This window comes from Pseudomonas sp. R3-41 (assembly GCF_054161485.1).
Window position 1 is genome coordinate 6,781,646 of the sequence record NZ_CP096421.1, and the last position, 55,431, is coordinate 6,837,076.

The following is a 55,431-nucleotide window of genomic DNA, read 5'->3' on the forward strand; positions in this document are numbered from 1 at the left end:
GGCCCACCTCACCCATCTCGCGGAAAATCGCCGGGTCGGTTTTCTCATGGCGGAACGCCTCCAGCACTCGCGGTGCCAGTTTCTGCTGGGCGAACTGCTCGGCAGTGTCGCGAATCATGCGTTCTTCTTCGGTGAGCTGCTGATCCAGCAACAATGGATCGATCCAGTTGAAGCTCGCTTTGCCGGCCATGAAAGAGTCCTCGCCAATTAAATGAAAATCGTGGATTGATCCTAGGCGCGGTTTCCTACAAGGGCAAACGAGGATTACGCACTATGCTGTGCTAATTTCTCACTCCGTAATCGCCGTAAACCCTGTTTAAGCAGCTATTGAGTGAGGCATACGTACATGCGCCGCAAAATCCCCAGTACCGCCGCCCTGGTCAGTTTCGAGGCTGCCGCACGCCATGAAAGCTTCACCAAGGCGGCACAGGAGCTTTCCCTCACGCAAGGCGCTATCTGCCGACAGATCGCCAGCCTGGAGGATTTCCTCAGCGTCGAGCTTTTCCGACGCTCGCGCCGTGGGGTCAAACTGACCGAAGCGGGTCTTTCCTACAGCCGCCGGGTTGCCACCCAACTGGATGCCGTCGAGCGCGACACACTTTCCGTGATGGGGCACACCGGCGCGAACGTGATTGAACTGGCCGTGGTTCCGACCTTCGGCACCCAATGGCTGCTGCCACGTCTCAAGGACTTCCAGCAGCAGCATCCGGAAGTCACCGTCAACCTGACCAACCGCACACGCCCCTTTCTCTTTGCGGACACAGAGTTTGACGCCGCCATCTACTTTGGCGACGCGGACTGGTCCGGTACCGAATCCCACAAGCTGATGGGCGAAAATCCGATGCCGGTATGCAGCCCTGCCTTACTGGGTGACCGGAAGAGCCTGACACCGGAGGCCATTGCCGATTTGCCCTTGCTCCAGCAGACCACTCGCCCGTATGCGTGGCGCCAGTGGTTCAACGCTCAGAACCTGAACATCGCACGAGACCTGACAGGCCCTCGTTATGAACTATTCTCCATGCTCGCCCAAGCGGCCATGCACGACATGGGCGTTGCGCTGATTCCGCCCTTTTTGATTCAGCGCGAGCTTGCAGAGCAACGTTTGGTCGTGGCCAACCGTAACGCACTGTCGAGCATCAAGGCCTACTACCTGATGATTCCAGAGCGAAAGGTCGAATCTGCCTCTCTTCGAGCTTTTCGTGATTGGCTGGTGAAACAAGCCACGAGCTATCACCTTGATTAATAAGGGAAAGCAAAAATCCTACTTAGGTAGTCAACTAACAAAAGTCGCTACAGATATAAGTTTATGTCGCATTCAGTCAATCTGTTATGAAACCCGTGCAGTAGTCTCCAAAGCGTCTAAATACATGGCTTAGAGCCATATCGCGCAGCGCATCAGCGCTTATTCATCTGGCCGATGGGAAGAATTGTCAATTTGAACCTAAATCCTTGGAAAGCACGGCCCACAAGGGCTGCCGATCGATAATTGCGACATTCGGTCACAGGGTGACTTGTAGTTAATTTTCCGTCACCCGTCATAATCCCTTGAAGGGCTGAATTTTCGCCTGCAAAATGCCGCGCCCCGCCTGGTTTGGCGGGATCGTGCTGATCGGCCGCCCCAGCCGCACCATCCGAAGTGCCTGGGTTTACTCAATAAGATCACGCAGGAGATTTGACGTGCACATTGGTGTTCCCCTCGAAACCCAAACGGGTGAAACACGGGTTGCTGCTACCCCGGAAACCATCAAGAAGTTGATCGGCCAAGGCCATAAAGTCACTGTCCAAAGCGGCGCCGGTATCAAGGCCAGCGTTATCGACAGTGCCTATGAGGCAGCGGGCGCAACCATTGGCAGCGCCAGTGATGCATTCGGGGCCGAGCTGATCCTCAAGGTGGTCGCTCCCAGCGACAGCGAACTGACACTGATCAAGAGCGGCACCGTTCTGGTGGGCATGCTCAATCCGTTCAACAACGAAACCATCGCCAAGCTGGCCGAACGCGGCATTACCGCTTTCGCCCTTGAGGCCGCGCCACGTACGTCCCGCGCCCAGAGCCTGGATGTGCTGTCGTCTCAAGCGAACATTGCCGGCTACAAAGCGGTGCTGCTGGCCGCTCATTACTATCCGCGCTTCATGCCGATGCTGATGACTGCCGCCGGGACCGTGAAAGCGGCGCGGGTATTGATCCTTGGCGCCGGCGTGGCGGGGCTGCAGGCAATTGCCACGGCCAAGCGTCTCGGAGCGGTGATCGAGGCATCGGACGTGCGTCCTGCGGTGAAGGAGCAAATCGAATCCCTCGGCGCCAAGTTCGTCGACGTGCCTTACGAGACCGACGAAGAGCGTGAATGCGCGGTCGGCGTCGGCGGTTATGCCCGGCCCATGCCGGCCAGCTGGATGCAGCGCCAGGCCCAGGCGGTGCATGAGCGCGCCAAGCAGGCCGACATCGTCATCACCACCGCATTGATTCCGGGCCGCAAGGCACCGACCTTGCTGAGTGCTGAAACCGTCGCGCAGATGAAACCCGGCTCGGTGGTCATCGACCTCGCGGCAGCCCAGGGTGGCAACTGTCCGCTGACCGTGGCTGATCAGGTGGTGATCGAGAACGGCGTCACCATCGCCGGCCCGACCAACCTGGCCGGCGAAGTCGCGGCCGATGCTTCGGCGCTGTACGCCCGTAACCTGCTGGACTTCCTGAAGCTGGTCTTCACCAAGGAAGGTCAGTTCGACGTGAACCTGGAAGACGACATTGTCGCCGCGTGCCTGATGTGCCGCGACGGCCAGGTCATCCGCAAAAACGCCTAAGCAGGGATTCAGACAATGGAAGAGCTCATCTCCCCCGGTATCTACAACCTGATCATCTTTGTGCTGGCCATTTATGTCGGTTATCACGTGGTCTGGAACGTAACGCCCGCGCTGCACACGCCATTGATGGCGGTGACCAACGCCATTTCGGCGATCGTGATCGTCGGCGCCATGCTCGCTGCAGCGCTGACCGTAACGCCGCTGGGCAAGACCATGGGCACCCTCGCCGTGGCCCTGGCCGCGGTGAACGTGTTCGGTGGCTTCCTGGTGACGCGCCGCATGCTTGAGATGTTCAAGAAAAAAGCCCCGAAAGCCGTAAAAGAAGAGGCGCCCAAGTAATGAGCATGAACCTGGTAACGACGCTCTACCTGATCGCGTCCATCTGCTTTATCCAGGCCCTCAAAGGCCTGTCGCACCCCACCACCTCCCGCCGCGGCAACCTGTTCGGCATGCTCGGGATGGCGTTGGCGGTGCTCACCACCGTGGGTCTCATCTATAAACTAGGTGCCGAGTTGGCAACCGCCGGCATTGGCTACGTCATCGTCGGCCTGTTGGTCGGCGGTACTGCTGGCTCGATCATGGCCAAGCGCGTCGAGATGACCAAGATGCCGGAACTGGTGGCTTTCATGCACAGCATGATCGGCCTGGCGGCGGTGTTCATTGCCATCGCGGCGGTCGTCGAGCCGCAATCGCTGGGCATCGTCAAGCAGTTGGGGGATTCGATTCCGGCGGGTAACCGTCTGGAGCTGTTCCTCGGCGCCGCCATCGGTGCAATCACCTTCTCCGGCTCGGTGATCGCGTTCGGCAAGCTCTCGGGCAAGTACAAGTTCCGCCTGTTCCAGGGCGCACCGGTACAGTTTGGTGGCCAGCACAAGCTCAACCTGATTCTGGGCCTGGCAACGCTGGGCCTGGGCCTGACCTTCATGTTTACCGGCAACCTCGGCGCGTTCGCCCTGATGCTGGCCCTGGCGTTTGTCCTGGGTGTACTGATCATCATCCCGATCGGCGGCGCGGACATGCCGGTGGTGGTCTCGATGCTCAACAGCTACTCCGGTTGGGCAGCGGCGGGTATCGGCTTCTCGCTGAACAACTCGATGCTGATCATTGCCGGTTCGCTGGTGGGTTCGAGCGGTGCGATTCTCTCGTACATCATGTGCAAGGCGATGAACCGTTCGTTCTTCAACGTGCTGCTCGGCGGTTTCGGCAACACCGCGGATGCTGCTGGCCCGGCAGGCTCGAAGGAGGCCCGTCCAGTGAAATCCGGCTCGGCTGACGACGCAACCTTCCTGCTGACCAACGCCGACACGGTGATCATCGTTCCAGGCTACGGCCTGGCGGTGGCCCGGGCGCAACACGCGCTGAAAGAGCTGACCGAGAAGCTGACCCACCATGGCGTGACCGTTAAATACGCGATCCACCCGGTGGCCGGTCGCATGCCAGGGCACATGAACGTCCTGCTGGCCGAGGCCGAAGTGCCTTACGACCAGGTGTTCGAGATGGAGGATATCAACTCCGAGTTCGGTCAGGCCGACGTGGTGCTGGTACTGGGCGCCAACGACGTGGTCAACCCAGCGGCGAAGAACGATCCGAAATCGCCGATTGCCGGCATGCCGATCCTCGAAGCCTTCAAGGCGAAGACCATCATTGTCAACAAGCGCTCCATGGCCAGCGGCTATGCCGGCCTGGACAACGAGCTGTTCTACCTCGACAAGACCATGATGGTGTTCGGTGACGCCAAGAAGGTCATCGAGGATATGGTCAAAGCCGTGGAATAACCCCATCGCTGTTTCACTCAAAAACGCCCCGACTTGTCGGGGCGTTTTGATTTGTATCAAGGCAAAATATTACCGATCCGGTAATGATGTTTTGCCTGAAACGCCCGTAATAGACGCCTAAAATGCGACCTTTGTAGCGGGTCGGGCACAGCGCTAATTCACTAGACTGCGCATCTTGCCTTCCAGCCCGAGATAACCCCTATGTACCGTGATCGCATCCGCCTGCCTTCGTTATTGAACAAAGTGATGAGCGCTGCCGAAGCAGCCTTGTTTATTCAGGACGGCATGACTGTCGGCATGAGCGGTTTTACCCGCGCTGGAGAAGCGAAAGCAGTGCCCCACGCCCTGGCTGAGCGCGCCAAGGTCACGCCGTTGAAAATCAGCCTGATGACCGGCGCGAGCCTGGGCAACGACCTCGACAAGGAGCTCACCGAAGCCGGTGTACTTGCACGACGCATGCCGTTCCAGGTCGACAGCACGCTGCGCAAGGCGATCAACGCGGGCGAGGTGATGTTCATCGACCAGCATCTCTCGGAAACCGTCGAACAACTGCGCAACGGCCAGCTCAAGCTGCCTGATATTGCCGTGATCGAAGCAGTAGCCATCACCGAGCAAGGGCATATCGTACCGACCACGTCGGTGGGCAACTCGGCCAGTTTCGCCATCTTCGCCCGGCAAGTGATCATCGAGATCAACCTGGCCCACAACCCGAACCTGGAAGGGCTGCACGACATTTATATCCCGACCTATCGCCCTACCCGCACGCCGATTCCCCTGGTGAAAGTCGACGACCGCATTGGCAGTCCCGCGATCCCGATCCCGCCGGAAAAAATTGCGGCCATTGTCATTACCAACCAGGGGGACTCGCCTTCGACCGTCGCGCCACCCGACAGCGACACCCAGGCCATTGCCGATCACATGATCGACTTCTTCAAGCAGGAAGTCGCGGCTGGACGCATGACCAATAAGCTCGGGCCGTTGCAGGCCGGAATTGGCAACATCGCCAACGCCGTGATGTGCGGACTGATCGATTCCCCGTTCGAAGACCTGACCATGTATTCCGAGGTCCTGCAGGATTCGACATTTGACTTGATCGACGCCGGCAAGCTGAGTTTCGCCTCTGGCAGCTCGATCACCCTGTCGGGTCGACGCAATGCCGACGTCTTCGGGAACCTGGAGAAGTACAAGGACAGACTGGTCCTGCGCCCCCAGGAAATTTCCAACCATCCCGAAGTGGTGCGCCGCCTGGGCATCATTGGTATCAACACCGCGCTGGAGTTCGACCTGTACGGCAACGTCAACTCCACCCATGTCTGCGGCACGCGGATGATGAACGGCATCGGCGGTTCGGGGGACTTCGCCCGTAACGCCCACCTGGCGATCTTCGTTACCAAGTCGATTGCCAAGGGCGGCGCCATTTCCAGTGTCGTGCCAATGGTCAGCCATGTAGACCATACCGAACATGACGTTGACATCCTGGTGACCGAGATCGGCCTGGCCGACCTGCGGGGCCTGGCGCCGAGGGAGCGGGCACGCGTGATCATCGACAATTGCGTGCACCCTTCCTATCGCCAGGCCTTGAATGACTATTTCGACGCCGCGTGCGCCTTGGGCGGGCATACCCCGCATATCCTGCGCGATGCACTGAGTTGGCACCTGAACCTGGAAGAAACCGGGCGCATGTTGGCCGTCTGATACAGCTCGATCACCGTTACCGCAAATACAGTTTTGGTTGCAGCCTGCCATTCGCTTCCATTGCGTCAAAAACTGTACTGCTGTACCGGTGTTTTCCTACAGTCTTTTCCCTCAAAACTGCCAGCAATGCATAAAATTGCACCAATAACGTGCAGACAGGTACAGTTGCTTCAATATCGACCAGTACACCGCTCTTTAACAGTTAACTGGTCTCTCACAATACAGGTGAACTGTATCTAGAGAGACTGGCCAAACGAGAGGATCATGGGCACCAGTTAAACCACTACCTAATCCCGCCACAAGCGGAAGGATGTCAACCATGGAACGTACACTCAGTTCCGAGCTGTTTTTCGAAGACAAAGCTGAAAAAAACCAGGCTTCCCTGCCTCTTCGCGTTATCGCCAACCTGATGTTGTGGCAGCGCCGCATCGCCAGCCGTCACCAACTGGCTCGTCTGGATTCGCGCCTGCTGGCTGATGCCGGTATCAGCGAAGCACAACGCTACGAAGAGCTGAGCAAGCCGTTCTGGCGCTAACTCAGCGTCGCTGGCCCTGACCCACCGGGTCCACTGCCAGCACCGAATTGAACAAACAAGACCCGTCGCGGATAACCGCGACGGGTCTTGTCGTTTCCGGGCCCCGATTTTTAGGGATGTCCGGAGGAAAATAACAGTTCCCATAAAAACAAAAACATACCAGTACAGTTATGCTTGAACCGTAACAACTCCATGCAAGCGTCCTACAGTGACTCGCAAGGGCTGTCAGCCAACGCGTTCCTGTCCTAATATCGAGGCGAACGTGGCGAAGCGAGTCGAACATGCGTCTCCTCTTCCAGCTACACGCACCGGCATCACCCTCATTCAAGGAGTTTCATCATGATCCGTCTTCGCCTGCTCAGCGCAGCTGCTCTCCTGGCCGTAGCCGCCCATTCCAACGCCAGCAGCTTCATTGTGACCACTGACTCCCTCGTCGGAGCGCTCAAAGCCACGTCCGACGTGACTTCCGATGCAACCTCGTCATTGCGTGACAACAAAATCGTTCAAGCCGCCCGTGACGACGCTGCCAGCTTCGTAGCCAGCGAAGGCGCCATCCGTGGTGTGAAACTGGAAAGTGCCCTGGATTACATCCGCCAACAGGCACCGCAACTCAACGCCACCGATGCGCAGCTGGCCCAGGCCATCCTGGTGATCTGATGCAACATGAAACATCGGGCGCCAATTGGTGTTCCGATGTTTCAGCACTGGCTCTGGCCCGCAGGTTTGCGCTAGCCTTCAGGCTCGCCATCAACCGTCGAGTCCCATGCGTTTTTACTCAGATCTGTTCATCGCGTCTTTCTTCGTCGTTTCTTGCTGGTCCGTGCCGGCCCATGCCTTCGATGTGTCTACCCAGCAAGTAGTGGTCAGCGGCTATGCCACGAGCATGGTGACGTCCGCGCCCTTCGACCATAAACTGATCGTCGCCGCTCGTGATGACGCTGCGGCCTTCATTGCCAGCGACGGGCAGTTGCGAGGTGCACAACTGGAATCGGCCCTGGACTACCTGCGCCGGACCCAGCCAAAACTTCATGCCAGCGACCTTGAACTGGCACAAGCAATTCTCGTCCAATAGTTATCCTTATTTTTCCGGAGTCGTTCCATGCGTAGCCCGCTGATTGCTGCCGCCCTCGGCCTGTTGGTTTTGGCCGATGTGGCCCAGGCACAAACCCTGGTAGCCACCAGTAACATCATCGTTCGCGCCTCCCAGCGCACGATCGATTTCACCTCCGACACCACCACGTCCATCCGTGATTCGAAAATCGTCCGCGAAGCCCATGACGATGCGGCCAGTTTTGTCGCCAGCAATGGTGAAATTCGTGGTGCTCATCTCGAGGCCGCCTTCGACACCTTGCGCACCCGCGTGCCGGAAGCCCGGGATGCCAGTGACCAGGTTCTCGCCGAAGCCATCCTCGCATTGTGAGGCGGTTCGCCGCCTGGATGGCGGCCGGGGTCTTGCTGCTCACCGCCAGCATGGCCCAGGCCGGCCTGCAACTGCACCTCAACGTCGAAGGACTGAGCCCGGCGCAACAGCAGGCCAGCCAGGCGCTGCTCGATGAAGCCATGCAGGCCCTGCCGCCGCGCTTCATCGAGCGACTGGACCGACGCATCAATGTCGGCTGGACCGACCAGATGCCCGCCAATGCCTACGGCCAGGCCTCGTTGGTGTCGCAACTGGACCTCAACAGCAACCTGCTCGACAGCCTTGTCGACGGTAGCGCCGCGACGCAAAAGACCCAGCGCCCCCACGGCACCGTCCGCCGGGAAATGCTCGCCACGGTCTTGCATGAACTGACCCACATCTACGACCGCTCGCGCCTATGGCCAGACGCCGAACGCACGCTGATCCAGCGTTGCACTCGACGCAACGGCAGCGCCGGGCTGATCGGCCTCCCCGATGAATGCCGGGGCCAGAACGACCGCCGCTTCACCCTCAGCGATGATCCGCGCTTGCTGGACCTCGCCGGCTGGCCGCAATACGTCGGCCGTCGCGGCGCGCGGGAACAGCACAACCGCCAGGTCGCCCGCAGCCCGGACCTCTATGAAACGAGCAGCCCCAAGGAATTCGTCGCGGTCAACATGGAGTACTTTCTCCTCGACCCGAGCTACGCCTGCCGACGCCCGGCCCTGTATCGCTATTACCGGGAACACTTCGGCTGGGCGCCTGCCGCCAAGGATACCTGCGCCCAATCGTTCGCCTTCCTCAACGCTGGAAACGACTTCGCCAAGACACCCCTGGGCAAGGTCGATCCAGAGCGGGTCTATGCCATTGATTACCTGCTGGCCGAGGCCAATCAGAACTGGGTAAGCCGCTGGGGCCACAGCATGCTCCGGCTGGTGATCTGCGCACCGGGCCGGCCACGCGGTCCAGACTGCCGGCTGGATCTGGACCAACACTTGGTGCTGTCCTACCGCGCCTTCGTGGGCGATGTGCAGTTGTCGAGTTGGGACGGGCTGGTCGGCAAATACCCCTCGCGCCTGTTCGTATTGCCGTTGGCCCAGGTGATCGATGAATACACCAAGACCGAGCTACGCAGCCTGGCATCGGTGCCGCTGAACCTGTCGCGCACCGAAATCGAGGAGACGGTCGAGCACGCCGCCGAAATGCACTGGAGCTATGACGGCAACTATTACTTCCTGTCCAATAACTGCGCCGTGGAGAGCCTGAAACTGCTGCGCAGCGGCAGCAACAACAAGCAGCTCAACGGTCTGGATAGCATCATGCCCAACGGCCTGCTGGAAGTGCTCAAGGGTCGGGGCCTGGCAGATACCAGCGTGCTGGATGACCCCAAGGAAGCCTTGCGCCTGGGCTACCACTTCGACTCATTCCGCGAGCGGTACCAGGCCATGTTCGATGTGCTGAAGAAATATCTGCCGATCAAGCAACAGACGGTGGAAGACTGGCTGGCCCTGGACGCCGCCGAACGCCGCGTCTGGTTCGACCAGGCGGACCTGCGCACCAGCGCGGCGTTGTTGCTGCTGGAGCAGGCCAGTTATCGTCGGCAGTTGTTGTTGGCGCAGGATGAAGTCAAACAGCGCTACCTCGGAGCCCGTGAGTTGCAGAACGGTGGCATGGAAAGGGCTAACGCGACGCTGCAGCAGATCCTCGCCAATAGCGGTTTCCTCAGCCGCCCGGCCGAACTGCTGGGCAGCAGCGGCTACGGCTTGCCGCAACCCAGCGAGTGGCAACGCCTGGAATCGGAAAGCAGTTTGCGGCAAAAGCAACTGCAAACACTGACAGGCGATCTGGACAAGGAAGTCCGGGCCTTGCTCGAACCGAGCCGCGCGGCTGAAATTGCTGCAAGCGAGGCCAATGTGAAGGAGATCGGCGAGCATTTGCGCGAACTGCACAAGGCCGGGGGCGGGTTGGAGTTGCCCTGACGAACAGGGTCGTCATTGTGGCGAGGGAGCTTGCTCCCGCTCGGCTGCGAAGCAGTCGTAAACCAGCCAATGCGCCCTCTCTGAAAGAATTGCATGAACCTGTTTGGGGCCGCTTCGCGACCCAGCGGGAGCAAGCTCCCTCGCCACAAGAGCAATCCCGGCGCAATAAAAAAGGGTTCAGAACCTAGTTCTGAACCCTTTTTTTGGCTCAGCGCCGAACCAGGAATCAGCCGAGACGCGCCTTGCGCACACCATCAGCCAGGGCCGCACACAAGCTCAACACGCCATCGATCGCCTGTTCCGATGTGTCGGCGCTGGCAATATGGTCGATCAGCGCCGAGCCGACCACCACCCCGTCGGCCAGCCGTGCGATGGCCGCCGCCTGCTCCGGTGTACGAATACCGAAACCAATGCTGATGGGCAGATCGGTATGGCGGCGCAGGCGCGCCACGGCTTCTTCCACATGCTCCAGCGTCGCGGCGCCGGCGCCAGTCACGCCCGCGACCGACACGTAGTACACAAAGCCCGAACTGCCGTTGAGCACCGTCGGCAACCGCACATCGTCAGTGGTCGGCGTGGTCAGGCGGATGAAATCCAGGCCAGCAGCCTGGGCCGGTTCGCACAGTTCGCTGTTGTGCTCGGGCGGCATGTCCACGACGATCAGGCCATCCACGCCAGCGTCCAGCGCCTCGCCAATGAAACGCTGCACGCCATAACGGTGGATCGGGTTGAAGTAGCCCATCAACACCAGCGGTGTCTCAGTGTTGTCTTTGCGGAACTCACGAACCATCTGCAGGGTTTTCGCAAGGTTCTGCTGGGCCCCCAGGGCGCGAATGTTCGCCAATTGGATCGCCGGGCCGTCAGCCATCGGGTCGGTGAATGGCATGCCCAACTCGATCACGTCGGCACCCGCCGCCGGCAGGCCCTTGAGGATCGCCAGCGACGTGTCGTAGTCCGGGTCGCCCGCCGTGACGAAAGTCACCAGGGCGGCGCGGTTCTGTTCCTTGAGTTCGGCAAAACGGGTTTGCAGGCGGCTCATCAGTGTTTCTCCTGCTGGGACTGTTCCATGTGGTGCATCACGGTTTGCATGTCTTTGTCGCCACGACCGGACAGGTTGACCACCATCAGGTGATCTTTCGGCAGGTTGGGTGCGCGCTTGAACACTTCGGCCAGGGCATGGGCGCTTTCCAGTGCAGGAATGATCCCTTCCAGGCGACAGCATTTGTGGAAGGCTTCGAGGGCTTCGGCGTCAGTGACCGAGGTGTACTGGACGCGGCCAATGTCGTGCAACCAGGCATGTTCCGGGCCGATACCGGGGTAGTCGAGCCCCGCGGAAATCGAATGGGCGTCGATGATCTGGCCGTCGTCGTCCTGCAACAGGAAGGTGCGGTTGCCGTGCAGTACGCCGGGGACGCCGCCGTTCAGGCTCGCCGCGTGCTTACCGGTCTCGATGCCATAGCCTGCGGCTTCGACGCCGATGATTTCGACACTCTTGTCGTCCAGGAACGGGTGGAACAGGCCCATGGCGTTGGAGCCGCCACCGATGCACGCCACCAGGCTATCCGGCAGGCGACCTTCCTGGGCTTGCAGCTGATCGCGGGTTTCCTTGCCGATCACCGCTTGGAAGTCACGCACCATCGCAGGATAAGGATGCGGGCCCGCCACGGTGCCGATCAGGTAGAACGTGCTGTCGACGTTGGTGACCCAGTCGCGCAGGGCCTCGTTCATGGCGTCCTTCAGGGTGCCGGTGCCGGCGACCACCGGAATGACTTCCGCCCCGAGCAGCTTCATGCGGAACACGTTGGCCTGCTGGCGCTCGATGTCGGTGGTGCCCATGTAGATCACGCAATCCAGGCCGAAACGCGCGGCCACGGTGGCGGTGGCCACGCCGTGCATACCCGCGCCGGTCTCGGCGATGATGCGTTTCTTGCCCATGCGCCGCGCCAGCAGGATCTGGCCGATGCAGTTGTTGATCTTGTGCGCGCCGGTGTGGTTCAGCTCTTCACGCTTGAGGTAGATCTTGGCGCCACCGCAATATTCGGTCAGGCGCTCGGCGAAGTAGAGCGGGCTCGGACGACCGACATAGTCACGCTGGAAGTAGGCCAGTTCCTCAATGAAGGCCGGATCTTCCTTCGCCACTTCGTACTCACGGGCCAGATCAAGAATCAGCGGCATCAAGGTCTCGGCCACATAACGGCCGCCGAATGCGCCGAACAGGCCGTTGGCATCAGGGCCGCTGCGCAGGTTGAAAGAGGTCGTAGGCTGGGTCATCGGGCGCTCCAGGCAAATGCGTTGAAAGACAATGAGGTTCACTCTACCCCTGACATCCCTCAGTGAAAACCGATAAGATCGCCGCAACCTGTCAGGAAAACTCACAAATAAAATGAGCCACGACCTGCCCCCCCTCAACGCCTTGCGCGCCTTCGAGGCCACCGCCCGCCTGAACAGCGTAAGCCAGGCGGCCGAACAGCTGCACGTCACTCATGGCGCTGTAAGTCGACAGTTGAAGGTGTTGGAAGAGCATCTGGGCATCAGCTTGTTCATCAAGGACGGGCGCGGCCTTAAACTCACAGATGCCGGCGTGCGCCTGCGGGACGCCAGCACCGATGCGTTCGAGCGTTTACGCGGTGTTTGCGCGGAGCTGACACAACGTACGGCAGACGCCCCGTTTGTACTGGGCTGCTCGGGAAGCCTGCTGGCGCGTTGGTTTATTCCTCGCCTGGGCAGGCTCAATGCTGACCTGCCGGATTTGCGCTTGCACCTGTCCGCCGGCGAAGGCGACCTGGACCCCAGGCGACCGGGATTAGACGCCTTGTTGGTATTCGCCGAGCCACCCTGGCCGGCCGACATGCAGGTGTACGAACTGGTGAGCGAACGGATCGGTCCCGTGATGAGCCCGCACTACGCCGGATTCGCTCGGTTGCAGGGTGCACCAGCCAGCGGGCTGCTCGATGAACCGTTGCTGCACACCACCTCGCGTCCACAGGCTTGGCCGGCCTGGGCACGGCAAAACGACCTTGAACCCCAGGCATTGAAGTTCGGGCAAGGATTCGAGCATTTATATTATTTACTGGAAGCCGCCGTGGCGGGGTTAGGCGTGGCGATCGCGCCCGAACCGCTGGTGGCCGAGGACGTTCGCGCCGGTCGCCTGGTCGCGCCGTGGGGCTTTGATGAAACCGCGGCGCGACTGGCGTTGTGGCTACCCAAGCGCGCCGCGGACGGGCGCGCTCGACAATTGGCCCAATGGCTCAGGCATGAGCTGGGCCAACCGGTTCAGTCACCGCGTTTGCACAGCAGGTAAGCAGCCAGCAAACCCAGCGCACCGACCGCGACACCGGCCGTGGTCCATGGGTGTTCCTGCGCGTAATCTCGCGTGGCGATCCCGGTCTCACGGGTTTTCACCTTGACCTCTTCATAGGCGTCGCTGAGCAGATGGCGAGAATGTTTCAGCGCGTTTTCGGCATTGGCCTTGAGCGACTTGAGGGTTTTACGCGACTCGTCCGAAGCGTCATCCTTCAGACTTTCCAACGACTTGAGCAGACTTTCGATCTCCGCTTCCATGCTTTGCAACGAGGCTTTGCGTAACGAAGTGCTGGCCATGGTGGCTCTCCTGCAGTGGTTGAGTTCGTGTGTGAATTGGGACTCCGACGGTTTGGGAAAGTGCAGTAAATCTGAACTTTCACCGCTTGAGCGGCCACACATGTAAGGCGAAAAATCGCTGCTAGGCTGTTAAAGACAACCAAGGAGAACGTTATGAGTGATCACCATACGTACAAAAAGGTCGAACTGGTCGGTTCCTCTCCCACCAGCATTGAAGACGCCATCAACAACGCCCTGGCCGAAGCCAGCAAAAGCCTCAAGCACTTGGAATGGTTCGAAGTCACGGAAACCCGCGGCCACATCGAAAATGGCCGGGCCGCGCACTTTCAAGTGACGATCAAGGTCGGCTTTCGGATTGCCAATAGCTGAGGTTCTTTGAACTTGCACGCTGGCGGAGTGCCATAGGGAGTGGCGATGCGCTATGGTCTGCGCATTACGTTTTCCAATACCTGCCCTATTTGATCCGACCAAGGAGTGCGAGCGATGAACAAATTGATGGTGGCCCTGGGTTTGCTGAGCCTTGCCGGTGGTGCGTTTGCGGCCGGCAAACCCTGCGAAGAGCTGAAAAGCGAAATCGCAGCAAAGCTGGACGCCAAGGGCGTGTCAGGTTATACGCTGGAAATCGTTGATAAAGGCGCAGCGGCTGACGCAAAAGTCGTCGGCACCTGTGAGGGCGGTACGAAAGAAATAGTCTACAAACGCGGCTGATAGCGCGTTCAGTTCAAAGCCGACGCACAGCGTCGGCTTTTTATTGACCGCGATTCAGCCCTTCATGACCTGCGCCAGCAACTCGTAGGAGTGCAAGCGATCGGCGTGCTCATACAGGTCGCTGGTAAAAATCAGCTCATCGGCCTGGGTCTGCTCGATCAGCACTTGCAGCTTGGCGCGAATTTTCTGCGGACCGCCGACCATGGCCAGCCCCAGGAAATCGCCGACCGCCTCCTTCTCATGGGGCAACCAAAGACCGTTCATGGATTCGACCGGCGGACGCTGCACCAGGCTCTGGCCGCGCATCAACGCCAGGATCCGCTGGTACACCGACGTCGCCAGGTAATCGGCCTGCTCATCGGTATCCGCAGCCACCAGCGGCACGCCGAGCATCACATAGGGCTTGTCGAGCACCGCCGACGGCTTGAAGTGGTTGCGGTAGATGCGAATCGCCTCGTGCATATATCGCGGTGCGAAATGGGAGGCGAATGCGTAGGGCAAACCGCGTTCACCGGCCAATTGCGCACTGAACAGGCTCGAACCCAGCAGCCAGACCGGCACGTTGGTGCCGGTGCCGGGCATGGCGATGATGCGTTGATCCGGGGTACGCGGGCCCAGGTAGCGCATCAGCTCGGCCACATCCTCGGGAAAATCGTCCGCGCTGCCGGAGCGCTCGCGACGCAGCGCCCGGGCGGTCATCTGGTCGGAACCTGGCGCGCGCCCCAGCCCCAGATCGATTCGACCCGGATAGAGGCTTTCCAGCGTGCCGAACTGTTCGGCGATGATCAACGGTGCGTGATTGGGCAGCATGACGCCACCGGAACCGACGCGAATGGTCGAAGTGCCCCCCGCCAGATAACCCAGCAGCACCGCTGTTGCCGAACTGGCGATACCGTCCATATTGTGGTGTTCGGCCACCCAGAAGCGGGTGTAGCCGTATTTTTCCACGTGCTGCGCCAAGTCCAGCGAGTTGTGCAAGGATTGAGCGGCATTGCCATCGGCGCGCACAGGCACCAGGTCGAGGGTTGAGAATTTCACGTCGGACAGCTGTTTCATGGGCCGGGATCTCCAACGGCGTTCCGGGCTTTTCCTACGGGTAAAAGCCTGCCGTTTCTAAAGGTGTGTGCCATTGCAATGTGGGCATATACCCGAGTTTCAATAGTTGCGACGAAATTTCCTACTAAATTCGTCGGCTAATCGACAAGGTGAACTTTTCCAGGCGGTCTATCCTCACAACCCAGACAGTTAAAAAACACCCAGGCGCGGCGTTCGCGCCGGATCTTCAGGAGGCAGACATGGCTATCATCAAGAAAGCATCGGCTCATTGGGAAGGTGACCTGAAAACCGGTATCGGCTCGATTTCCACGGAAACCGGCGTGTTGCGCGAGGCGCCCTATGGCTTCAAGGCGCGATTCGAAGGCGGCAAGGGCACCAACCCCGAGGAATTGATCGGCGCGGCCCACGCCGGCTGCTTTTCCATGGCCTTTTCGATGATCCTCGGCGACGCCGGGCTCAAGGCCGACAGCATCGACACCAACGCTGAAGTGACCCTGGACCAGGTCGAGGGCGGTTTCGCGATCACGGCGGTCAAGCTGATACTCAAGGCGAAAATCCCCGGCGCGAGCCAGGCGCAATTCGACGAATTGAGCAAGAAAGCCAAGGAGGGGTGCCCGGTTTCCAAAGTGCTGAACGCCAAGATTACCCTGGATGCGACCTTGGTGAACTGACCCATGAAAGGGTCGCAGCCTTCGCAGGCATTGTCGAAGGCTGCGATTTCTTGAACACGGTCGAGCTGTTTACCCTGGCGCAATTATGATCGAATGAAGCCCGCAGTTTCAGCGCACAGGCAGTGCGTGCTGCCATGAGGAATTCGAACATGAAACGATCAGCCCTGGTGGTCATCGGCTGCGCATTCGCTGCATCAGCCCTTGCGGCTCCCAAATCCTGTGAAGAGCTGAAAGGGGAAATCGAAGCGAAGATCCAGGCGAACAACGTGTCGTCCTACACGCTGGAAATCGTCACCAATGACGAAGTTCACGACCAGAACATGGTGGTGGGCAGTTGCGATAACGGCACGAAGAAAATCATCTACCAGAAGAACGACCGCTAGGGATTCCTACGGAACGCAATTGATCTGCCGTTCCTCGGCGACGATTTGACGCTTGTCGTCATAGAGCCGGGCGCTCGGCGTGAATGCCAGGTTGCGAGCCTCCAGACGATAGCGCTGGCCGGCCTCGAAATGGTCGTAACGCACGAGCATGTAGCACATCCGCTCTTGGGGTTCGGCCTGCATGCCCAACCCACCCCCACTGAATACTTCGAAGTCGAAGCGCACTTTCAGTTCGTGGCTGCCCGGCGAAACCTGGAAGAACCGTCCGTCGCGCAAGCGCTGGCCGTCCAGGCTTTCAGCCATCAGCATTTTGCCGCCCGGCATGGGCGTAGCAAAATCAACCCACGCCATGTTCGGGTCGACCTGGGGCAGCGGGCTCGTTGCGCAACCGCTCATGGAGACCAGGGCCAGTAACAGCAAGGATAAGCGCATGATGAGTTTCCTTAAAACCAGGTCCTGAGCATAGCGCCAATCAAGTTTGTTGGCAGCCCGCCGGCGTACCTTGCCCCACCACCTTGCGCTGCTGATCGTAAAGCTTGGCCCATGGCCGGAAACCAATGCTGCCGGCCTGTAGCTGGTAACGTTGGCCTGCGTTGAAATCCTTGAATTTAAGGTTCAACCGGCAATCGCGCCACAGCGGCTCCGCGTCCGGGCCGATGTTGCCGGGTTCGACGGCAAACTGGTAGCGCACCGTCAACTCATGGCTGCCGGGTTGCACTTCGAAATAACGTCGGTCGACGGACATCTTGTCATCGACTTCCAGCGCCTGTAGCGCGGTGTCCTGCTGATTGCCCAGATCGATCCACGCTTGGGATGGATCGGGGTCAGGCAAGCCGGCACAACCGGTGAGCAACAACAGGCCACTCGTCAGCATCAACACGCGCATAGCGAAGCTCCAGGCAAGCGAGATAGTCTTGTGGGCAGACTTCCCAGGGTGATTCCAATTGATCAGGCCGCGTTCAAGCCATCGGTTACTCGACCGTGTTTTCCAGATTTTGTTTCCAGGCCTCCTGCTTTTGTTACTAAACGGTTGCGCTAGCGCCGGTTACTACAGCCAACTCGTCGGCGGGCAGCTGCGGTTGTTGCAGGCCCGCGAGCCTATCGACCAGGTCATTGCCGACCCCGCCCGCGATGCCCAGCTCAAGGCGCACTTGGCCCAGGCGCGTGAGGCACGGACGTTCGCCAGTAATCACCTGCATCTACCGGACAATCGAAGCTATCGCCTGTATGCGGATATTGGCCGGCCGTTCGTAGTCTGGAACGTCTTCGCCACGCCAGAGTTTTCCCTGGCACCGCACAACCATTGTTTTCCCATTGCCGGTTGCGTGGCTTATCGCGGTTATTACAGCCAGGGCGCCGCCCGTGGCGAGGCCGCGTTGCAGCGCTTGCAGGGCATGGACGTTACGATCGGTGGGGTAGAAGCCTATTCGACGCTGGGCTGGTTCGACGATCCGATCCTGAGTTCGATGATGCATTGGGGCGACGAACGCCTGGCGACGCTGATCTTTCATGAACTGGCGCACCAACGGTTTTATGTACAGGACGACACCGAATTCAATGAGTCCTTCGCCACCTTCGTCGAACAGGAAGGCACCCGGCAATGGCGCGCCAGTCGTGGGCTGGCGCCAGACAATGGCAAGCAGGTGCGCCAGCGCGACCAGTTCATCCAACTGATCCTCGATACCCGCCAGCGCCTGGAAAAGCTCTACGCCCAACCCTCGCCGGCCGAGGGAATGCGCCAACGCAAAGCGGCGGAGTTCGAACGCCTGCGCACCGACTATGAGCAACTGCGCGATACCCAATGGGCAGGCGACAAACGCTACGATGCCTGGGTCTATGCGCCCTTGAACAATGCACGATTGCTGCCGTTCGGGCTGTATGACCAGTGGGTGCCGGCGTTTGCGGCGCTGTTCAAGCAGAAGGATGGGGACTGGGTTGGGTTTTACGCGGCGGTGGAACAGCTGGGCAAATTGCCGGTCGACGAGCGCAAGGCGGCCTTGAAGGTGTTGGCGCAGCCGAAGACTTCCGCGGACTAGGCGGACGCCATCGCGAGCAAGCTCGCTCCCACTTAGGCATCTCCAACCTGTGACGAGGGAGCTTGCTCCCGCTCGGCTGCGCAGCAGTCGTCGCTTTTTTGGGGCCGCTTCGCGACCCAGCGGGAGCAAGCTCCCTCGCCACGGATAACGGGCACCAAGCCATCGCTGTCTCAAACTGCTTGCAAGCCACACAAAAAAGGGCATACCGATTCATCGGTATGCCCTTTCGATTGCTGCTTTCTTCCCCCTGGCCGAGGTACTCGTCGCAATTATGGGTTAACGCTGTCTTTCAAGAACTTGCCTGGTTTGAAGGCAACGGTGTTGCTGGCCTTGATCTTCACTGGCTCACCGGTTTGTGGGTTCTTGCCAGTGCGGGCGCCGCGGTGGCGTTGCAGGAAAGTGCCGAAGCCCACCAGGGTAACGCTGTCCTTGCGGTGCAGGGCGCCGGTGATTTCTTCGAGAACGGCGTTGAGGACGCGGTTGGCTTGTTCTTTGGTGAGGTCTGCTTTTTCCGCGATGGCGGCGGCGAGTTCTGGTTTACGCATGAATGAAGCCCCTTTGACGGTTTTTTTGTTGTTATGTCCGTGCTGTTCTCTTTGGAACAGCCCCTAAGGCGCCGCAGGCTCTACTCTGCGGCAGACGGGAGTGAGGATGGCACGGTGCCGAAAACCGCGCCAGTGTCCGGAAGACCTTTGTGGGACCAAAAGTAGGGTTTTTGCGACAGAACGACCAGTATTTACGCCAGCAGGGCTGGAAGCTCCTTGTTCAGCGCCAGTTTCTCCATCACTGCCGTGCCCGTCAGCGCGTAGCCCAACAGATTGCCTTGAGCGTCTCGGCACAGTGCCTTGATGTCCGCGCCCTGCCCTTCGACGCTCCACACGCCTTCGCTGCCTCGCGGTGGCGGCGACACGACCAATGGGCACACCGGGGTTTTTACGGTAATCGGCATGGCACCGTAACTGACGGCAGTCGGGTTGCCGGCCAGGGTTTGGGCCAAGGCCCGGGCGCAGCTCATCAGCGGCATCACATACAGCAGGTTCAAGCCGTCGACCTCGGCGCAATCGCCCAGGGCGTAGATATTGGCGTGGGAGGTTTTCAGGTGACGATCGACCACGACGCCGCGGTTGACCACCAGCCCGGCGGCGGCCGCCAGGTCGATGCGTGGACGCAGGCCGATGGCCGAGACCACCAGGTCGCAGGCGATCACCTGGCCGTCGGACAGGTGCGCCTCCAGCCCATCGGCGACCTTCTGCAAGCGGTTGAGCACAGGGCCCAAGTGGAAGCGCGCACCGAGGCTTTCCAACCCGGCCTGGACCGCTGCCGCAGCGGCCGGATGCAGCAGCGTCGGCATGACTTGCTCGCACGGAGCCATCAACTCGACTTCGTAGCCCCCCAGGCTCAGGTCGTTGGCGAACTCGCAGCCAATCAGACCGGCACCCAACAACAACACCCGGCGCTTGCCGACGGCCGCAGCCCTGAAGCGCGCATAGTCTTCCAGGTCGTTGATGGGAAAGATCAGGTCCGCCGCGTCGCCCTGTACCGGCACGCGCACGGTTTCGGCGCCCCAGGCCAGGATCAGGTCGCGGTAGTTCACCGCCTCCTCGCCGATCCACAGCCGTTTGTGGCCCGGATCGATGCCGCTGATGCGCGTGTGGGTCCGCACCTCGGCCTGGAGTTGTTCGGCCATGGCCCCCGGTTCAGCCATGCTCAAACCGTCGGCATCTTTGTTCTTGCCAAAGCCCGTGGAGAGCATCGGCTTGGAGTATGAACGACCGTCGTCCGCGGTGATCAGCAGCAGCGGGGTTTCGCTGTCGAGCTTGCGAAACTCCCGGGCCAGGTTATAACCGGCCAGCCCAGTACCGACGATGACGACAGGTGCACTCATGTTGCTCTCCATTTAAATGAAACGATCAGTTGATTTCGATCATTTCGAAATCCATTTTGCCGACACCGCAGTCCGGGCACAGCCAGTCCGCCGGTACATCTTCCCAGCGAGTGCCGGGCGCGATGCCATCGTCAGGCCAGCCGTCAGCTTCGTTGTAGATCAGGCCGCAGACGATACATTGCCACTTCTTCATTCCAATACTTCCTCGAGATGTCAGGCCTTGGCCGGTATTTTCCGGCTCAGGGCCGTTTTGTACTGATCGGTCGCGCCAGATGCAAGCACGATCGGCAGGCAGCAGGCCGGGCCGGTCAAAACCCGTGACCGACATGGTAAGCTCGCGGCCTCATTTGCTGCCATTCAAGACCTCTGTGCCGCATACAAATTCGATTTTTCCTACACTCCAATGGCTGCCCCAGCACCTGCTGTCGCCCCGCCCCGATGCCGGTGTACTCGATTGGTTGTTCGACGAAGGCTCCCTGACCCGGCGCCTCACGCGCCTGTCGGACGGCCATTTCAGCGTGACCCCATTGTTCGAAGGCTGGCAGCCATTGCGCGCCGACGAATGTGCCGCGCTGGACCTGACCGAGGGCAGCGAGGGTTGGGTACGCGAGGTGTATCTACGCGGTCGCGACCAGCCCTGGGTGTTCGCCCGCAGCGTGGCGGCGCGCAGCGCCTTGCAGGGTGACGGGTTGCAGATGGACGAGTTGGGCAGCCGCTCCCTGGGCGAATTGCTGTTTTGCGACCAGGCGTTCCAGCGCCGGGCCATCGAGGTTTGTCATTACCCCGAGGCCGGCTTGCCGGAAGACGTACGCGCCAGTGGCCTGTGGGGTCGCCGTTCGCGTTTCGACCGCGGTGCGTTGAGCGTGCTGGTGGCGGAAATCTTCCTGCCCCGCTTGTGGACCGTCGCCCGCGCCTATTCGGAGAATTGCTGATGTATGTGCAACTGCTCAAATCCTTGAATCGCCTGAACCCACGGGCATGGGACTTCGTGCAACTGACCCGCATGGACAAGCCCATCGGCATCTACCTGCTGCTGTGGCCGACGTTGTGGGCACTGTGGATTGCCGGTGAAGGCTCGCCGTCCATCGCCAACGTGGTGATTTTTATCCTCGGTGTGGTGCTGACCCGTGCTGGCGGCTGCGTGATCAACGACTGGGCCGACCGCAAGGTGGACGGTCACGTCAAACGCACCGAACAACGCCCGCTGGTGAGCGGCAAGATCAGTTCGAAAGAGGCGCTGGTGTTCTTCGCCGTGCTGATGAGCGTGAGTTTCCTGCTGGTGTTGTGCACCAATGCACCGACCATCCTGCTGTCCCTCGGCGGCCTGGCCCTGGCATTCAGTTACCCGTTCATGAAGCGTTATACCTACTACCCGCAAGTGGTGCTGGGGGCGGCGTTCTCCTGGGGCATGCCGATGGCGTTCACCGCCGAAACCGGGCATCTGCCGGCGGCCGCCTGGTTGCTGTACATCGCCAATTTGCTGTGGACAGTGGGCTACGACACCTATTACGCCATGACCGACCGGGACGACGACCTGCGCATCGGCGTGAAGTCCACGGCGATCCTGTTTGGCGATGCCGACCGGGTGATCATCCTGACGCTGCAAGGCCTTGCCTTGGGTTGCCTGCTGTTGGCCGGGTCGAAATTCCAACTGGGTGGCTGGTTCCACCTGGGGCTGGTGGCCGCGGCCGCGTGCTTCGCCTGGGAATTCTGGTACACCCGTGGCAGGGACCGGATGCGCTGCTTCCAGGCTTTCCTGCACAACCATTGGGCCGGCTTGGCGATTTTCGTGGGGATTGTGTTGGATTACGCGTTGCGCTGAAACCGAGCCCCAGCACTGAACTTCGGCTCATGCCAGCATTGAACCTAGGCTTATGAAAGCCTTTGTGGCGAGGGAGCTTGCTCCCGCTGGGCTGCGGAGCGGCCCAAGATTTTTGCGGTCGCTGCGCAACCGAGCGGGAGCAAGCTCCCTCGCCACAAAAAAGCGTCTCAGCGGGACGCGTTATTTAGCCTTGGCCACTTTCCAGGCGCCGTCCATTTTGCCGTCGCCGGTCATGTCTCCGGCCTTCTTGTCCATCACGAAGGTGTACAGCGGCATGCCCTGATAGGCCCACTGCATTGAGCCATCATCGCGCTTGATTACGGTCCAGTCGCCCATGGATTTATCACCCGCCTCAGCCATCAGCGGTGGCCAGTTAGTCGCACATTTGTCATTGCATGCCGACTTACCAGCCGAGTCTTTGGCGAAGGTGTAAAGGGTCATGCCCTTATGGTCGGTGAACATGCCATCCTTCTCCATTGCAGGATCGGCAGCCATCGCAACCCCAGGCAGGGCCAGAGCAGCTGCCATCAGCAGGGCTTTGAAAGAAACAGTCATTTGTTTCATGGAAACCTTCCTTTGTAGTTGTCAGGATTCGGACTGAAAAGCGTAGTCCAGGATCTCCTCCCTTGCCGCAGGACGAAATAACTGTCACACGACTGCAATAATTCCGTTATCTAATGCGGCGCAAGACAGTTAAATGACAAGAGGATTACCCCATGGTTGGCAGGAGCATTCTGATCGTCGACGACGAGGCGCCCATCCGCGAGATGATCGCCGTTGCGTTGGAGATGGCCGGCTATGACTGCATGGAAGCAGAAAACTCTCAACAGGCCCATGCCATCATCGTCGACCGCAAGCCCGACCTGATCCTGCTGGACTGGATGCTGCCCGGCACGTCAGGCATCGAACTGGCGCGACGGCTCAAGCGCGACGAGCTGACCGGTGATATTCCGATCATCATGCTCACCGCCAAGGGCGAAGAGGACAACAAGATCCAAGGCCTGGAAGTCGGCGCCGACGACTACATCACCAAGCCGTTCTCCCCACGGGAGCTGGTGGCGCGCCTGAAGGCCGTGCTGCGACGCGCCGGACCGACCGATGGCGAAGCGCCGATTGAAGTCGGTGGCCTGCTGCTCGACCCGATCAGCCACCGCGTGACCATCGACGGCAAACCCGCCGAGATGGGCCCGACCGAATACCGTCTGCTGCAATTCTTCATGACTCACCAGGAACGTGCCTACACCCGCGGCCAACTGTTGGACCAGGTCTGGGGCGGCAACGTCTACGTCGAGGAGCGCACCGTGGACGTGCACATCCGACGCCTGCGCAAGGCCCTCGGCGATGCCTATGAAAATCTGGTACAAACCGTGCGCGGCACCGGTTATCGTTTTTCGACAAAGGCTTGAGAGCAGCTGCAAGCGTTCAGCTACTAGCGGCAAGTTAAAGCCGCGTAGCTATTCACTTGCCGCTTGAAGCTTGGAGCTGCTTTTCTCCCAAGGATTTTTTGTGAATCAAAACTGGCATGGCACCCTGATTCGCCACATGTTGTTGCTGGTGACTGGCTGTTTGCTGATCGGCCTGATCAGCGGTTATTACGGCTGGAGCCTGGCCGCGGGCCTGGGGCTTTACCTGGCCTGGACACTCAAGCAATTGCTGCGCCTGCATGAATGGCTGCGCCTGCATCAACCCGACGAAGCCCCGCCCGACGGCTATGGCTTATGGGGTGAGGTGTTCGACAGCATCTACCACCTGCAACGGCGTGACCAGCGCGTTCGCGGGCGCCTGCAGGCGGTAATCGACCGGGTCCAGGAATCCACCGCCGCGCTGAAAGACGCGGTGATCATGCTCGACAGCGAAGGCAACCTGGAATGGTGGAACCGCGCTGCCGAGACCCTGTTGGGCCTCAAGACACCCCAGGACAGCGGCCAACCGGTGACCAATCTGGTGCGCCATCCGCGCTTCAAGGAGTATTTCGAGCAAGCCAATTACGCCGAGCCGCTGGAGATCCCTTCGCCCACCAATGACCGGTTGCGTATCCAGCTGTACATCACCCGCTATGGCAACAACGAGCACTTGATGCTGGTGCGCGACGTCACGCGTATCCATCAGTTGGAACAGATGCGCAAGGATTTCATCGCCAACGTTTCCCACGAATTGCGCACGCCGTTGACGGTGATCTGCGGCTACCTGGAGACCCTGCTCGACAACGTCGAAGAGGTGAACCCGCGTTGGAGCCGGGCCTTGCAGCAGATGCACCAGCAAAGCGGGCGCATGCAGACCCTGCTCAACGACTTGTTGTTGCTGGCGAAGCTGGAAGCCACCGATTACCCGTCCGACAACCAGCCGGTGCCGATCGACGACCTGCTGCAAATCATTGTCGAAGATGCCCAGGAACTGTCCGGTTCCAAGCAGCAGACCATCACCCTGGAAGCCGACCCGGCGGTGCAGCTCAAGGGCAGCGAGGCGGAACTGCGCAGTGCGTTTTCCAACCTGGTATTCAACGCGGTCAAGTACACGCCGGAGCAGGGCCGCATCCATGTGCGCTGGTGGGGCGACGAGCAAGGCGCGCACCTGAGCGTGCGCGATTCGGGCATCGGCATCGACAGCAAGCACCTGCCGCGCCTGACCGAACGTTTCTACCGCGTCGACTCCAGCCGCAACTCCAATACCGGTGGCACCGGGCTGGGCCTGGCCATTGTCAAACATGTCCTGCTGCGCCATCGCGCCCGCATGGAGATCAGCAGCGTGCCCGGCCATGGCAGCACGTTTACCTGCCATTTCGCCCCGGCCCAAGTGGTTCGCACACGCCTCGCTCGCCCCGCTGATTGAAAGCGCCCCCTAGGCAATCGCCGAGTCAGCCGCTACATTGACTGACTTGCGCCTGCCTTTTCAGGCGCTCACTTTCAATTCCTACGACTATTTGGAACCCGCAAAACCCCATCATGGACCCTTCCCCTGGCTTGTCCCTCGTCACACTCTTCGCCGAATTCGGCATGATTCTTTTTGCTCTGATCCTGGTGCTGCTCAACGGATTTTTCGTTGCGGCCGAATTCGCCATGGTCAAGCTGCGTTCGACCCGGGTCGAGGCCATCGCCGAGCAGAACGGCTGGCGCGGGCATATCCTGCGCACCGTCCACAGCCAGCTCGACGCTTACCTGTCGGCATGCCAGCTGGGTATCACCCTGGCATCCCTGGGCCTGGGCTGGGTCGGTGAGCCAGCGTTTGCCCACATCCTCGAGCCGTTGCTGGGCGCGATTGGCGTGCAGTCGCCGGAAGTGATCAAAGGCGTGTCGTTCTTCACCGCGTTCTTCATCATTTCGTACCTGCACATCGTGGTCGGTGAACTGGCGCCCAAATCCTGGGCCATCCGCAAACCCGAGCTGCTGTCGTTGTGGACCGCCGTGCCGCTGTACCTGTTCTACTGGGCCATGTATCCGGCGATCTACCTGCTCAACGCCAGCGCCAACGCCATCTTGCGCATCGCCGGCCAAGGCGAGCCCGGGCCCCATCACGAACACCATTACAGCCGCGAAGAACTGAAGCTGATCCTGCACTCCAGCCGGGGCCAGGACCCGAGCGACCAAGGCATGCGCGTGCTGGCCTCGGCCGTGGAAATGGGCGAGCTGGAAGTGGTGGACTGGGCCAATTCCCGGGAAGACCTGGTGACGCTGGAGTTCAACGCGCCCCTCAAGGAAATCCTGGCGATGTTCCGTCGCCACAAGTTCAGCCGTTATCCGGTTTACGACAGCGAGCGCCAGGAGTTCGTCGGCCTGCTGCACATCAAGGACCTGCTTCTGGAACTGGCGGCCCTGGACCACATCCCCGAATCGTTCAACCTGGCCGAACTGACCCGGCCGCTGGAGCGCGTGTCGCGGCACATGCCGCTGTCGCAGTTGCTGGAGCAGTTCCGCAAGGGCGGCTCGCACTTCGCCGTGGTCGAGGAAGCCGACGGCAACATCATCGGCTACCTGACCATGGAAGACGTGTTGGAAGTGCTGGTAGGTGACATCCAGGACGAACACCGCAAGGCCGAACGCGGGATCCTGGCCTACCAGCCGGGCAAGCTGCTGGTACGTGGCGACACGCCGCTGTTCAAGGTCGAGCGCCTGCTGGGGATCGACCTGGACCACATCGAAGCCGAAACCCTGGCCGGGCTGGTCTATGAAACCCTCAAGCGCGTGCCGGAAGAGGAAGAGGTGCTGGAAGTCGAAGGCCTGCGGATCATCATCAAGAAGATGAAAGGGCCGAAGATCATCCTGGCGAAGGTGTTGATGCTCGATTGAGCATCAAACTTCCCGCAAGTTGAAGGCATAACCCGCTGTGGCGAGGGAGCTTGCTCCCGCTGGGTCGCGAAGCGGCCCCAAAAGCGACGACTGCTTCGCAGCCGAGCGGGAGCAAGCTCCCTCGCCACAAAAAGCCTCCCGAATCTAAAGCGCTACTGCTTGCCCAACGCAAAGTTGGGCAAGTCGCCCACCGGTTGATTGAACTGGTAGGGGATCGACACCAGCCCCAACCCGGTATTGCGCTGCACCACGAAATGCAGGTGCGGGCCTGAACTGTTGCCGGTATTGCCCGACAACGCCAACGGCGTGCCCACCGCGACCCGCTGCCCTTCCCGTACGCTCACCGAACCTTTCTGCAGGTGCAGGTAGACGCCCATGGTGCCGTCGTCGTGCAGCACCCGCACGAAGTTGCCCGCTGGGTCGTCCCCGCGGCCGGTCTGTTCGTTTTCGGTCTTGATCACCACGCCTCCCCGCGCGGCGGTGATCGGCGTGCCGACGGGCATGGCGATGTCCATGGCGTAGCGGTTCTTCGGGCCGTAATGGCTGTATTGGCCGTTGGCGCCTTGGCTCAGCCGGAATGGCCCGCCGCGCCAAGGCAGCGGGTATCGATAGGCCTCGGCGGCGCCTGCAGGGTCGCCCAGGGAATATTCGAACCTTGGGGTATACACCAGCGGCCGGCCGGGCCGGGTAGCCGTCAGCAGCGCCAGGCGCAGGTTGCTGCGTGCCGGCAGCACCCGACGAATCGGCCGGCTCGGCGCCCCGCTGACATTGCGCAGCCCGGCGAAACTCAACTCGATCTCCACCGGCGCGTACAAATCGTTGCGCACGAACACCGCGTCCGCGCCATTCTGCTTCTTGATATCGAGAAATACCTGGCGCTCCAGGCGTTCGACCATGCGGTCGCGGAACACGAACACTTGGGCGCCCTTGCTGGGACGGTCGCTATAGGACACCACGCCATTGGCATCGGTGGATTTGTAGATGGTCATGGCCATGGCCGGGGTGGCGGCCAGGACGAGACCACAGGCGAACAGCAACGGCACGAGCATGGGCAAGAATTCTGTCGATAAATGAAGGCCTGTACAGCAGCCTAGCAGCTGGGATGGACCAGCGTAGTCGACGGATGTTTCAAAATTGGATCAGTGATTGTTGTTAAGGTTGATGGCCCTATCGCGAGCAGGCTCGCTCCCACAGGGGGATCTGCTGTGGACACAAATTTTGTGAACACCTGAGATCACTGTGGGAGCGAGCCTGCTCGCGATAGCGGACTCAAAGGCGCCGAATCAAGCGCCCGGTACGAAGTGCTTCTGCGCCGTGCCGCGGGCGATCAGGCGGGAGATGTAGTCGAGCTTCTGCGGGTCTTTGTCGACGAAGCGGAACGTCAGTTGCAGCCATTCGCTGTCGGGCGTCTGCTCATGGGCGACGATGGCGTGCAAATAGCCGTTGAGACGCGCGGTTTCGGCGTTGTCGCCCTGTTCCATGTCCAGCACCGCGCCTTCGAGTACTTGCGGCAGGGTGTCGGAGCGTTTGACCACCAGCAGCGCTTCCTTGAGGCTCAGGGCCTTGATCACGCATTGCTGGGTGCCACTGGACAGGCGCAACTGGCCTTGGCCGCGATTGGCCGTCGAAGCGGCGGCTACCGGTGCCTTGACCGGTGGGCTGTTGAGCAAACCACGAGCCGGAGCAGCAGCGGCGGGAGCGGCAGCCGGTTTGGCAAACGGATTTACCGCTGGCGCCGACGCAACCGCCGCCACCGGAGCCTTGCCGCCCGTCAGGGCGCTGAGGGAGTCATTGCCGAACGCCGAGTTCATCTTGGTCGGAGCGCTGTTCATCAGCGTGTCGAGCTTGCCGACCTTGTGCAGGGCCTGCTTGACCTTGGTCAGCAACTGCTCGTTGGTGAACGGCTTGCTGACATAGCCGGAAACGCCGGCCTGGATCGCCTGTACCACGTTTTCCTTGTCGCCGCGGCTGGTCACCATCACGAACGGCATGCCCTTGAGATTGTCCTGCTGGCGGCACCAGGTCAGCAGTTCCAGGCCGGACATTTCCGGCATTTCCCAATCGCACAGCACCAGGTCGAACGCCTCGCGAGCCAGCAGGGCCTGGGCTTTCTTGCCGTTCACCGCGTCTTCGATACGCACGCCCGGGAAGTAGTTGCGCAGGCACTTCTTCACCAGGTCACGAATGAACGAAGCATCGTCCACGACCAACACACTGACCTTACTCATCCAGATACACCTCTAAAAAATCCCGGCAAGCATACCGCTTTTACTGATGGCACATTGCCAAAAAACCTTCAGTCACGCCGGGACTTTTCGTTCGCGGGGTGCTGCTTTCGATGAAAAAAAATCCAAAAAAAAGCCCGACCAGAAGGCCGGGCGCTTTTCTTGGCAATCTTACTTATCGTCAGTTGCGCTCGGAACATTAGCGGTTTCGGACAGGGTGCCCTCAACTTCTTCCTTCATGCGCTTGAGCCCCATATGGCGCACATCGGTGCCGCGCACCAGGTAGATGACAAGTTCCGAGATGTTGCGCGCATGATCGCCGATACGCTCCAAGGAACGCAGCACCCAGATAATGCTCAACACCCGGGAGATGGAACGCGGGTCTTCCATCATGTAGGTCGCCAGCTCGCGCAGGGCGGTCTTGTATTCGCGATCGATGATCTTGTCGTACTGGGCCACCGACAACGCCAGGTCGGCGTCGAAGCGGGCAAAGGCATCCAGCGCGTCGCGAACCATGTTGCGCACCTGGTCGCCAATGTGGCGAACCTCGACGTAACCACGCGGCGCTTCGCCTTCTTCGCACAACTGGATGGCGCGACGAGCGATCTTGGTGGCTTCGTCGCCGATCCGCTCAAGGTCGATGACCGACTTGGAGATGCTGATGATCAGCCGCAGGTCGGACGCAGCCGGCTGGCGACGGGCCAGGATACGCAGGCACTCTTCGTCGATGTTGCGTTCCATCTGGTTGATCTGGTCATCGATTTCGCGCACCTGCTGGGCCAGGCCGGAGTCGGCCTCGATCAGCGCGGTCACCGCGTCGTTGACCTGCTTTTCCACCAGCCCGCCCATGGCCAGCAAGTGACTGCGCACTTCCTCAAGCTCGGCATTGAACTGTGCGGAAATGTGGTGAGTAAGGCCTTCCTTCGAAATCATGGTTTTGCTCCGCAAAAGCTGTGAGCTGCAAGCTACAAGCTGCAAGCTGATGTGTGTCGTTACTCGGTTCGCTTTTACTTGCCGCTTGCAGCTTGACGCTGGCGGCTCTACGGCTAGCCGTAGCGACCCGTGATGTAGTCTTCGGTCTGTTTCTTGGCCGGATTGGTGAACAGCGTATCGGTATCGCCAAATTCCACCAGTTTGCCCATGTACATGAACGCGGTGTAGTCGGACACCCGCGCCGCCTGCTGCATGTTGTGGGTCACGATGACGATGGTGAACTTGGACTTGAGCTCGTAGATCAGCTCTTCGACTTTCAGCGTCGAGATCGGGTCCAGGGCCGAGCAGGGTTCGTCGAGCAGCAGCACTTCCGGCTCCACGGCGATGGTACGGGCGATCACCAGGCGCTGCTGCTGACCACCGGACAGGCCCAGGGCCGACTCATGCAGACGGTCCTTGACCTCATCCCACAGTGCCGCGCCCTTGAGGGCCCATTCCACGGCTTCGTCGAGGACGCGCTTTTTGTTGATGCCCTGGATGCGCAGGCCGTAGACCACGTTCTCGTAGATGGTTTTCGGAAACGGGTTAGGCTTCTGGAACACCATGCCGACGCGACGACGCAGCTCGGCCACGTCTTCGCCCTTGCGGTAGATGTTGTTGCCGTAGAGGTTGATTTCACCTTCGACGCGGCAGCCGTCCACCAGATCGTTCATGCGGTTGAAGGTGCGCAGCAAGGTCGACTTGCCGCAACCCGACGGGCCGATGAACGCGGTGACGCGCTGTTTCGGGATATTCAGGCTGACGTCGTACAGTGCCTGTTTCTCGCCGTAGAACAGGTTCAGGCCGGGCACTTCGATGGCGACGGTTTCCTGGGCCAGGTCCAGGCTCTGCTTGTCGCGGCCCAGGGCCGACATGTTGATGCCGTGTGTATGTGCTTCGTGTTGCATGGGAGGCTCCCTGTGCTAACAAATTCGGTTTGGTTGGCCACCCGAGTGGCCACGCCAATCTGTGTATTTGTGGGAGCGGGCTTGCTCGCGAAAGCGGTGTCTCAGCTTGCATCTCTATTGGATGTGCCGCCGTCTTCGCGAGCAAGCCCGCTCCCACATGAAAATCAACTATCCAGTGCTTTGTATTTTTCGCGCAGGTGGTTACGGATCCACACCGCCGACAGGTTGAGGGTGGCGATCACCAGCACCAGCAGCAGTGCCGTGGCGTAGACCAACGGCCGCGCTGCCTCGACGTTCGGGCTCTGGAAGCCGACGTCATAGATATGGAAGCCCAGGTGCATGATCTTCTGGTCCAGGTGCAGGTACGGGTAGTTACCGTCCAGCGGCAGCGACGGGGCCAGCTTCACCACGCCCACCAGCATCAACGGTGCCACTTCACCAGCGGCACGGGCCACGGCAAGGATCATCCCGGTCATCATCGCCGGGCTCGCCATCGGCAGGACGATTTTCCACAAGGTCTCGGCCTTGGTCGCGCCGAGGGCCAGGGAGCCTTCGCGCACGGTGCGCGGGATCCGCGCCAGGCCTTCTTCAGTGGCCACGATCACCACCGGCACCGCCAGCAGCGCCAGGGTCAGGGACGCCCAGAGCAGGCCCGGGGTGCCGAAGGTCGGCGCCGGCAAGGCTTCGGGGAAGAACAAACGGTCGACCGAACCACCCAGCACATAGACGAAGAAACCCAGGCCGAACACACCGTAGACAATGGCCGGAACGCCGGCGAGGTTGTTCACCGCGATGCGGATCAAGCGGGTCATCGTGCCTTGGCGGGCATATTCACGCAGGTAGACAGCTGCCAGCACGCCGAACGGCGTGACGATCATCGCCATGATCAGGGTCATCATCACGGTGCCGAAAATCGCCGGGAAGATGCCACCTTCGGTGTTGGCTTCACGCGGGTCGTCGCTGAGGAATTCCCAGACCTTGCTGAAATAGAAACCCATCTTGGTGAACGTGCCCATGCCGTTTGGCTGGTAGGCGTGCACCACTTTGCCGATTTCGATTTCCACTTCCTTGCCGTTGGCATCGCGGGCCGTCAGGCTGTCGCGGTTGAACTGCGCATGCAGGTCGGCCAGGCGCGCTTCGATGTCCTTGTAGCGGGCGTTGAGTTCGGCGCGTTCGCTTTCCAGGTCGGCCTGGGCGGCGGCGTCGAGCTTGCCGTCCAGTTCCAATTTACGACCGTGCAGGCGGATACGCTCCAGGCCGGCGTTGATGGCGCCGATGTCGACTTTTTCCAGGGTCTTGAGCTCGGCGGCCAACTGGTTGACGCGCTGTACCCGAGCCTGCAGTTGCGGCCAGGCGGCCTCGCCTTCGGCGATGACCTTGCCGCCTTCCTTGACGTTGACCAGGTAGCCGTAGAAATTGCCCCACTCACGACGCTCGATGGCCATCAGTTCCGGCGGCGTCGTCTGGTTGCTCAGCCAATCGCCGACGATCCAGGTGAAGTCGGTGCCGTTCAGGTCGCGGTTGCCGACCTTGATCAGTTCGCGGGTCATGAACTCGGGGCCTTCGTCCGGCACCGGCAGGCCGGCGCTTTTCAGGCGCTCACGAGGCACTTCTTCTTTCTGTACGACTTCGCCGACCACCAGGTGCGCAGGCATGCCCGGTACGTTGTAGCTGGCGTGGATCAGGTCCGCCGGCCAGAAGTGGCCCAGGCCGCGCACGGCGATCACCGCCAGCAGGCCAATGGTCATGATGACCGCGATGGACACCGCGCCACCGCTGATCCAGACGCCGGGGGCGCCGCTCTTGAACCATCCTTTCAGGGAGTTCTGTTTCACAGACTTCTACCTTTCTTAAAGCGACGAATATTTCTTGCGCAGACGCTGACGGATCAGCTCGGCGAGGGTGTTCATGACGAAGGTGAACAACAGCAGCACCAGGGCCGACAGGAACAGCACGCGGTAATGGCTGCCGCCGACTTCGGATTCCGGCATCTCCACCGCCACGTTGGCCGCCAGGGTGCGCAGGCCTTCGAACAGGTTCATTTCCATGACCGGCGTGTTACCGGTGGCCATCAACACGATCATGGTCTCGCCCACTGCACGGCCCATGCCGATCATCAGCGCCGAGAAAATGCCCGGGCTGGCGGTGAGGATCACCACGCGAGTCATGGTCTGCCATGGCGTGGCACCGAGGGCCAGGGAGCCCAGGGTCAGGCCGCGGGGCACGCTGAACACGGCGTCTTCGGCGATGGAATAGATGTTCGGGATCACCGCGAAGCCCATCGCCAGGCCGACCACCAAAGCGTTGCGCTGGTCGTAGGTGATGCCCAGGTCATGGGAGATCCACATGCGCATGTCGCCGCCGAAGAACCAGGTTTCCATGTACGGGCTCATGTACAGCGAGAGCCAGCCCACGAACAGGATCACCGGGATCAACAGGGCGCTTTCCCAACCGTCCGGCACTCGCAAGCGAATGGATTCCGGCAGGCGACTGAAGGTGAAACCGGCGACCAGGATGCCGATGGGCAGTAACATCAGCAGACTGAAGATGCCCGGCAGGTGCCCTTCGACGTACGGCGCCAGGAACAGGCCGGCGAAGAAACCGAGAATCACCGTCGGCATCGCTTCCATCAGCTCGATCACCGGCTTGACCTTGCGACGCATGCCCGGGGCCATGAAGTAGGCGGTGTAGATCGCCGCGGCCACCGCCAGCGGCGCGGCCAGGAGCATCGCGTAGAACGCCGCTTTCAGGGTACCGAAGGTCAGCGGCGAAAGGCTCAGCTTGGGTTCGAAGTCGGTGTTGGCGGCGGTCGATTGCCAGACGTATTTAGGTTCGTCGTAGTTTTCGTACCAGACCTTGCTCCACAACGCGCTCCAGGACACTTCCGGGTGCGGGTTGTCCAGTGTCAACGGTTGCAGCTTGCCGCCCTGCTCGACGATCAGGCGGTTGGCCCGTGGCGACAGGCCGAACAAGCCTTGGCCGTCGACCACTTGGTCCACCAGCAGCGTGCGGTGGGCGGTGCTGTGGAACACGCCCAGCTTGCCGGCGATGTCGAGTGCCACGAAACCTTTGCGACGTTCTTCGGCGCTGATCTCAATGATGGGCGCGCTGCCCATCTGGAAGGTACGAATCTGTTTGAAGCGCAGCTCGCCGTCCGGGTCGCGGGCCATGAACCACTGGGCCAGGCCGCCCTTGGAGTCGCCGATGATCAGCGAGATCCCGCCGACCAACTGGGCGGCGGCGGTGACTTGGGCGTCGCCGTTCTCCAGCAGTTTGTAACGGCCATTGAGGCTCTTGTCCCGCAGACTGAACACATCGGCCTGGGCGCGACCGTTGACCACGTACAACCATTGCTGGCGCGGGTCGACGAAAATGTTCTTCACTGGCTCGGTCATCTGCGGCAGGTCGATACGCGTCTGCTCGCTGGTGACTTCACCGGTCATCATGTTTTCTTCGCTGGTAAGCGACAGTACATACAGCTGGGCGCCGCTGGAGCCGGCCAGCAACAGGGTCGAATCGGTGGCGTTGAGGCTGACGTGCTCCAAAGGCGCGCCCTGCTCGTTCAACGCTATCGGCGCCTCGCCGTAAGGGTATTCGATGGCGGGCGAAATGGTTTTCTTGCCGTCGGGATAGCTGACTTTATAGGTGTGGCGGAACACCAGGGCCTGGCCGTTGGACAGGCCGATCGCCACCAGCGGGCTGCCGGGCTGGTCTTCCGCAATGGAGACCACAGTGGCACCGGCAGGAACCGGCAGGTCGACACGGCGCAGTTCGGCGCCGCTGTCGAGTTCGTAGAACAGTGCCTGGCCCTTGTCGGAAACGCGCATGGCCACCTGGTTCTGTTCTTCGATGGCGATCATCAGCGGTTTGCCGGCGTCTTGCATCCAGGCCGGGGTGATCGAATCCTTGGCGGTCAGGTCCGCGCCCTGGAACAGGGGCAGCACCACGTAGGCCAGGAAAAAGAAAATCAGCGTGATGGCTGCCAGGACGGCGAGACCGCCGACCAGCACGTACCAGCGGGTCAGGCGATCCTTGAGCGCGCGGATGAGGCGCTTGCGTTGCAGCTCAGGCGTATTGAAGTCAATGCGCTTGGGAGGGGAAGTCGTAGTCATTGTGGAGTTGGCCAGATCATTCATGCGCACACCCTAGCGATCCTGTATGACAGAAAGATGACAGTGAAGTGACGCAACAAATCCGCCGCCAGCTAGAAGCGGCAGCGGACAGAAAATTTGGCTGTGGGAGTGGCATCCACTTCCACAGCAGCCCGGGCGTTGGCCCGGGCTCAGGTGTTACTGCTTGGCGACGTTGCCGCCTTCTTGCAGACCCAGGTCAGCCAGTGCCTTGGCGGCGACTTTGGCAGGTACCGGGATGTAACCGTCCTTGACGACGACTTCCTGGCCTTGCTTGGACAGGATCAGCTTCACGAACTCGGCTTCCAGCGGGGCCAGAGGCTTGTTCGGCGCCTTGTTGACGTACACGTAGAGGAAACGCGACAGCGGGTACTTGCCGTTCAGGGCGTTTTCTTCGGTGTCCTCGACGAACTCGCCGCCTTCTTTCTTGGCCAGGGCAACCGTTTTCACGCTGGCGGTCTTGTAGCCGATACCCGAGTAGCCGACGCCGTTAAGCGAGCTGCTGATCGACTGCACAACCGAAGCCGAACCAGGCTGTTCGTTGACGTTTGGCTTGTAGTCGCCTTTGCACAGGGCTTCTTCCTTGAAGTAGCCGTAGGTGCCGGATACCGAGTTACGACCGAACAGCTGGACCGGCTTGTTGGCCAGGTCGCCGGTCACGCCCAGGTCGCCCCAGGTCTTGACGTCAGCCTTGGCGCCGCACAGGCGAGTCGAGGAGAAGATCGCATCGACCTGAGCCATGGTCAGGTGCTTGATCGGGTTGTCCTTGTGCACGAATACGGCCAGGGCGTCCACGGCTACCGGGATAGCGGTTGGCTTGTAGCCGTATTTGGTTTCGAAGGCCTGCAGCTCGTTGTCCTTCATCTTGCGGCTCATCGGGCCCAGGTTGGCGGTGCCTTCGGTGAGTGCGGGTGGCGCGGTGGAGGAACCGGCGGCCTGAATCTGGATGTTTACGTTCGGGTATTCTTTCTTGTAGTTCTCGGCCCACAAGGTCATCAGGTTGGCCAGGGTATCGGAGCCGACGCTGGAGAGGTTGCCCGATACACCAGTGGTCTTGGTGTAGCTCGGGATCGCAGGGTCAACAGCGGCAACCGCGTTGGCAGTCGCAACGCCAGCAGCGACAAACGTCATTGCCGCCATCAAACGCTTCAGTTTCATGCCTTACTCCTAGCAGATAGGGTGTGTTAAGTCGGCAAAGTATCGGTAAGCCGTATGAACACTCTATGGCTGAAATATGACAATTGGATGAAAGGCCAGCATTGAGTTTTGCAGGATGATTCTTGTGGCGAGGGAGCTTGCTCCCGCTTGAGTGCGCAGCACTCACAAAAAAGGGGTCGCTGCGCAACCCAGCGGGAGCAAGCTCCCTCGCCACAATGAACACACCCGTTAGGTGGGCAGCGCCGCCTAGCGCCCCTGCTTCCAGAGATACCCGCCCACCACAATCCCGACCCCACAGATGGCCGCCACATAATATGCCGGCCCCATCGAGCTCTCTTTCAGCAACAGGGTCACGATCATCGGCGTCAACCCGCCAAAAATCGCGTAGGCCAAGTTGTAGGAAAACGACAGGCCGCTGAAGCGCACCACGGCCGGGAAGGCGTTGACCATGACATAAGGCACCGCGCCGATGGTGCCTACCAGCAAGCCACTCAGGGCATACAGCGGGAACAGCCACTCGGGGTGGTCGAACAGGCAGTGATAGAACGTCCAGAAGGTGATCAACAGCAAACCACTGCCGAAGACAAACACCCGGCCGGCACCAAAACGGTCGGCCAGCACACCCGCACCAATGCAACCCAAGCTCAGGAACACGATCGCCAGGCTGTTGGCCTGCAGCGCGACGGTCGGGCTGAAGTGGTACACCGTCTGCAGCACGGTCGGTGTCATCAGGATGACCACGATGACGCCAGCCGACAGCAGCCAGGTCAGCAGCATGGAAATGGCGATGGCGCCGCGATGATCACGCAGCACGGCCCGCAGCGGCACTTCCTCGGCCAGGGCCTTGCGCAGTTGCAGTTCGGCGAACACCGGGGTTTCGTGCAGCCAGCGGCGCAAGTACACCGAAAACAGCCCGAACACGCCACCCAGCAGGAACGGGATCCGCCAGGCGTAATCGGCCACTTCCACCGGTGTATAAATGCTGTTGATCGCCGTTGCCACCAGCGACCCCAACAGGATCCCCGCCGTCAGGCCGCAGGTCAGCGTGCCGCAGGCATAGCCGATGTGGCGCGCCGGAACGTGTTCGGAAACGAAGACCCAGGCGCCCGGCACTTCCCCGCCGATGGCCGCGCCTTGGATCACCCGCATCAGCAACAACAGGATCGGTGCCCACATGCCGATCTGTGCATAAGTCGGCAATAGTCCCATGATCAGGGTCGGAACGGCCATCATGAAGATGCTCAGGGTGAACATTTTCTTGCGCCCCAGCAGGTCGCCGAAGTGGGCCATGATGATCCCGCCCAGCGGCCGGGCCAGGTAACCGGCGGCAAAAATGCCGAACGTCTGCATCAGGCGCAGCCACTCGGGCATTTCGGCCGGGAAAAACAATTTGCCGACCACGGTGGCAAAGAACACGAAAATGATGAAATCGTAGAACTCCAGCGCACCGCCCAGGGCTGAAAGCGACAGGGTCTTGTAATCGTTGCGGGTCAATGGACGTGCCGGTTGTGCGGGCGTCGCCGTGCTCGAAGGCGCAGTGGTCATGGCAAGGGCTTCTCTTATAGTCGGTTCTGCAACCCTGGCAACTCGGGTTGGGGCCTGGGCAGGTTCGGCACGATAGCAAATTGTTCGAAAAAGCACATAGAGGCGCGTATTTGACAGTCAAAATCAGAACCGAGTGGTCGTCTCGACGTCTATCGCCCGATATACTCGCAACCTTGCAGTACTCTGTAAGGGGTTGCTGTGCGAAAACGTCGTTGGTGATGTAGTACAAGATCAGCCGGTTTCGCAGAGTTTCCCTTTGGCACGCCTTTACGAAAAACGTGACGAACGCAGTATGTTCGGGCTGAATCGTTTTTTACGAAGACGGCTATTCACCTGAAGTACCAGACAGCGTTACGGGTCAGAGGCACCCCCGGCATGATAGAGCTCGAACAAGAAGATCCCATCCCGCAAGGCGACCTGGCCCTGCAAATCACCGCGCTCCCAAGGGAGACCAACGGCTTCGGCGATATTTTCGGCGGCTGGCTGGTGTCCCAGATGGACTTGGCCGGCACCGCCATGGCCAGCAAAGTGGCCGGCGGACGCGTGGCCACCGTGGCGATCGATCGCATGGCGTTCCTGGTGCCGGTGGCGGTGGGCGCGCAGTTGTCCTTCTATACCCAGGCGCTGGAAATCGGCCGCAGCTCGATCCAGATGATGGTCGAGGTCTGGAGCGACGACCCGCTGTCCAGTGAATGGCGCAAGGTGACCGAGGCGGTATTCGTCTTCGTCGCCATCGACGGCAGCGGTCGTACCCGCTCGGTTCCGCCGCGCGCCCGTTAAACACGGCGACCGTTTTGCGGTCCATTGCAGTCCCTGTCACCGAACGAGATTTGCAACATGCCTACGCCCAACGTCGACGCGGTCAAACTGGATGAACTGAACGCCTGGCGCATCCGCCACGGTCAGGCCGAGTTGCTGGTGGCCCAGCAAGGCGCGCACATCCTCAGTTATCAAGTGGACGGCCAGCCGCCACTGATCTGGCTCAACGACCAGGCCACATTCAAGGCCGGCAAGAGCATCCGCGCGGGCGTGCCGGTGTGCTGGCCGTGGTTCGGCAACCTGACGCGCAACCCCGACAGCGTGCAGGCCATGCGCGTGAGCAATGACCCGGCCACCGCCCACGGCCTGGTGCGGGCGATGGATTGGGAACTGAAGGGCATCGAGGCCGAAGGCGAAAGCCTGAAAATCGAATTCATGCTGCCTTATCCCGAAAACGGCCTTGCGGGCTGGCCTCATCAGGTCGACCTGACGCTGGCCATCGTGATGGACGCGCAACTGCACATCCGCCTCACCAGCCATAACCGTGGCAGCGAAACCGTCAGCCTCAGCCAGGCGCTGCACAGCTACTTCGCCGTGAGCGACGTGCGCAACGTGCAGGTCGAAGGCGTCGATGGCTTGAACTACATCGAGACCCTCGACGACTGGAACACCCACACCCAGGCCGGCGACCTGCATTTCACCGGCGAGACCGACCGTATCTACCTCGACACCCCGCCGACGCTGAGCATCGTTGATCCGCAGTGGCAACGACGGATCGAGCTGACCAGCAGCGGTTCGCGCTCGGCGGTGATCTGGAACCCCTGGATCGAACGCGCCAAGGCCTTCAGCGACATGGCCGACGATGGCTGGCAGCGCATGCTGTGCATCGAGACGGCGAATGTGATGGAGGATGTGGTGACGTTGTTGCCGGACGCCAGCCATACCCTGGGTGTGAACATCCGCAGCAAACCGCTCTAAATCCCACTGCAAAAAACCTGTGGGAGCGGGCTTGCTCGCGAAGGCGGTGTGTCAGCCAACATACATATCGACTGACACACCGCCTTCGCGAGCAAGCCCGCTCCCACAAGGGGTCCGCGCCAAGCTTAGAGATCCGCCTCCTGCACCACCCTCACCTTCTCCGCCTCCAACGCATACGCCGCGCTCGCCAGATCGTTGTCGACCTTTTCGATCTTCAGCGTGCCCGTCACCCAGAGCGGCGTGTAGATGTCATCCAGCTTCAGGCCCTTGGGGTAACGCACCAGCACCAATTGGTTAGGCGGCGGTGGCGGGACGTGGATGCAGGCGCCGGGGTAGGGCACCAGGAAGAACAGCGTGCTGTGGCCCTTGGCGTCGGTTTCCAGCGGCACCGGGTAACCGCCGATGCGGATGTGCTTGTCGTTCATCGCCGCCACGGTCTTGGTCGAATACATCACCGCCGGCAAACCCTTGCTTTGCTTCAGGCCACCTTTTTCGGTGAAGGTGCCGTTGGCTTCCGGGGAGTTGTGGTCGATGTCGGGCATGGCCTCGAGGGCTTTCTGGTCCGACTTGGGCATCAGTTCGAGCCAGTCGGTTTCCGGCAGCTCGGCGGCATGGGCCAGGCCGCTGCCCAGCAGAAGAAGGGTCAATACTAGACGGCGCATGAAAGGGCTCGGCAATGAATGAAAAGTGAAACGCCGAGCATTCTAGCCCCCTCAGCTCGCGACGCAGAGGGGGCCTTGATGCATTTGGATCAGTTTCTTTTGATCAGGCCGTAGATCACCAGCAGCACGATCGCGCCCACCAGGGCCCCGATGAAACCCGCGCCTTGGCCGGCCTGGTAAATGCCCAGGGCCTGGCCGCCGTAAGTGGCTGCCAACGAACCGCCGATACCGAGCAGGATGGTCATGATCCAGCCCATGCTGTCATCGCCCGGTTTCAGGAAGCGTGCCAGCAGGCCAACGATCAAGCCGATAAAAATGGTTCCGATGATTCCCATGGCATACCCCTCTCATTGAGTCGCTAAGCCAAAGCCCGATCAGGTTTTGGCACTTAGCCATGAGAGAGGTTAGCCGACGAATGGTTCCAACGGTATGACAGATTATTGCTCGGCGATCAGCGTCTCGACCTTGATGATCTGCTGGGCCAGCGTGGCCCGATCAGCGCAGCGCAGGTTGGCGTGGCCGACCTTGCGCCCGACCTTGAACGCCTTGCCATAGTGATGCAGATGGCAGTCGGCGATCGACAGGACTTTCTCGGTGTCCGGCACCTTGCCGATAAAGTTGAGCATCGCGCTTTCGCCGATCTTGGCGGTCGACCCCAGCGGCAGCCCAGCCACCGCCCGCAGGTGGTTTTCGAACTGGCTGCACTCGGCGCCTTCGGTGGTCCAGTGCCCGGAGTTGTGGACCCGCGGTGCGATTTCGTTGGCCTTGAGGCCGCCGTCCACTTCAAAGAACTCGAACGCCATCACGCCGACATAGTCGAGCTGCTTGAGCACCCGGCTGGAATAGTCTTCGGCCAAGGCCTGCAACGGGTGATCGGTGCTGGCGACGGACAGCTTGAGGATGCCTTCCTTGTGGGTGTTGTGCACCAGCGGGTAGAAGCGGATTTCACCGTCGCGGGCACGCACGGCGATCAACGAGACTTCCCCAGTGAACGGCACGAAGCCTTCCAACAGGCAGGCCACGCTGCCGAGCTCGGCGAACGTACCGGCCACGTCTTCAGGCTTGCGCAGGACTTTCTGGCCCTTGCCGTCATAACCCAGGGTGCGGGTCTTGAGCACGGCGGGCAGGCCGATGGCCGCGACGGCGGCGTCCAGGTCGGCCTGGGACTGAATGTCGGCGAAGGCCGGCGTCGGGATGCCCAGGTCCTTGAACATGTTCTTTTCGAACCAGCGGTCACGGGCGATCCGCAAGGCTTCGGCGCTCGGGTAGACCGGCACGAACTGGGACAGGAAGGCCACGGTTTCGGCCGGGACGCTTTCGAACTCGAAGGTCACCAGGTCGACTTCATCGGCCAACTGGCGCAGGTGGTCCTGGTCGCCGTAGTCGGCCCGCAGGTGTTCACCCAGCGCCGCGGCACAGGCGTCCGGCGCCGGGTCCAGGAAAGCGAAGTTCATCCCCAGCGGCGTACCTGCCAGGGCCAACATGCGACCCAACTGGCCGCCACCGATTACACCGATCTTCATTCGTCAACAACCTCAGGCAATGCGTGGGTCTGGATTGTCCAGGACGCTGTCTGTCTGCTCAGCGCGGAATTTTTTCAGCACGGTATGAAATTGTGGATGCTTGGCGCCCAGGATGCTCGCCGACAGCAGGGCCGCATTGATCGCGCCGGCCTTGCCAATGGCCAGGGTCGCAACCGGAATACCGGCGGGCATCTGCACGATCGACAACAACGAATCAACGCCCGAGAGCATCGACGATTGGACCGGCACGCCCAGCACCGGCAAGTGGGTCTTGGCCGCGCACATGCCCGGCAGGTGGGCCGCGCCACCGGCACCGGCGATGATCACCTCGATGCCACGCGCTTCGGCCTCTTCGGCGTACTGGAACAGCAGGTCCGGGGTACGGTGGGCAGAGACCACTTTCACCTCGTAAGGGATGCCGAGCTTTTCCAGCATATCGGCGGTGTGGCTAAGGGTGGACCAATCGGACTTGGAGCCCATGATCACGCCAACCAGTGCACTCATCGTCGTGCCTCTTCTCTCTGGGCGCCCGCAGGCGCGTCAAAAAACAACAAGCCACGCAGGAAACCGGCGTGGCTTGTTGTACGAATGATGGCCGGGCGAACCGACCGAAGGCCGGGCAGTATACCGAAAATGGTGCGTTAAACGCACTTTCGCCGACCATCTGTCATTTGCGCTGAAGCGGCGGTTTTATTGACTCGCAGGTCAGCGTCGAAACACCACAAATCCCCTGTGGGAGCGGGCTTGCTCGCGAATGCGGTGTGTCAGTCGCCACCTTCTGAGCTGACACACCGCATTCGCGAGCAAGCCCGCTCCCACAAAGGGGACTGCGTTGGTTTCAGGATCCGACAGCACCCTGCGCCACACCGCCTTCAAGCTTGCGCCATAGCAACCGCACATTGGCCTTGCGCACCAGGGCGCAGCGGTACAGGCGGATCTCCAGGGGCACGTGCCATTGCGCCCCGCCACAAATCACCAATTCGCCCCGGGCCAGTTCGTTGCGCACACTCAAATGCGGCACCCAGGCGATGCCCAGGCCTTCCAGGGCCATGCTTTTCAGGCTGTCGGCCATGGCCGTCTCGTAGATCGTGGTGAAACGCAGCGCCCGCTGGCGCAGCAACTGGTTGACCGAACGCCCGAGGAACGCCCCGGCGCTGTAGGCCAGCAACGGCACGCTGGCCTCGCCTTCAAGGTCGAACAGCGGGTTGCCGTTGGCATCGGCGGCGCACACCGGGAGCATTTCGGTCTGGCCCAAGTGCAGCGATGGGAAGATTTCCGGGTCCATCTGCATGGCCGAATCCGGGTCGTAGAAGGCCAGCATCAAATCGCAGCCGCCCTCGCGCAAGGCGTGGACCGCATCGCCGACGTTGGTCGCCACCAGGCGCGTGGCGATGTTCATCCCTTCGTTGCGCAGTTGCGCGATCCAGCGCGGGAAGAAGCCCAGCGCCAGGGAGTGGGCGGCGGCCACCTGGATGACTTCGCCCTGCCCGCCTTCCAAGTGATGCAAATGGCGCAGCACTTCGCCCAGTTGCTCCACCACCGTACGCGCCGTCACCAGGAACAACTGCCCCGCCGCCGTCAGCTCGACGGGCGTACGTGAACGGTTGACCAGGGTCAGCCCCAGCGCCGCCTCAAGGCTGCGGATTCGTCGGCTGAACGCCGGCTGCGTCACGAAACGCCGCTCGGCCGCCTGGGAAAAACTGCGAGTAGCGGCCAGGGCACTGAAGTCCTCAAGCCATTTGCTTTCAAGATTCATCACGCCTCCCTACACGCACCAAAACAGGTCACACGTTCGCCGCATCGTCGGCGTCACACCGGCATTATGCCGAATATGCATAGGCCAGTGTTTAACAGCATTGGCCCTATTTTTCCCCAGAGCCTAGGATCCACAGCGTTCCGGCACAGACCGGGTCCATATCGAGATGATTTCCGTCATGTCCTCCGCTGCATCATTCCGCACAGAAAAAGACCTGCTTGGCGTACTCGAAGTACCGGCGCAAGCGTATTACGGCATCCAGACCCTACGAGCGGTAAACAACTTCCGTCTCTCCGGCGTCCCGATCTCGCATTACCCGAAGCTGGTGGTCGGCCTGGCAATGGTCAAACAGGCCGCCGCTGACGCCAACCGCGAACTTGGCCAGCTCAGCGAAGCCAAGCACGCAGCCATCAGTGAAGCCTGTGCACGTTTGATCCGCGGCGATTTCCACGAAGAATTCGTGGTGGACATGATCCAGGGCGGCGCCGGCACGTCGACCAACATGAATGCCAACGAAGTCATCGCCAACATCGCGCTGGAGGCCATGGGCCACCAGAAAGGCGAGTACCAATACCTGCACCCCAACAACGACGTGAACATGGCGCAGTCCACCAACGACGCCTACCCGACCGCGATCCGCCTGGGTCTGCTGCTGGGTCACGACGCGTTGCTGGCCAGCCTCGACAGCCTGATCCAGGCGTTCGCGGCCAAGGGTGAAGAATTCAGCCACGTCCTGAAAATGGGCCGCACCCAGCTGCAGGACGCCGTGCCGATGACCCTCGGCCAGGAATTCCGCGCCTTCGCCACCACCCTGAGCGAAGACCTGGCACGCCTGAAAACCCTGGCGCCTGAACTGCTCACCGAAGTGAACCTGGGCGGCACCGCCATCGGCACCGGTATCAACGCCGATCCGCGCTACCAGGCCTTGGCCGTACAGCGCCTGGCAACCATCAGCGGCCAGCCGCTGGTCCCGGCCGCCGACCTGATCGAAGCCACCTCCGACATGGGCGCCTTCGTGCTGTTCTCCGGCATGCTCAAGCGCACCGCGGTCAAGCTGTCGAAGATCTGCAACGACCTGCGCCTGCTGTCCAGCGGCCCACGCACCGGCATCAACGAAATCAACCTGCCGGCCCGCCAGCCAGGCAGCTCGATCATGCCCGGCAAGGTCAACCCGGTGATCCCGGAAGCGGTCAACCAGGTGGCGTTCCAGATCATCGGCAACGACCTGGCCCTGACCATCGCGGCTGAAGGCGGCCAACTGCAACTGAACGTGATGGAACCGCTGATCGCCTTCAAGATCTTCGACTCGATCCGCCTGCTGCAACGGGCCATGGACATGCTGCGCGAGCACTGCATCGTCGGCATCACCGCCAACGAAGCGCGCTGCCGTGAGCTGGTCGAGCACTCGATCGGCCTGGTCACCGCCCTGAACCCGTACATCGGCTATGAAAACGCCACCCGTATCGCCCGCATCGCCCTGGAAAGTGGCCGCGGCGTACTGGAACTGGTGCGCGAAGAAGGCTTGCTCGACGACGCCATGCTCGACGACATCCTGCGCCCGGAAAACATGATTGCTCCGCGTCTGGTCCCGCTCAAAGCGTGATCGACACGGCCACCGCTCACCAGGTCGAGGGACTAGACACCTCTCACCTTTTGAGGGCTTGGGGATCTTCCCCAAGCCCTTTTTTTAATTGATAGCCGCCAAGGATGACTGAATCTGTGGGAAGGAACCTGCTCGCGATAAACAACGACGCGCTGCCCGTTGTAAACCGCGTCGCCAGCCAACGCGAGCAGGCTCGTCCCCACAAGAACCTGACCGGAAGGCCAGGTGTTTCAAAGGGTCCGCTTCGTCGGACGCACCACAACTGTGCAGACGGGCACCGCACTGATAGGTATAGTGCCGCCCCTCTTCGCATGAGCGGTCGTCCGCAACGAGACCTTTAAACATGCGAAAACCGAACTAATAACAAACCCGCGAAAATGGACCGGGACGAAACTCCGCCTCACCTGTCAGGCCGCGCGCCGACCGATGTAACGCGATGTTTCCAAATGGCCAGCATTTGCTTAAACAAAAAACAGCGAGGAATACTCATGCTCGAAGTCATCAACGACTTCCTATCAGGGAAAGTGCTGATCGTGCTCATTGTCGGGCTCGGTGGCTACTTCACGATCCGCTCGCGTTTCGTCCAGTTCCGTCACTTCTTCCACATGTTCACGGTGTTCCGTGACAGCCTGAAAAGCAGCACTGACCAGCTCAGTTCCTTCCAGGCCCTGATGCTCAGCCTGGCCGGCCGTGTCGGCGCGGGCAACATCGCCGGTGTCGGCATCGCCGTGACCCTCGGTGGTCCTGGTGCGGTGTTCTGGATGTGGGTGACCGCGCTGGTCGGCATGTCCAGCAGCTTCTTCGAATGCTCCCTCGGCCAGCTCTACAAGCGCTGCGACTCCGAAGGCCAGTACCGTGGCGGCCCGTCCTATTACATCCAGCACGGCCTGCAGAAACGCTGGCTGGGCATGATCATGGCATTCCTGTTGTTGGTGACCTTCGGCTTCGCCTTCAACGGCCTGCAAGCCCACGCGGTCACCCACTCTCTGAACAACGCCTTCGGCTTTGACACCACCTACACCGGCCTGGGCCTGGCGGTGCTGCTGGGCCTGGTGTTCATCGGTGGGATCAAGCGTATCGCCAAGGTTGCCGACCTGCTGGTTCCGGTCAAGACCCTGGCGTACATCGGCGTGACCCTCTACGTAATCGTGCTGCAGTTCGAACATGTACCGGACATGCTGGCGACCATCGTCAGAAGCGCCTTCGGTCTGGACCAGGCCTTCGGCGGCCTGATCGGCAGCGCCATCGTCATGGGCGTCAAGCGTGGCGTGTTCGCCAACGAAGCCGGCCTGGGCAGTGCGCCTAACGTTGCCGCCGTCGCGTCGGTCGAGCACCCGGTCGCCCAGGGCGTGGTCCAGGCGTTCAGCGTATTCCTGGACACCTTCGTGATCTGCACCTGCACCGCGCTGCTGATCCTGCTGTCGGGCTTCTACACCCCAGGTTTCGAAGGCGACGGCATTGCCCTGACCCAGAACTCCCTGGCGGCGGTCGTGGGTGACTGGGGCCGGATATTCATCTCTGTGGCCCTGTCGTTGTTCGTGTTCACCTCGATCCTCTACAACTACTACCTGGGCGAGAACAACCTGCGCTTCATGATCGGTGACAATCGCAAGGTCCTGATGGGCTACCGTGCGCTGGTCCTGGTCCTGATTTTCTGGGGTGCCATCGAAAACCTCGGCACCGTGTTCGCGTTCGCCGACATCACCATGACCCTGCTGGCGTTCGTGAACCTGATCGCGCTGTTCCTGCTGTTCAAGGTCGGCATGCGCATCCTGCGTGACTACGATGACCAGCGTGCGGCCGGCATCAAGGTCCCTGTGTTCGACTCCAGCAAGTTCCCGGACCTGGACCTGGACCGCAACGCATGGCCAGCCACCCCGTCGGCACCGGTTGCCAAACCTGACGCCGCGACTGCCGGCGTGGCCGCAGCGCAACGCTGAGCCGCAGGCTGATGTAAAAAACCGGGCGCATCCCCTGCGCCCGGCGTGACACAGCGTAAGGTCGGCGTCATGCTCGGCCTTATGTTGTGGCGGCTGACCCAAGCCGCCGTTTTCGTCCTCGGAGAACAACCATGAATTCCTTGACCTACCCTGCCGCCCAGCACGTCATGGTGCTCTACACCGGCGGCACCATCGGCATGCAAGCCAGCGCCCACGGCCTGGCCCCGGCATCCGGTTTCGAAGCGCGGATGCGCGACTACCTGCACAGCCAGCCCGAACTCGTCATACCGCAATGGCGCTTCCGGGAGATGTCGCCGCTGATCGACAGCGCCAACATGACCCCGGCCTATTGGCAGCAACTGCGCGAAGCGGTGGTCGACGCCGTGGATGTGCAGGGCTGCGACAGCGTGTTGATCCTGCATGGCACCGACACCCTGGCCTATAGCGCGGCGGCGATGAGCTTCCAACTGCTGGGCCTGCATGCGCGGGTCTGCTTCACCGGCTCGATGCTGCCCGCCGGCGTGACCGACAGCGACGCCTGGGAAAACCTCGGCGGTGCCCTGGTTGCCCTCGGCCAGGGCCTGGCGCCGGGCGTGCACCTGTACTTCCACGGTGAGCTGCTGGCGCCGACCCGTTGCGCGAAAGTACGCAGCTTCGGTCGCCACCCATTCAAGCGCCTGGAACGCCAGGGCGGCGGCACCCCGGCGCCGGCCCTGCCGGCGCAGTTGAATTACAACCAGCCCAAGCAATTGGCGAACATCGCGGCGCTGCCGCTGTTTCCCGGCATCAGCGCCCAGGTGCTCGATGGTCTATTGGGCAGCGGTATCCAGGGCCTGGTGCTGGAGTGCTACGGCAGCGGCACCGGGCCGAGCGACAATCCGGCCTTCCTCGCCAGCCTCGAGCGGGCGCGGGACAGCGGTGTGGTGGTGGTGGCGGTGACCCAATGTCATGAAGGTGGCGTTGAGCTGGACGTGTACGAAGCCGGCAGTCGCTTGCGCGGTGTCGGCGTGCTGTCCGGTGGCGGCATGACCCGCGAGGCCGCGTTCGGCAAATTGCAGGCGTTGATTGGCGCCGGGCTGCCGGTGGAAGAGGTTCGGCGGCTGGTAGAGCTGGACCTATGTGGCGAGCTGAGCTGATCCGAACCTGCATCAACTTGTGGTGAGGGGCTTTTGTGGCGAGGGAGCTTGCTCCCGCTCGGTCGCGCAGCGGCCGCAAGCTTTCGGGGGCCGCTTCGCCCGAAGCGTCGGACCAGCCCAGCGGGAGCAAGCTCCCTCGCCACAAAAGCGACGTCATGCCAAAGTACCCGGCATATAACTTGCTCCGTCTCCAGCCTACCCCAGGCTGGAAACGGACATGCTGCATTCCCACCTCACTACCCTCAACGCCGTCTCGCTGGTACTGAGCACCTTAAAAAACGAAGGGCTGTCCAGCGATGCCTTGTTGGCCGGCAGCGGCATCAGCGCCGCGGACCTGAGCCGGGCCGATACGCGCATCACCACCAACCAGGAGATGCAGGTCTGCGCCAACGCCGTGGCCCTAAAGCGCGACATCGGCCTGGAGCTGGGCCTGCGCATGCACGTTTCGTCCTACGGCATGCTCGGCTATGCCCTGCTCACCAGTGCCACCTTAGGTGACGCCTTGCGTCTGGCGCTGCGCTATCCGGCGCTATTGGGAACACTCTTCGCGCTGAACCTGGACGACGACGGCGAGCACATCTGGTTCAGCGCCAGCGACTATCGGGAGAACCCGGCCCTGGCGGTGTTCAATGCCGAGTTCTGCATGGTTTCGCTGAAGGTAATCTGCAATGACCTCCTCGGCCATGTCTTGCCCTTGCACGCTGCGCGCTTCGAACATCCGGCGCCCGATTACCAGGCGCGCTACACCGAACTTTTCGATTGCCCGGTGCGCTTCGACAGCGTCGATAACGCGTTTGCCTTCGACCGCCACTGGCTCGAACAACCCTTGCCCCTGGCCGACCCCATCACCCATCACGCCATGGCCGAACGCTGCCGCCGGCAGAACACCGAATTCACCGGACGCCAGGCCTGGCTAGGAAGGATCCGCCAGTTGCTCGACGCCCAACTGAACGCAGCCCCCGGCCTGGAAGGCTTGGCCGAGCAAATGAACTGCTCGGCGCGCACCTTGCGGCGGCACCTCAAGGACCTGGGCTGCAGCTATCAGGAACTGCTGGACGAACTGCGCTTCGAACGAGCCAAGCAGATGCTCTGCGAGGACCAATTGCCGATCCATCGGATCGCCGAACGACTGGGCTTCAGCGAAACCGCCAGCTTCCGCCATGCCTTCGTGCGCTGGAGCGGCGTGGCGCCGAGCCAGTTCAGGGCCTGAGGCGTCGCGTTCATCTATACCCCTGTGTGGACCGGGATAGGGTTAACCCCTGTGGCGAGGGAGCTTGCTCCCGCTGGGCTGCGCAGCAGCCCCAAAAAGGACAACTCATTTCCACAGACAAACCGCATCAGCGAGCTTACGACGGCTGCGCCGCCGAGCGGGAGCAAGCTCCCTCGCCACGATAGTGTTGTCTTGAGGCCGGGGATGTCTGTGCCGCCGCTATCGCGAGCAAGCTCGCTCCCACAGGGGTTTGGCGGTGGGCACCCGTATTGTGGACGTCTCGGAAAAATGTGGGAGCGAGCTTGCTCGCGATGGCCATCTAGTCAACGCCGCAGAAACGCCTGATGCAACGCATCCACCGTCTGGAAGTGATACGCCGGGCCCTCGGTGTTGAGTTCTTCGTGGCTGCCAAACCCATACCCCACCGCCGCGGCATCCAGGCCATTGCTGCGGGCGCCGATCAGGTCGTGCTTGCGATCGCCGATCATCAGGGTGCTGGCCGGGTCGAGGCCTTCTTCGGCCAGCAGGTGGGCGATCAGCTCGACTTTGTCGGTGCGGGTGCCATCCAGTTCGCTGCCGTAGATCACCTTGAAGTGCCGGGCGAAGTCAAAGTGACGGGCGATTTCCCGGGCGAAGACCCAAGGCTTCGAGGTGGCGATGTACAACTGGCGTCCTTGGCCGCCCAAGGTTTCCAGCAGCGGCATCACACCGTCAAAGACACGGTTCTCATAAAGGCCGGTGACCTTGAAGCGCTCACGATAGAAATTCACCGCCTCCCAGGCCTTCGCTTCGTCGAAGTCATAGAACTGCATGAACGCCTGCAACAACGGCGGGCCGATGAAGTGTTCGAGGCGGGTCAGGTCGGGTTCGTCGATGCCCAGCTTGGCCAAGGCGAACTGGATCGAACGGGTGATGCCCTCACGGGGGTCGGTGAGGGTGCCGTCGAGGTCGAAGAGTACGGTCTGGTAGTGCATGGCTGTTCCTGCGTGGTCATGCAGTTCACTCAACAGGCTTGAATGAAACTGTGGCGAGGGGATTTATCCCCGCTGGGCTGCGCAGCAGCCCCCAAAAAATTGAATGTAACAAACCTGACACGCTGTGCTGGCAGGGTTTGGGGCTGCTGCGCAGCCCAGCGGGGATAAATCCCCTCGCCACAATGGTTCATTCGACATCTTGGGGGGCGATTCAAGGCTGGTCGTAGCCTTCGGCCAGATGCAGGTCCTTGAGCTTCACGTAGTTCGCCGCGCTGTAGGTGAAGAACGCGCGCTCCTTGTCCGTCAGCGGCCGCACCTGCTTCACCGGGCTGCCCACGTACAAAAAGCCGCTTTCCAGGCGCTTGCCCGGCGGTACGAGGCTGCCGGCGCCGATGATCACATCGTCTTCGACCACCGCGCCGTCCATGACGATGCTGCCCATGCCGATCAGGATCCGGCTGCCCACCGCGCAGCCATGGAGCATGACCTTGTGGGCGATGGTCACGTCGTCGCCGATCAGCAACGGGAAGCCATCCGGATTGAAGGGGCCGGCGTGGGTGATGTGCAGCACGCAACCATCCTGGACGCTGGTGCGCGCACCGATACGGATGCGGTGCATGTCGCCACGAATGACCGTCAGCGGCCAGACGGAGCTGTCTTCGCCGATCTCGACGTCGCCGATCACCACCGCGGTGCTGTCGACAAACGCCCCACGGGCAAGCTTCGGGCTGTGGTTCTGGTACGTGCGAAGGGTCACGATAGGCTCTCTCTTATCCGGTGATAGGCGCTGCTAGCTGCGGTGAGCGTCGATTGTAATTAAGATGGGCCGATGTTTCTTCCAGCCAAGGTGTCGACCGTGAGCGTGAACAACCCTCTTTTGCAGCCCTATGACCTACCGCCATTCTCGGCGATCCGTGCCGAGCACGTGCAACCGGCCATCGAGCAGATCCTGGCGGACAACCGTGCGGCCATCGCCGAAATCCTCAAGACCCAAGTCCAACAGCCTACCTGGGCCGGCCTGGTGTTGGCGATGGACGAGCTCAACGATCGTCTCGGCGCGGCCTGGAGCCCGGTCAGCCATTTGAACGCCGTGCGCAACAGCCCGGAACTGCGCGAGGCCTACGAGGGCTGCCTGCCGGCGCTGAGTGCCTATTCCACCGAGCTGGGCCAGAACCGTGAGCTGTTCCAGGCCTTCGAAGCCCTGGCGAACAGCCCGGAAGCAGCCAACTTCGACGTCGCGCAGAAAACCATCCTGGAACATTCCCTGCGGGATTTCCGCCTGTCGGGCATCGACCTGCCGCCCGAGCGACAGAAGCGCTACGCCGAAGTGCAGAGCAAACTGTCCGAGCTGGGCAGCCGCTTCTCCAATCAACTGCTGGACGCGACCCAGGCCTGGACCAAGCACGTCACTGACGAAGCCGCCCTCGCCGGCCTGACCGACTCGGCCAAGGCGCAAATGGCCGCCGCTGCCCAGGCCAAGGAACTGGACGGCTGGCTGATCAACCTGGAATTCCCTAGTTACTACGCGGTGATGACCTACGCCGAAGACCGCGCCCTGCGCGAAGAAGTCTACGCCGCCTACTGCACCCGCGCCTCGGACCAAGGCCCGAATGCCGGCCAGAACGACAACGGCCCGGTGATGGAACAGATCCTCGACCTGCGCCAGGAACTGGCCCATTTGCTCGGTTTCACCAACTTCGCCGAGTTGAGCTTGGCAACCAAGATGGCCGAATCCAGCGATCAGGTCCTCAGTTTCCTGCGTGACCTGGCCAAGCGCAGCAAGCCGTTCGCCGCCCTCGACCTGGAACAGCTCAAAGCCTATGCCGCCGAGCAGGGCTGCCCCGACCTGCAAAGCTGGGACAGCGGTTTCTACGGCGAAAAACTGCGCCAGCAGCGCTACAGCGTGGCCCAGGAAGCCCTGCGCGCCTACTTCCCGATCGACAAGGTACTGAGCGGCCTGTTCGCCATTGTGCAGCGCCTCTATGGCATCGAGATCGCCGAACTGAAAGGCTTCGACAGCTGGCACCCGGACGTGCGCCTGTTCGAAATCAAGGAGAACGGCCAGCACGTCGGCCGCTTCTTCTTCGACCTCTACGCCCGCGCCAACAAGCGTGGCGGTGCCTGGATGGACGGTGCCCGTGACCGTCGTCGCACCTTCGACGGCGTCCTGCAAAGCCCGGTCGCCAACCTGGTGTGCAACTTCACCCCGGCCGACAGCGGCAAGCCCGCGCTGCTGACCCACGATGAAGTCACCACGCTGTTCCACGAGTTCGGCCATGGCCTGCACCACCTGCTGACCCGCGTCGAACACGCCGGTGTGTCCGGCATCAACGGCGTGGCCTGGGATGCCGTGGAGCTGCCGAGCCAGTTCATGGAAAACTGGTGCTGGGAGCCCGAAGGCCTGGCGCTGATTTCCGGTCACTACGAAACCGGTGAACCGCTGCCCCAGGACCTGTTGGAAAAAATGCTCGCGGCGAAAAACTTCCAGTCCGGCCTGATGATGGTCCGTCAGTTGGAGTTCTCGCTGTTCGACTTCGAACTGCACGCCACCCACGGCGATGGCCGCAGCGTTCTGCAAGTGCTCGAAGGCGTGCGTGACGAGGTCTCCGTCATGCGTCCACCGGCCTACAACCGCTTCCCCAACAGCTTTGCGCACATTTTCGCCGGCGGCTACGCGGCGGGTTACTACAGCTACAAATGGGCGGAAGTGCTCTCGGCCGATGCCTTCTCCAAATTCGAAGAAGACGGCGTGCTCAACGCCGACACCGGGCGCGCCTTCCGCGAGGCAATCCTGGCCCGTGGCGGTTCCCAGGAACCAATGGTGCTGTTCGTCGACTTCCGTGGCCGTGAGCCGTCGATTGACGCACTCTTGCGCCATAGCGGCCTGACCGAGGACGCGGCAGCATGAGTGAGGGGCCTGTGATTACCAAGCGACGCTTTATCGCCGGGGCGGTCTGCCCGGCCTGCAGCGAGCCGGACAAGTTGATGATGTGGAACGAAGACGGCGTGCCGCACCGCGAATGCGTGGCCTGCGGTTATTCCGACACGCTCAACGAGCAAGGCCTGTCGGTGCCCAAGGAATTGGGTACCCGGGTCAACACCTCGGCGCTCAAGGCGCCGGACGCAAAAGTCCAGGCGGTGCAGTTTTTCCCCAACCCGAAGTTGAAGAAAAAAACCGACTGACATCTTCGGCATCACCTTCCGGGCCGCCCGGCCCGGAAGCGATAACTATGTACCGCAGCGCCAATCGCCTTCCTTCCCAGACTGCCGTGACACGTCCAGACTGACAGGAAGTCTCCATGCGCCACGCTGATAACCCACTGCTGCAGGCCTATGACCTGCCGCCGTTTTCCGACATTAAAGCCGAACACTTTTCCCCGGCCCTCGACCAGATCATCATCGAAAGCCGCGCCAAAGTAGCCGAGATCATCCGGACTCAAGCACCTTTTCCCACCTGGGACGACCTGGTGTTGGCCATGGATGAAATCCATGCGCGACTCAGGGGGTTCGGTTATGTGCTGGAGCGCCTGGCATCCACCAGGACCGCAGACGCCTGGAAGCAGGCTTCGCTCGACTGCACCCCACGCTTGCAGCAGTTCAAGCGGTCGCTAAAACAGAACCCCGAGCTCTTCCAACTCTATCAACGCTTGGCGGACAGCGAGATCGCCAAGCATTTCTCCACAGTGAGAAAGCGGACCCTGGAAAAGATCCTCAGGCAATTTCGCCGCAACGGGCTGGGGTCCGATTCGCAACCGGCCTTGGAGGATTTGCAACTGCGCATCCAAGGCGCCCGGAGCCTGTTCCAGGAACATTTGCATGAGGCCAACAAAGCCTGGAGCCGAACATTTGATGATCAAGCCCGATTGGGTGGCCTGCCGCTTGCCTTCAGGCAGCGCATGGCCGAGCAGGCCCGTGAACAGGGGCGCACGGGATGGTTGTTGACCCTCGATGAAGAATCGTTTCGTATCGTCATGCGTTACGCGGACGATGCCGTGCTGCGCAAGCAGGTGTATGTCGCCTACAGCACGCGCGCGTCCGATCAAGGGCCACATGCCGGCGTGTACGACAACGGCGATGTGCTGTGGCAGTTGCTCAGGGATCGTCATGAGTTGGCCACCCTGCTGGGCTATTCGAGTTACGCTCAGTTGGCGCTCGAACCGGAACAAGCCCAGTCGCCGGAAGAGGTCCAGACTTTCCTGCAAGGCCTGCTGGAACAGCAGCAAAGCGTGTTTATCCGCGACAGCGCGCAGTTGGAGGCATTTGCCCAAGCCCAGGGTTTCAGCGGGTTGCAGCCATGGAACTATCAATACCTGGCACAAAAGCTTCGCCAGCAAATGACCGGCGTCTCGGAACAGACCGTCAGCGCCTGGTTCGAGTTGGAATCGACCTTTTCACGGATGCTGCTGGTCGCCCGGGACCTGTTCGGCGTGGACATCATCGAACGTCGGGACGTGGCGACCTGGCACCTGCAGGTGCGTCTTCTTGAAGTTTTCGAACGGGGCGAGCTTCTGGGCTATCTCTATTTCGATCCGTTCGAGGACCCGAATCAGGAAAGCTTTCCCAATACCTCCACCCTGCGAAACCGCCGCATCACCGCCGAAGGCCGACCTCGCTATCCGATCGCCACGCTGCACGGCTGGCTGCCGCGGGGTTCACGTGCCAGCCCGGTGCTGCTTGATCATCTGCAACTGCGAATGCTTTTTCACGAATTGGGCCACTGTTTGCACCATGTGCTGAGCCGGGTCGAATATCGCGCTGTTTCGGGTATTTCCGAGCTGTCCCGGGATTCGGCGGAATTCGCTGGCGTACTGCTCGAACAATGGTGCTTCACCAAGCAATGCCTGGTGCGCCTGTCCAGGCATCACCAAACCGGGGCGCCCCTGCCCGATGCCATTGCCGATCAGCTGCTGGCTTATCTCGACACCCAGACCAGTTGGGATACAGCCGCGTTCTTGCGCGATGCGTTGTTCGACATGGAGCTGCACCGCAGCCATGGCGACGGACGAACGGCCCAGCAGGTCTTCGATCAAATCAACGCACAGGTCGGACATCTGCCCGTGTTCGCGAACGAACGTTGGCCCAATGGCCTGGACTACATCGTCACGGGCTACGCCGCCGGCATCTACGCCTATGCCTGGTCGAAACAACTGGCCGACACGGTGTTCAAGCGATTCAAGCGCAACGGGCTGTTCGATAGGCAAACGTGCAAGGCATTACGCGAGACGATATTCGAACGGGGCGATTCACGGCCGCTGTCCGAATCCATCACCGCGTTCTTGCAGGCGACCGATCAGCGTGAAGGCACCAGCGCCTGAGGGTCGAGGTG

General features: G+C 61.1%; 57 protein-coding genes (2 of these 57 only partly in view). 30 read left to right on the forward strand and 27 right to left on the reverse strand.

Annotated features, from left to right (window positions below; all coding sequences use genetic code 11):
- A protein-coding gene (locus M1D99_RS29240) for an acyl-CoA dehydrogenase (protein ID WP_458131200.1) crosses the window boundary here: on the reverse strand, positions 1-190 show its 5' portion. 992 nt of this gene lie to the left of the window's left edge; the window shows 190 of its 1,182 coding nt (coding positions 1-190); its start codon is at positions 188-190; its stop codon lies off the left edge, out of view.
- Positions 191-346: 156 nt separating this feature from the next.
- On the opposite strand from M1D99_RS29240, the gene M1D99_RS29245 reads away from it, so the two are divergent.
- The 10 genes from M1D99_RS29245 (at position 347) to M1D99_RS29290 (ending at position 10,182) form a co-directional block, all read left to right on the forward strand.
- Positions 347-1,243 carry a LysR family transcriptional regulator gene (locus M1D99_RS29245; RefSeq protein WP_186730262.1) on the forward strand — a complete coding sequence of 299 codons (897 nt, stop codon included), beginning with the start codon at positions 347-349 and terminating at the stop codon, positions 1,241-1,243.
- A 434-nt stretch (positions 1,244-1,677) separates the two neighbouring features.
- Entirely contained in the window at positions 1,678-2,799 is a 1,122-nt protein-coding gene (locus M1D99_RS29250; RefSeq protein WP_186708188.1) for a Re/Si-specific NAD(P)(+) transhydrogenase subunit alpha, read from the forward strand.
- A gap of 15 nt (positions 2,800-2,814) precedes the next feature.
- Positions 2,815-3,138 (forward strand): NAD(P) transhydrogenase subunit alpha part 2, encoded by a 324-nt coding sequence (locus tag M1D99_RS29255; RefSeq protein WP_003187010.1) that lies wholly within the window; start codon positions 2,815-2,817, stop codon positions 3,136-3,138.
- On the forward strand, positions 3,138-4,574 hold the full coding sequence (locus M1D99_RS29260; RefSeq protein ID WP_186708190.1) for an NAD(P)(+) transhydrogenase (Re/Si-specific) subunit beta: 1,437 nt from the start codon (positions 3,138-3,140) through the stop codon (positions 4,572-4,574). Before M1D99_RS29255 ends, M1D99_RS29260 begins: the two co-directional genes overlap by 1 nt.
- A 201-nt stretch (positions 4,575-4,775) precedes the next feature.
- Positions 4,776-6,269: an acetyl-CoA hydrolase/transferase family protein gene (locus M1D99_RS29265; RefSeq protein WP_434573213.1), complete on the forward strand. Its 1,494-nt coding sequence runs from the start codon at positions 4,776-4,778 to the stop codon at positions 6,267-6,269.
- A 319-nt stretch (positions 6,270-6,588) separates the two neighbouring features.
- Positions 6,589-6,804, forward strand: a complete 216-nt coding sequence (locus M1D99_RS29270) for a DUF1127 domain-containing protein (RefSeq protein ID WP_003187014.1) — start codon at positions 6,589-6,591, stop codon at positions 6,802-6,804.
- A 339-nt stretch (positions 6,805-7,143) separates the two neighbouring features.
- Complete coding sequence (locus tag M1D99_RS29275; protein ID WP_186708194.1) at positions 7,144-7,461, forward strand: DUF2388 domain-containing protein; 318 nt, start codon at positions 7,144-7,146, stop codon at positions 7,459-7,461.
- 106 nt (positions 7,462-7,567) lie between these two features.
- Complete coding sequence (locus M1D99_RS29280) at positions 7,568-7,876, forward strand: DUF2388 domain-containing protein (RefSeq protein WP_186708196.1); 309 nt, start codon at positions 7,568-7,570, stop codon at positions 7,874-7,876.
- A 27-nt stretch (positions 7,877-7,903) separates the two neighbouring features.
- Entirely contained in the window at positions 7,904-8,224 is a 321-nt protein-coding gene (locus M1D99_RS29285; protein ID WP_186708198.1) for a DUF2388 domain-containing protein, read from the forward strand.
- Between the two features lie 17 nt (positions 8,225-8,241).
- Complete coding sequence (locus tag M1D99_RS29290; RefSeq protein WP_458131201.1) at positions 8,242-10,182, forward strand: DUF7844 domain-containing protein; 1,941 nt, start codon at positions 8,242-8,244, stop codon at positions 10,180-10,182.
- A gap of 226 nt (positions 10,183-10,408) precedes the next feature.
- Here the strand turns inward: M1D99_RS29290 and trpA are convergent, their stop codons facing one another.
- Positions 10,409-11,221 (reverse strand): tryptophan synthase subunit alpha, encoded by an 813-nt coding sequence (gene trpA / locus M1D99_RS29295; RefSeq protein WP_186708202.1) that lies wholly within the window; start codon positions 11,219-11,221, stop codon positions 10,409-10,411.
- The gene (trpB, locus tag M1D99_RS29300; protein ID WP_072411224.1) at positions 11,221-12,453 is read right to left on the reverse strand and encodes a tryptophan synthase subunit beta; all 1,233 of its coding nucleotides are present in this window, start codon (positions 12,451-12,453) and stop codon (positions 11,221-11,223) included. The genes trpA and trpB overlap by 1 nt, the downstream gene beginning before the upstream one ends.
- A gap of 112 nt (positions 12,454-12,565) precedes the next feature.
- On the opposite strand from trpB, the gene M1D99_RS29305 reads away from it, so the two are divergent.
- Entirely contained in the window at positions 12,566-13,483 is a 918-nt protein-coding gene (locus M1D99_RS29305; RefSeq protein WP_458131202.1) for a LysR family transcriptional regulator, read from the forward strand.
- On the opposite strand, the gene M1D99_RS29310 is transcribed toward M1D99_RS29305, so the two are convergent.
- Positions 13,456-13,782 carry a DUF883 family protein gene (locus M1D99_RS29310; protein WP_053127069.1) on the reverse strand — a complete coding sequence of 109 codons (327 nt, stop codon included), beginning with the start codon at positions 13,780-13,782 and terminating at the stop codon, positions 13,456-13,458. The two genes, M1D99_RS29305 and M1D99_RS29310, sit on opposite strands and share 28 nt — an antisense overlap.
- A 153-nt stretch (positions 13,783-13,935) precedes the next feature.
- On the opposite strand from M1D99_RS29310, the gene M1D99_RS29315 reads away from it, so the two are divergent.
- Together M1D99_RS29315 and M1D99_RS29320 are read left to right on the forward strand one after the other, a co-directional pair.
- Complete coding sequence (locus M1D99_RS29315) at positions 13,936-14,151, forward strand: dodecin (RefSeq protein ID WP_003177209.1); 216 nt, start codon at positions 13,936-13,938, stop codon at positions 14,149-14,151.
- Between the two features lie 114 nt (positions 14,152-14,265).
- Positions 14,266-14,490 (forward strand): DUF1161 domain-containing protein, encoded by a 225-nt coding sequence (locus tag M1D99_RS29320; RefSeq protein WP_434573221.1) that lies wholly within the window; start codon positions 14,266-14,268, stop codon positions 14,488-14,490.
- A 54-nt stretch (positions 14,491-14,544) separates the two neighbouring features.
- Here the strand turns inward: M1D99_RS29320 and M1D99_RS29325 are convergent, their stop codons facing one another.
- The gene (locus tag M1D99_RS29325) at positions 14,545-15,546 is read right to left on the reverse strand and encodes an LLM class flavin-dependent oxidoreductase (protein WP_434573223.1); all 1,002 of its coding nucleotides are present in this window, start codon (positions 15,544-15,546) and stop codon (positions 14,545-14,547) included.
- A 239-nt stretch (positions 15,547-15,785) separates the two neighbouring features.
- Between M1D99_RS29325 and M1D99_RS29330 the strand changes: the two genes are divergently transcribed.
- Positions 15,786-16,217 carry an OsmC family protein gene (locus tag M1D99_RS29330; RefSeq protein ID WP_434573225.1) on the forward strand — a complete coding sequence of 144 codons (432 nt, stop codon included), beginning with the start codon at positions 15,786-15,788 and terminating at the stop codon, positions 16,215-16,217.
- 149 nt (positions 16,218-16,366) lie between these two features.
- Complete coding sequence (locus M1D99_RS29335) at positions 16,367-16,600, forward strand: DUF1161 domain-containing protein (protein ID WP_186708212.1); 234 nt, start codon at positions 16,367-16,369, stop codon at positions 16,598-16,600.
- A gap of 6 nt (positions 16,601-16,606) precedes the next feature.
- Here M1D99_RS29335 and M1D99_RS29340 read toward each other — a convergent pair whose 3' ends face one another.
- Both M1D99_RS29340 and M1D99_RS29345 read right to left on the reverse strand, forming a co-directional pair.
- Positions 16,607-17,032: a PA0061/PA0062 family lipoprotein gene (locus tag M1D99_RS29340; RefSeq protein WP_186708214.1), complete on the reverse strand. Its 426-nt coding sequence runs from the start codon at positions 17,030-17,032 to the stop codon at positions 16,607-16,609.
- 40 nt (positions 17,033-17,072) lie between these two features.
- On the reverse strand, positions 17,073-17,486 hold the full coding sequence (locus M1D99_RS29345; protein ID WP_186708216.1) for a PA0061/PA0062 family lipoprotein: 414 nt from the start codon (positions 17,484-17,486) through the stop codon (positions 17,073-17,075).
- Positions 17,487-17,544: 58 nt separating this feature from the next.
- Between M1D99_RS29345 and M1D99_RS29350 the strand changes: the two genes are divergently transcribed.
- A complete protein-coding gene (locus M1D99_RS29350) occupies positions 17,545-18,636 on the forward strand; it encodes an aminopeptidase (protein ID WP_434573228.1) in 1,092 nt (363 codons plus the stop codon).
- A 269-nt stretch (positions 18,637-18,905) separates the two neighbouring features.
- On the opposite strand, the gene M1D99_RS29355 is transcribed toward M1D99_RS29350, so the two are convergent.
- The 3 genes from M1D99_RS29355 to M1D99_RS29365 form a co-directional block, all read right to left on the reverse strand.
- Positions 18,906-19,181, reverse strand: coding sequence for an HU family DNA-binding protein (locus tag M1D99_RS29355; RefSeq protein ID WP_003177201.1), 276 nt, complete (start codon positions 19,179-19,181; stop codon positions 18,906-18,908).
- Positions 19,182-19,372: 191 nt separating this feature from the next.
- Positions 19,373-20,521 (reverse strand): NAD(P)/FAD-dependent oxidoreductase, encoded by a 1,149-nt coding sequence (locus tag M1D99_RS29360; protein WP_458131203.1) that lies wholly within the window; start codon positions 20,519-20,521, stop codon positions 19,373-19,375.
- Positions 20,522-20,546: 25 nt separating this feature from the next.
- Complete coding sequence (locus M1D99_RS29365) at positions 20,547-20,714, reverse strand: rubredoxin (RefSeq protein WP_003177199.1); 168 nt, start codon at positions 20,712-20,714, stop codon at positions 20,547-20,549.
- Positions 20,715-20,889: 175 nt separating this feature from the next.
- On the opposite strand from M1D99_RS29365, the gene M1D99_RS29370 reads away from it, so the two are divergent.
- A complete protein-coding gene (locus M1D99_RS29370; RefSeq protein WP_186708222.1) occupies positions 20,890-21,453 on the forward strand; it encodes a chorismate lyase in 564 nt (187 codons plus the stop codon).
- Positions 21,453-22,343 (forward strand): 4-hydroxybenzoate octaprenyltransferase, encoded by an 891-nt coding sequence (gene ubiA, locus M1D99_RS29375; RefSeq protein ID WP_186708224.1) that lies wholly within the window; start codon positions 21,453-21,455, stop codon positions 22,341-22,343. Before M1D99_RS29370 ends, ubiA begins: the two co-directional genes overlap by 1 nt.
- Before the next feature lie 180 nt (positions 22,344-22,523).
- Here ubiA and M1D99_RS29380 read toward each other — a convergent pair whose 3' ends face one another.
- Positions 22,524-22,907 carry a COG4315 family predicted lipoprotein gene (locus M1D99_RS29380; RefSeq protein ID WP_434573232.1) on the reverse strand — a complete coding sequence of 128 codons (384 nt, stop codon included), beginning with the start codon at positions 22,905-22,907 and terminating at the stop codon, positions 22,524-22,526.
- Between the two features lie 152 nt (positions 22,908-23,059).
- On the opposite strand from M1D99_RS29380, the gene phoB reads away from it, so the two are divergent.
- The 3 genes from phoB to M1D99_RS29395 all read left to right on the forward strand — a co-directional run bounded on the left by phoB (position 23,060) and on the right by M1D99_RS29395 (position 26,626).
- Positions 23,060-23,749: a phosphate regulon transcriptional regulator PhoB gene (gene phoB, locus M1D99_RS29385; protein ID WP_003177195.1), complete on the forward strand. Its 690-nt coding sequence runs from the start codon at positions 23,060-23,062 to the stop codon at positions 23,747-23,749.
- Between the two features lie 136 nt (positions 23,750-23,885).
- Positions 23,886-25,172, forward strand: a complete 1,287-nt coding sequence (gene phoR / locus M1D99_RS29390; RefSeq protein WP_189674362.1) for a phosphate regulon sensor histidine kinase PhoR — start codon at positions 23,886-23,888, stop codon at positions 25,170-25,172.
- A 113-nt stretch (positions 25,173-25,285) separates the two neighbouring features.
- Complete coding sequence (locus M1D99_RS29395; protein WP_186708230.1) at positions 25,286-26,626, forward strand: hemolysin family protein; 1,341 nt, start codon at positions 25,286-25,288, stop codon at positions 26,624-26,626.
- A 152-nt stretch (positions 26,627-26,778) separates the two neighbouring features.
- Here the strand turns inward: M1D99_RS29395 and M1D99_RS29400 are convergent, their stop codons facing one another.
- From M1D99_RS29400 to M1D99_RS29435, 8 genes are all read right to left on the reverse strand, one after another.
- Entirely contained in the window at positions 26,779-27,675 is an 897-nt protein-coding gene (locus M1D99_RS29400; protein WP_434573234.1) for a peptidoglycan DD-metalloendopeptidase family protein, read from the reverse strand.
- 234 nt (positions 27,676-27,909) lie between these two features.
- The gene (locus tag M1D99_RS29405; protein WP_434573236.1) at positions 27,910-28,854 is read right to left on the reverse strand and encodes a response regulator; all 945 of its coding nucleotides are present in this window, start codon (positions 28,852-28,854) and stop codon (positions 27,910-27,912) included.
- Positions 28,855-29,022: 168 nt separating this feature from the next.
- Positions 29,023-29,784: a phosphate signaling complex protein PhoU gene (gene phoU, locus M1D99_RS29410; RefSeq protein WP_434573238.1), complete on the reverse strand. Its 762-nt coding sequence runs from the start codon at positions 29,782-29,784 to the stop codon at positions 29,023-29,025.
- A 113-nt stretch (positions 29,785-29,897) separates the two neighbouring features.
- Positions 29,898-30,731 carry a phosphate ABC transporter ATP-binding protein PstB gene (gene pstB, locus M1D99_RS29415; RefSeq protein ID WP_053127038.1) on the reverse strand — a complete coding sequence of 278 codons (834 nt, stop codon included), beginning with the start codon at positions 30,729-30,731 and terminating at the stop codon, positions 29,898-29,900.
- Between the two features lie 164 nt (positions 30,732-30,895).
- Positions 30,896-32,566: a phosphate ABC transporter permease PstA gene (gene pstA, locus M1D99_RS29420; RefSeq protein ID WP_411386109.1), complete on the reverse strand. Its 1,671-nt coding sequence runs from the start codon at positions 32,564-32,566 to the stop codon at positions 30,896-30,898.
- 15 nt (positions 32,567-32,581) lie between these two features.
- On the reverse strand, positions 32,582-34,615 hold the full coding sequence (locus M1D99_RS29425) for an ABC transporter permease subunit (protein ID WP_446535014.1): 2,034 nt from the start codon (positions 34,613-34,615) through the stop codon (positions 32,582-32,584).
- A gap of 405 nt (positions 34,616-35,020) precedes the next feature.
- Entirely contained in the window at positions 35,021-36,019 is a 999-nt protein-coding gene (locus tag M1D99_RS29430) for a phosphate ABC transporter substrate-binding protein PstS (RefSeq protein WP_458131204.1), read from the reverse strand.
- Positions 36,020-36,265: 246 nt separating this feature from the next.
- Complete coding sequence (locus M1D99_RS29435) at positions 36,266-37,564, reverse strand: MFS transporter (protein ID WP_458131205.1); 1,299 nt, start codon at positions 37,562-37,564, stop codon at positions 36,266-36,268.
- Between the two features lie 375 nt (positions 37,565-37,939).
- Here M1D99_RS29435 and M1D99_RS29440 point away from each other — a divergent pair, with 375 nt between their 5' ends.
- Positions 37,940-38,344, forward strand: a complete 405-nt coding sequence (locus M1D99_RS29440) for an acyl-CoA thioesterase (RefSeq protein WP_003177184.1) — start codon at positions 37,940-37,942, stop codon at positions 38,342-38,344.
- A 57-nt stretch (positions 38,345-38,401) separates the two neighbouring features.
- The gene (locus tag M1D99_RS29445) at positions 38,402-39,301 is read left to right on the forward strand and encodes a D-hexose-6-phosphate mutarotase (RefSeq protein ID WP_434573241.1); all 900 of its coding nucleotides are present in this window, start codon (positions 38,402-38,404) and stop codon (positions 39,299-39,301) included.
- A 125-nt stretch (positions 39,302-39,426) separates the two neighbouring features.
- On the opposite strand, the gene M1D99_RS29450 is transcribed toward M1D99_RS29445, so the two are convergent.
- From M1D99_RS29450 to M1D99_RS29470, 5 genes are all read right to left on the reverse strand, one after another.
- A complete protein-coding gene (locus M1D99_RS29450; RefSeq protein ID WP_186708246.1) occupies positions 39,427-39,963 on the reverse strand; it encodes a DUF3299 domain-containing protein in 537 nt (178 codons plus the stop codon).
- Positions 39,964-40,052: 89 nt separating this feature from the next.
- Positions 40,053-40,298 (reverse strand): GlsB/YeaQ/YmgE family stress response membrane protein, encoded by a 246-nt coding sequence (locus tag M1D99_RS29455; protein ID WP_003187057.1) that lies wholly within the window; start codon positions 40,296-40,298, stop codon positions 40,053-40,055.
- A 102-nt stretch (positions 40,299-40,400) separates the two neighbouring features.
- Positions 40,401-41,486: a 5-(carboxyamino)imidazole ribonucleotide synthase gene (locus M1D99_RS29460; protein WP_434573244.1), complete on the reverse strand. Its 1,086-nt coding sequence runs from the start codon at positions 41,484-41,486 to the stop codon at positions 40,401-40,403.
- Between the two features lie 12 nt (positions 41,487-41,498).
- The gene (gene purE / locus M1D99_RS29465; protein ID WP_003196369.1) at positions 41,499-41,990 is read right to left on the reverse strand and encodes a 5-(carboxyamino)imidazole ribonucleotide mutase; all 492 of its coding nucleotides are present in this window, start codon (positions 41,988-41,990) and stop codon (positions 41,499-41,501) included.
- A gap of 334 nt (positions 41,991-42,324) precedes the next feature.
- Positions 42,325-43,242: a LysR substrate-binding domain-containing protein gene (locus M1D99_RS29470; RefSeq protein ID WP_434573246.1), complete on the reverse strand. Its 918-nt coding sequence runs from the start codon at positions 43,240-43,242 to the stop codon at positions 42,325-42,327.
- 178 nt (positions 43,243-43,420) lie between these two features.
- Here M1D99_RS29470 and aspA point away from each other — a divergent pair, with 178 nt between their 5' ends.
- From aspA to M1D99_RS29490, 4 genes are all read left to right on the forward strand, one after another.
- On the forward strand, positions 43,421-44,845 hold the full coding sequence (gene aspA / locus M1D99_RS29475; RefSeq protein WP_186708252.1) for an aspartate ammonia-lyase: 1,425 nt from the start codon (positions 43,421-43,423) through the stop codon (positions 44,843-44,845).
- A gap of 488 nt (positions 44,846-45,333) precedes the next feature.
- A complete protein-coding gene (locus M1D99_RS29480; protein WP_186708254.1) occupies positions 45,334-46,785 on the forward strand; it encodes an alanine/glycine:cation symporter family protein in 1,452 nt (483 codons plus the stop codon).
- 131 nt (positions 46,786-46,916) lie between these two features.
- A complete protein-coding gene (locus M1D99_RS29485; protein ID WP_186708256.1) occupies positions 46,917-47,921 on the forward strand; it encodes an asparaginase in 1,005 nt (334 codons plus the stop codon).
- Positions 47,922-48,138: 217 nt separating this feature from the next.
- The gene (locus tag M1D99_RS29490) at positions 48,139-49,131 is read left to right on the forward strand and encodes an AraC family transcriptional regulator (protein ID WP_434573249.1); all 993 of its coding nucleotides are present in this window, start codon (positions 48,139-48,141) and stop codon (positions 49,129-49,131) included.
- A gap of 323 nt (positions 49,132-49,454) precedes the next feature.
- Here M1D99_RS29490 and M1D99_RS29495 read toward each other — a convergent pair whose 3' ends face one another.
- The gene (locus M1D99_RS29495; protein ID WP_434573251.1) at positions 49,455-50,105 is read right to left on the reverse strand and encodes an HAD family hydrolase; all 651 of its coding nucleotides are present in this window, start codon (positions 50,103-50,105) and stop codon (positions 49,455-49,457) included.
- A gap of 211 nt (positions 50,106-50,316) precedes the next feature.
- A complete protein-coding gene (locus M1D99_RS29500) occupies positions 50,317-50,862 on the reverse strand; it encodes a gamma carbonic anhydrase family protein (protein WP_458131206.1) in 546 nt (181 codons plus the stop codon).
- Between the two features lie 72 nt (positions 50,863-50,934).
- Between M1D99_RS29500 and prlC the strand changes: the two genes are divergently transcribed.
- The 3 genes from prlC to M1D99_RS29515 all read left to right on the forward strand — a co-directional run bounded on the left by prlC (position 50,935) and on the right by M1D99_RS29515 (position 55,420).
- A complete protein-coding gene (prlC, locus tag M1D99_RS29505) occupies positions 50,935-53,013 on the forward strand; it encodes an oligopeptidase A (RefSeq protein WP_458131207.1) in 2,079 nt (692 codons plus the stop codon).
- Complete coding sequence (locus tag M1D99_RS29510; RefSeq protein WP_018600854.1) at positions 53,010-53,288, forward strand: YheV family putative zinc ribbon protein; 279 nt, start codon at positions 53,010-53,012, stop codon at positions 53,286-53,288. The genes prlC and M1D99_RS29510 overlap by 4 nt, the downstream gene beginning before the upstream one ends.
- Positions 53,289-53,404: 116 nt before the next feature.
- Complete coding sequence (locus tag M1D99_RS29515) at positions 53,405-55,420, forward strand: M3 family metallopeptidase (RefSeq protein ID WP_458131208.1); 2,016 nt, start codon at positions 53,405-53,407, stop codon at positions 55,418-55,420.
- On the opposite strand, the gene M1D99_RS29520 is transcribed toward M1D99_RS29515, so the two are convergent.
- Positions 55,396-55,431, reverse strand: the 3' portion of a protein-coding gene (locus M1D99_RS29520) for a phosphatase domain-containing protein (RefSeq protein WP_434573260.1). The gene runs 645 nt beyond the window's last position; 36 of the gene's 681 nt are visible here — the last part of the coding sequence; its start codon lies off the right edge, out of view; the stop codon is at positions 55,396-55,398. The genes M1D99_RS29515 and M1D99_RS29520 overlap by 25 nt on opposite strands.

What these genes read in the sequence shown, in the direction of transcription:
- M1D99_RS29245 (WP_186730262.1), top strand. Translation starts at nt 347, where the DNA reads ATGCGCCGCAAAATCCCCAGTACCGCCGCCCTGGTCAGTTTCGAGGCT.
- M1D99_RS29255 (WP_003187010.1), top strand. Translation starts at nt 2,815, where the DNA reads ATGGAAGAGCTCATCTCCCCCGGTATCTACAACCTGATCATCTTTGTG.
- M1D99_RS29260 (WP_186708190.1), top strand. Translation starts at nt 3,138, where the DNA reads ATGAGCATGAACCTGGTAACGACGCTCTACCTGATCGCGTCCATCTGC.
- M1D99_RS29265 (WP_434573213.1), top strand. Translation starts at nt 4,776, where the DNA reads ATGTACCGTGATCGCATCCGCCTGCCTTCGTTATTGAACAAAGTGATG.
- M1D99_RS29270 (WP_003187014.1), top strand. Translation starts at nt 6,589, where the DNA reads ATGGAACGTACACTCAGTTCCGAGCTGTTTTTCGAAGACAAAGCTGAA.
- M1D99_RS29275 (WP_186708194.1), top strand. Translation starts at nt 7,144, where the DNA reads ATGATCCGTCTTCGCCTGCTCAGCGCAGCTGCTCTCCTGGCCGTAGCC.
- M1D99_RS29280 (WP_186708196.1), top strand. Translation starts at nt 7,568, where the DNA reads ATGCGTTTTTACTCAGATCTGTTCATCGCGTCTTTCTTCGTCGTTTCT.
- M1D99_RS29285 (WP_186708198.1), top strand. Translation starts at nt 7,904, where the DNA reads ATGCGTAGCCCGCTGATTGCTGCCGCCCTCGGCCTGTTGGTTTTGGCC.
- M1D99_RS29290 (WP_458131201.1), top strand. Translation starts at nt 8,242, where the DNA reads ATGGCGGCCGGGGTCTTGCTGCTCACCGCCAGCATGGCCCAGGCCGGC.
- trpA (WP_186708202.1), bottom strand. Translation starts at nt 11,221, where the DNA reads ATGAGCCGCCTGCAAACCCGTTTTGCCGAACTCAAGGAACAGAACCGC.
- trpB (WP_072411224.1), bottom strand. Translation starts at nt 12,453, where the DNA reads ATGACCCAGCCTACGACCTCTTTCAACCTGCGCAGCGGCCCTGATGCC.
- M1D99_RS29305 (WP_458131202.1), top strand. Translation starts at nt 12,566, where the DNA reads ATGAGCCACGACCTGCCCCCCCTCAACGCCTTGCGCGCCTTCGAGGCC.
- M1D99_RS29310 (WP_053127069.1), bottom strand. Translation starts at nt 13,782, where the DNA reads ATGGCCAGCACTTCGTTACGCAAAGCCTCGTTGCAAAGCATGGAAGCG.
- M1D99_RS29315 (WP_003177209.1), top strand. Translation starts at nt 13,936, where the DNA reads ATGAGTGATCACCATACGTACAAAAAGGTCGAACTGGTCGGTTCCTCT.
- M1D99_RS29320 (WP_434573221.1), top strand. Translation starts at nt 14,266, where the DNA reads ATGAACAAATTGATGGTGGCCCTGGGTTTGCTGAGCCTTGCCGGTGGT.
- M1D99_RS29325 (WP_434573223.1), bottom strand. Translation starts at nt 15,546, where the DNA reads ATGAAACAGCTGTCCGACGTGAAATTCTCAACCCTCGACCTGGTGCCT.
- M1D99_RS29330 (WP_434573225.1), top strand. Translation starts at nt 15,786, where the DNA reads ATGGCTATCATCAAGAAAGCATCGGCTCATTGGGAAGGTGACCTGAAA.
- M1D99_RS29335 (WP_186708212.1), top strand. Translation starts at nt 16,367, where the DNA reads ATGAAACGATCAGCCCTGGTGGTCATCGGCTGCGCATTCGCTGCATCA.
- M1D99_RS29340 (WP_186708214.1), bottom strand. Translation starts at nt 17,032, where the DNA reads ATGCGCTTATCCTTGCTGTTACTGGCCCTGGTCTCCATGAGCGGTTGC.
- M1D99_RS29345 (WP_186708216.1), bottom strand. Translation starts at nt 17,486, where the DNA reads ATGCGCGTGTTGATGCTGACGAGTGGCCTGTTGTTGCTCACCGGTTGT.
- M1D99_RS29355 (WP_003177201.1), bottom strand. Translation starts at nt 19,181, where the DNA reads ATGCGTAAACCAGAACTCGCCGCCGCCATCGCGGAAAAAGCAGACCTC.
- M1D99_RS29360 (WP_458131203.1), bottom strand. Translation starts at nt 20,521, where the DNA reads ATGAGTGCACCTGTCGTCATCGTCGGTACTGGGCTGGCCGGTTATAAC.
- M1D99_RS29365 (WP_003177199.1), bottom strand. Translation starts at nt 20,714, where the DNA reads ATGAAGAAGTGGCAATGTATCGTCTGCGGCCTGATCTACAACGAAGCT.
- ubiA (WP_186708224.1), top strand. Translation starts at nt 21,453, where the DNA reads ATGTATGTGCAACTGCTCAAATCCTTGAATCGCCTGAACCCACGGGCA.
- M1D99_RS29380 (WP_434573232.1), bottom strand. Translation starts at nt 22,907, where the DNA reads ATGAAACAAATGACTGTTTCTTTCAAAGCCCTGCTGATGGCAGCTGCT.
- phoB (WP_003177195.1), top strand. Translation starts at nt 23,060, where the DNA reads ATGGTTGGCAGGAGCATTCTGATCGTCGACGACGAGGCGCCCATCCGC.
- phoR (WP_189674362.1), top strand. Translation starts at nt 23,886, where the DNA reads ATGTTGTTGCTGGTGACTGGCTGTTTGCTGATCGGCCTGATCAGCGGT.
- M1D99_RS29395 (WP_186708230.1), top strand. Translation starts at nt 25,286, where the DNA reads ATGGACCCTTCCCCTGGCTTGTCCCTCGTCACACTCTTCGCCGAATTC.
- M1D99_RS29400 (WP_434573234.1), bottom strand. Translation starts at nt 27,675, where the DNA reads ATGCTCGTGCCGTTGCTGTTCGCCTGTGGTCTCGTCCTGGCCGCCACC.
- M1D99_RS29405 (WP_434573236.1), bottom strand. Translation starts at nt 28,854, where the DNA reads ATGAGTAAGGTCAGTGTGTTGGTCGTGGACGATGCTTCGTTCATTCGT.
- phoU (WP_434573238.1), bottom strand. Translation starts at nt 29,784, where the DNA reads ATGATTTCGAAGGAAGGCCTTACTCACCACATTTCCGCACAGTTCAAT.
- pstB (WP_053127038.1), bottom strand. Translation starts at nt 30,731, where the DNA reads ATGCAACACGAAGCACATACACACGGCATCAACATGTCGGCCCTGGGC.
- M1D99_RS29425 (WP_446535014.1), bottom strand. Translation starts at nt 34,615, where the DNA reads ATGCAAGACGCCGGCAAACCGCTGATGATCGCCATCGAAGAACAGAAC.
- M1D99_RS29430 (WP_458131204.1), bottom strand. Translation starts at nt 36,019, where the DNA reads ATGAAACTGAAGCGTTTGATGGCGGCAATGACGTTTGTCGCTGCTGGC.
- M1D99_RS29435 (WP_458131205.1), bottom strand. Translation starts at nt 37,564, where the DNA reads ATGACCACTGCGCCTTCGAGCACGGCGACGCCCGCACAACCGGCACGT.
- M1D99_RS29440 (WP_003177184.1), top strand. Translation starts at nt 37,940, where the DNA reads ATGATAGAGCTCGAACAAGAAGATCCCATCCCGCAAGGCGACCTGGCC.
- M1D99_RS29445 (WP_434573241.1), top strand. Translation starts at nt 38,402, where the DNA reads ATGCCTACGCCCAACGTCGACGCGGTCAAACTGGATGAACTGAACGCC.
- M1D99_RS29450 (WP_186708246.1), bottom strand. Translation starts at nt 39,963, where the DNA reads ATGCGCCGTCTAGTATTGACCCTTCTTCTGCTGGGCAGCGGCCTGGCC.
- M1D99_RS29455 (WP_003187057.1), bottom strand. Translation starts at nt 40,298, where the DNA reads ATGGGAATCATCGGAACCATTTTTATCGGCTTGATCGTTGGCCTGCTG.
- M1D99_RS29460 (WP_434573244.1), bottom strand. Translation starts at nt 41,486, where the DNA reads ATGAAGATCGGTGTAATCGGTGGCGGCCAGTTGGGTCGCATGTTGGCC.
- purE (WP_003196369.1), bottom strand. Translation starts at nt 41,990, where the DNA reads ATGAGTGCACTGGTTGGCGTGATCATGGGCTCCAAGTCCGATTGGTCC.
- M1D99_RS29470 (WP_434573246.1), bottom strand. Translation starts at nt 43,242, where the DNA reads ATGAATCTTGAAAGCAAATGGCTTGAGGACTTCAGTGCCCTGGCCGCT.
- aspA (WP_186708252.1), top strand. Translation starts at nt 43,421, where the DNA reads ATGTCCTCCGCTGCATCATTCCGCACAGAAAAAGACCTGCTTGGCGTA.
- M1D99_RS29480 (WP_186708254.1), top strand. Translation starts at nt 45,334, where the DNA reads ATGCTCGAAGTCATCAACGACTTCCTATCAGGGAAAGTGCTGATCGTG.
- M1D99_RS29485 (WP_186708256.1), top strand. Translation starts at nt 46,917, where the DNA reads ATGAATTCCTTGACCTACCCTGCCGCCCAGCACGTCATGGTGCTCTAC.
- M1D99_RS29490 (WP_434573249.1), top strand. Translation starts at nt 48,139, where the DNA reads ATGCTGCATTCCCACCTCACTACCCTCAACGCCGTCTCGCTGGTACTG.
- M1D99_RS29495 (WP_434573251.1), bottom strand. Translation starts at nt 50,105, where the DNA reads ATGCACTACCAGACCGTACTCTTCGACCTCGACGGCACCCTCACCGAC.
- prlC (WP_458131207.1), top strand. Translation starts at nt 50,935, where the DNA reads ATGTTTCTTCCAGCCAAGGTGTCGACCGTGAGCGTGAACAACCCTCTT.
- M1D99_RS29510 (WP_018600854.1), top strand. Translation starts at nt 53,010, where the DNA reads ATGAGTGAGGGGCCTGTGATTACCAAGCGACGCTTTATCGCCGGGGCG.
- M1D99_RS29515 (WP_458131208.1), top strand. Translation starts at nt 53,405, where the DNA reads ATGCGCCACGCTGATAACCCACTGCTGCAGGCCTATGACCTGCCGCCG.